The organism is Pseudomonas sp. WS 5503 (genome assembly GCF_012985385.1).
GTDB lineage: Bacteria > Pseudomonadota > Gammaproteobacteria > Pseudomonadales > Pseudomonadaceae > Aquipseudomonas > Aquipseudomonas paracarnis.
The window spans coordinates 57672-113709 of the sequence record NZ_JAAQWI010000012.1; the positions used below are offsets into that span (position 1 = coordinate 57672).

52 protein-coding genes and 1 pseudogene (2 of these 53 only partly in view) are annotated in these 56038 nt (G+C 60.5%); 24 read left to right on the plus strand and 29 right to left on the minus strand.

Annotated features, from left to right (window positions below):
- A protein-coding gene (locus tag HBO10_RS26355) for a methyl-accepting chemotaxis protein (RefSeq protein WP_034125806.1) crosses the window boundary here: on the minus strand, positions 1 to 1355 show its 5' portion. Its footprint begins 793 nt before the window's first position; only the first 1355 of its 2148 coding nucleotides appear in the window; it begins with the start codon at positions 1353 to 1355; its stop codon lies beyond the left edge, outside the window.
- A 229-nt stretch (positions 1356 to 1584) separates the two neighbouring features.
- On the opposite strand from HBO10_RS26355, the gene HBO10_RS26360 reads away from it, so the two are divergent.
- The gene (locus tag HBO10_RS26360; protein WP_161793214.1) at positions 1585 to 2904 is read left to right on the plus strand and encodes a Na+/H+ antiporter NhaC family protein; all 1320 of its coding nucleotides are present in this window, start codon (positions 1585 to 1587) and stop codon (positions 2902 to 2904) included.
- A 185-nt stretch (positions 2905 to 3089) separates the two neighbouring features.
- Positions 3090 to 4769: a methyl-accepting chemotaxis protein gene (locus tag HBO10_RS26365; protein WP_034125805.1), complete on the plus strand. Its 1680-nt coding sequence runs from the start codon at positions 3090 to 3092 to the stop codon at positions 4767 to 4769.
- A 22-nt stretch (positions 4770 to 4791) separates the two neighbouring features.
- Here HBO10_RS26365 and yegQ read toward each other — a convergent pair whose 3' ends face one another.
- The gene (gene yegQ / locus HBO10_RS26370; protein WP_034125804.1) at positions 4792 to 6105 is read right to left on the minus strand and encodes a tRNA 5-hydroxyuridine modification protein YegQ; all 1314 of its coding nucleotides are present in this window, start codon (positions 6103 to 6105) and stop codon (positions 4792 to 4794) included.
- A gap of 172 nt (positions 6106 to 6277) precedes the next feature.
- Here yegQ and HBO10_RS26375 point away from each other — a divergent pair, with 172 nt between their 5' ends.
- Complete coding sequence (locus HBO10_RS26375; protein WP_169922162.1) at positions 6278 to 7345, plus strand: AI-2E family transporter; 1068 nt, start codon at positions 6278 to 6280, stop codon at positions 7343 to 7345.
- A gap of 3 nt (positions 7346 to 7348) precedes the next feature.
- On the opposite strand, the gene HBO10_RS26380 is transcribed toward HBO10_RS26375, so the two are convergent.
- The 3 genes from HBO10_RS26380 to HBO10_RS26390 form a co-directional block, all read right to left on the minus strand.
- A complete protein-coding gene (locus HBO10_RS26380; RefSeq protein WP_034125803.1) occupies positions 7349 to 7531 on the minus strand; it encodes a hypothetical protein in 183 nt (60 codons plus the stop codon).
- Between the two features lie 91 nt (positions 7532 to 7622).
- Positions 7623 to 7817, minus strand: a complete 195-nt coding sequence (locus HBO10_RS26385) for a hypothetical protein (protein WP_003190284.1) — start codon at positions 7815 to 7817, stop codon at positions 7623 to 7625.
- Between the two features lie 233 nt (positions 7818 to 8050).
- Positions 8051 to 8416: a hypothetical protein gene (locus tag HBO10_RS26390; RefSeq protein ID WP_034125802.1), complete on the minus strand. Its 366-nt coding sequence runs from the start codon at positions 8414 to 8416 to the stop codon at positions 8051 to 8053.
- 165 nt (positions 8417 to 8581) lie between these two features.
- Between HBO10_RS26390 and HBO10_RS26395 the strand changes: the two genes are divergently transcribed.
- Positions 8582 to 9400 carry a shikimate 5-dehydrogenase gene (locus tag HBO10_RS26395; RefSeq protein ID WP_034125801.1) on the plus strand — a complete coding sequence of 273 codons (819 nt, stop codon included), beginning with the start codon at positions 8582 to 8584 and terminating at the stop codon, positions 9398 to 9400.
- A gap of 465 nt (positions 9401 to 9865) precedes the next feature.
- Here HBO10_RS26395 and HBO10_RS26400 read toward each other — a convergent pair whose 3' ends face one another.
- Positions 9866 to 10516: a DUF480 domain-containing protein gene (locus tag HBO10_RS26400; protein ID WP_054898808.1), complete on the minus strand. Its 651-nt coding sequence runs from the start codon at positions 10514 to 10516 to the stop codon at positions 9866 to 9868.
- 116 nt (positions 10517 to 10632) lie between these two features.
- Between HBO10_RS26400 and HBO10_RS26405 the strand changes: the two genes are divergently transcribed.
- Positions 10633 to 11142 (plus strand): DUF1993 domain-containing protein, encoded by a 510-nt coding sequence (locus tag HBO10_RS26405; RefSeq protein WP_003190292.1) that lies wholly within the window; start codon positions 10633 to 10635, stop codon positions 11140 to 11142.
- 70 nt (positions 11143 to 11212) lie between these two features.
- Here the strand turns inward: HBO10_RS26405 and sstT are convergent, their stop codons facing one another.
- The gene (gene sstT / locus HBO10_RS26410; protein WP_034125799.1) at positions 11213 to 12433 is read right to left on the minus strand and encodes a serine/threonine transporter SstT; all 1221 of its coding nucleotides are present in this window, start codon (positions 12431 to 12433) and stop codon (positions 11213 to 11215) included.
- Between the two features lie 241 nt (positions 12434 to 12674).
- Between sstT and HBO10_RS26415 the strand changes: the two genes are divergently transcribed.
- The gene (locus tag HBO10_RS26415) at positions 12675 to 13829 is read left to right on the plus strand and encodes an MFS transporter (protein ID WP_034125798.1); all 1155 of its coding nucleotides are present in this window, start codon (positions 12675 to 12677) and stop codon (positions 13827 to 13829) included.
- Between the two features lie 4 nt (positions 13830 to 13833).
- Here HBO10_RS26415 and nhaR read toward each other — a convergent pair whose 3' ends face one another.
- The gene (gene nhaR / locus HBO10_RS26420) at positions 13834 to 14736 is read right to left on the minus strand and encodes a transcriptional activator NhaR (RefSeq protein WP_034125797.1); all 903 of its coding nucleotides are present in this window, start codon (positions 14734 to 14736) and stop codon (positions 13834 to 13836) included.
- Between the two features lie 134 nt (positions 14737 to 14870).
- Here nhaR and HBO10_RS26425 point away from each other — a divergent pair, with 134 nt between their 5' ends.
- The 4 genes from HBO10_RS26425 to mnmH all read left to right on the plus strand — a co-directional run bounded on the left by HBO10_RS26425 (position 14871) and on the right by mnmH (position 18134).
- Positions 14871 to 15122, plus strand: a complete 252-nt coding sequence (locus tag HBO10_RS26425) for a hypothetical protein (protein ID WP_034125796.1) — start codon at positions 14871 to 14873, stop codon at positions 15120 to 15122.
- A 31-nt stretch (positions 15123 to 15153) separates the two neighbouring features.
- Entirely contained in the window at positions 15154 to 15903 is a 750-nt protein-coding gene (locus tag HBO10_RS26430) for a TerC family protein (RefSeq protein ID WP_014717958.1), read from the plus strand.
- Positions 15904 to 15996: 93 nt separating this feature from the next.
- On the plus strand, positions 15997 to 17031 hold the full coding sequence (gene selD, locus HBO10_RS26435) for a selenide, water dikinase SelD (RefSeq protein ID WP_020302053.1): 1035 nt from the start codon (positions 15997 to 15999) through the stop codon (positions 17029 to 17031).
- Positions 17031 to 18134 (plus strand): tRNA 2-selenouridine(34) synthase MnmH, encoded by a 1104-nt coding sequence (mnmH, locus tag HBO10_RS26440; RefSeq protein ID WP_034125795.1) that lies wholly within the window; start codon positions 17031 to 17033, stop codon positions 18132 to 18134. The genes selD and mnmH overlap by 1 nt, the downstream gene beginning before the upstream one ends.
- A gap of 109 nt (positions 18135 to 18243) precedes the next feature.
- On the opposite strand, the gene HBO10_RS26445 is transcribed toward mnmH, so the two are convergent.
- Entirely contained in the window at positions 18244 to 19299 is a 1056-nt protein-coding gene (locus HBO10_RS26445) for a permease (protein WP_032903692.1), read from the minus strand.
- A gap of 58 nt (positions 19300 to 19357) precedes the next feature.
- A complete protein-coding gene (locus HBO10_RS26450) occupies positions 19358 to 20059 on the minus strand; it encodes a hypothetical protein (protein WP_034125794.1) in 702 nt (233 codons plus the stop codon).
- Positions 20060 to 20309: 250 nt separating this feature from the next.
- On the opposite strand from HBO10_RS26450, the gene HBO10_RS26455 reads away from it, so the two are divergent.
- The 3 genes from HBO10_RS26455 to hemB all read left to right on the plus strand — a co-directional run bounded on the left by HBO10_RS26455 (position 20310) and on the right by hemB (position 22945).
- Complete coding sequence (locus HBO10_RS26455) at positions 20310 to 21008, plus strand: glutathione S-transferase N-terminal domain-containing protein (protein ID WP_034125793.1); 699 nt, start codon at positions 20310 to 20312, stop codon at positions 21006 to 21008.
- 3 nt (positions 21009 to 21011) lie between these two features.
- The gene (locus HBO10_RS26460) at positions 21012 to 21854 is read left to right on the plus strand and encodes a PhzF family phenazine biosynthesis protein (protein ID WP_034125792.1); all 843 of its coding nucleotides are present in this window, start codon (positions 21012 to 21014) and stop codon (positions 21852 to 21854) included.
- Positions 21855 to 21970: 116 nt separating this feature from the next.
- Positions 21971 to 22945: a porphobilinogen synthase gene (hemB, locus tag HBO10_RS26465; RefSeq protein WP_034125791.1), complete on the plus strand. Its 975-nt coding sequence runs from the start codon at positions 21971 to 21973 to the stop codon at positions 22943 to 22945.
- A gap of 59 nt (positions 22946 to 23004) precedes the next feature.
- On the opposite strand, the gene HBO10_RS26470 is transcribed toward hemB, so the two are convergent.
- Together HBO10_RS26470 and HBO10_RS26475 are read right to left on the minus strand one after the other, a co-directional pair.
- Entirely contained in the window at positions 23005 to 23418 is a 414-nt protein-coding gene (locus tag HBO10_RS26470; RefSeq protein WP_034125790.1) for a hypothetical protein, read from the minus strand.
- 1 nt (position 23419) lies between these two features.
- Complete coding sequence (locus tag HBO10_RS26475; RefSeq protein WP_169922172.1) at positions 23420 to 28159, minus strand: RHS repeat-associated core domain-containing protein; 4740 nt, start codon at positions 28157 to 28159, stop codon at positions 23420 to 23422.
- 279 nt (positions 28160 to 28438) lie between these two features.
- On the opposite strand from HBO10_RS26475, the gene HBO10_RS26480 reads away from it, so the two are divergent.
- Positions 28439 to 29524, plus strand: a complete 1086-nt coding sequence (locus tag HBO10_RS26480; RefSeq protein ID WP_034127058.1) for a DUF1615 domain-containing protein — start codon at positions 28439 to 28441, stop codon at positions 29522 to 29524.
- Here HBO10_RS26480 and HBO10_RS26485 read toward each other — a convergent pair whose 3' ends face one another.
- Positions 29525 to 30319 (minus strand): DUF4349 domain-containing protein, encoded by a 795-nt coding sequence (locus HBO10_RS26485; RefSeq protein ID WP_034127059.1) that lies wholly within the window; start codon positions 30317 to 30319, stop codon positions 29525 to 29527.
- Between the two features lie 157 nt (positions 30320 to 30476).
- On the opposite strand from HBO10_RS26485, the gene HBO10_RS26490 reads away from it, so the two are divergent.
- Positions 30477 to 30899: a PaaI family thioesterase gene (locus HBO10_RS26490; RefSeq protein WP_014717969.1), complete on the plus strand. Its 423-nt coding sequence runs from the start codon at positions 30477 to 30479 to the stop codon at positions 30897 to 30899.
- Between the two features lie 241 nt (positions 30900 to 31140).
- On the opposite strand, the gene HBO10_RS26495 is transcribed toward HBO10_RS26490, so the two are convergent.
- Genes HBO10_RS26495 through HBO10_RS26505 form a run of 3 tightly spaced genes read right to left on the minus strand, consistent with a single transcriptional unit; the run spans position 31141 to position 33723 of the window.
- Complete coding sequence (locus tag HBO10_RS26495; RefSeq protein ID WP_034127060.1) at positions 31141 to 32322, minus strand: acetyl-CoA C-acetyltransferase; 1182 nt, start codon at positions 32320 to 32322, stop codon at positions 31141 to 31143.
- A gap of 11 nt (positions 32323 to 32333) precedes the next feature.
- On the minus strand, positions 32334 to 32993 hold the full coding sequence (locus HBO10_RS26500; RefSeq protein WP_005786928.1) for a CoA transferase subunit B: 660 nt from the start codon (positions 32991 to 32993) through the stop codon (positions 32334 to 32336).
- A 31-nt stretch (positions 32994 to 33024) separates the two neighbouring features.
- Positions 33025 to 33723 (minus strand): CoA transferase subunit A, encoded by a 699-nt coding sequence (locus HBO10_RS26505; protein ID WP_003190329.1) that lies wholly within the window; start codon positions 33721 to 33723, stop codon positions 33025 to 33027.
- A gap of 133 nt (positions 33724 to 33856) precedes the next feature.
- Here HBO10_RS26505 and HBO10_RS26510 point away from each other — a divergent pair, with 133 nt between their 5' ends.
- Complete coding sequence (locus HBO10_RS26510) at positions 33857 to 34759, plus strand: LysR family transcriptional regulator (protein WP_034127061.1); 903 nt, start codon at positions 33857 to 33859, stop codon at positions 34757 to 34759.
- A 57-nt stretch (positions 34760 to 34816) separates the two neighbouring features.
- Here the strand turns inward: HBO10_RS26510 and HBO10_RS26515 are convergent, their stop codons facing one another.
- From HBO10_RS26515 to HBO10_RS26545, 7 genes and pseudogenes are all read right to left on the minus strand, one after another.
- Positions 34817 to 35146 carry a hypothetical protein gene (locus HBO10_RS26515; RefSeq protein ID WP_003190335.1) on the minus strand — a complete coding sequence of 110 codons (330 nt, stop codon included), beginning with the start codon at positions 35144 to 35146 and terminating at the stop codon, positions 34817 to 34819.
- Between the two features lie 478 nt (positions 35147 to 35624).
- Positions 35625 to 35747: pseudogene (locus tag HBO10_RS26520) on the minus strand (outer membrane lipoprotein carrier protein LolA); the annotation flags it as partial.
- Entirely contained in the window at positions 35720 to 36568 is an 849-nt protein-coding gene (locus HBO10_RS26525; RefSeq protein WP_034127062.1) for an NAD-dependent protein deacetylase, read from the minus strand. The pseudogene HBO10_RS26520 and the gene HBO10_RS26525, both read right to left, overlap by 28 nt.
- 9 nt (positions 36569 to 36577) lie before the next feature.
- Positions 36578 to 37018, minus strand: a complete 441-nt coding sequence (locus HBO10_RS26530; protein ID WP_034127063.1) for a CBS domain-containing protein — start codon at positions 37016 to 37018, stop codon at positions 36578 to 36580.
- A 129-nt stretch (positions 37019 to 37147) separates the two neighbouring features.
- On the minus strand, positions 37148 to 39097 hold the full coding sequence (locus HBO10_RS26535; RefSeq protein WP_034127261.1) for a DNA topoisomerase III: 1950 nt from the start codon (positions 39095 to 39097) through the stop codon (positions 37148 to 37150).
- A 221-nt stretch (positions 39098 to 39318) separates the two neighbouring features.
- The gene (locus tag HBO10_RS26540; RefSeq protein ID WP_034127064.1) at positions 39319 to 40941 is read right to left on the minus strand and encodes an MFS transporter; all 1623 of its coding nucleotides are present in this window, start codon (positions 40939 to 40941) and stop codon (positions 39319 to 39321) included.
- Between the two features lie 91 nt (positions 40942 to 41032).
- On the minus strand, positions 41033 to 42700 hold the full coding sequence (locus HBO10_RS26545; RefSeq protein WP_034127065.1) for a GMC family oxidoreductase N-terminal domain-containing protein: 1668 nt from the start codon (positions 42698 to 42700) through the stop codon (positions 41033 to 41035).
- 128 nt (positions 42701 to 42828) lie between these two features.
- Between HBO10_RS26545 and HBO10_RS26550 the strand changes: the two genes are divergently transcribed.
- Positions 42829 to 43722 carry a LysR family transcriptional regulator gene (locus HBO10_RS26550; protein WP_034127066.1) on the plus strand — a complete coding sequence of 298 codons (894 nt, stop codon included), beginning with the start codon at positions 42829 to 42831 and terminating at the stop codon, positions 43720 to 43722.
- 132 nt (positions 43723 to 43854) lie between these two features.
- Here HBO10_RS26550 and HBO10_RS26555 read toward each other — a convergent pair whose 3' ends face one another.
- From HBO10_RS26555 to HBO10_RS26570, 4 genes are all read right to left on the minus strand, one after another.
- Entirely contained in the window at positions 43855 to 45714 is a 1860-nt protein-coding gene (locus HBO10_RS26555; RefSeq protein ID WP_034127067.1) for a DUF3857 domain-containing transglutaminase family protein, read from the minus strand.
- 147 nt (positions 45715 to 45861) lie between these two features.
- Positions 45862 to 46962, minus strand: a complete 1101-nt coding sequence (locus HBO10_RS26560; protein WP_034127068.1) for a DNA alkylation repair protein — start codon at positions 46960 to 46962, stop codon at positions 45862 to 45864.
- Between the two features lie 19 nt (positions 46963 to 46981).
- A complete protein-coding gene (locus tag HBO10_RS26565) occupies positions 46982 to 48328 on the minus strand; it encodes a glutamine synthetase family protein (RefSeq protein ID WP_034127069.1) in 1347 nt (448 codons plus the stop codon).
- Between the two features lie 11 nt (positions 48329 to 48339).
- On the minus strand, positions 48340 to 48897 hold the full coding sequence (locus HBO10_RS26570) for an XRE family transcriptional regulator (RefSeq protein ID WP_034127262.1): 558 nt from the start codon (positions 48895 to 48897) through the stop codon (positions 48340 to 48342).
- A 269-nt stretch (positions 48898 to 49166) separates the two neighbouring features.
- Here HBO10_RS26570 and HBO10_RS26575 point away from each other — a divergent pair, with 269 nt between their 5' ends.
- The 3 genes from HBO10_RS26575 to HBO10_RS26585 all read left to right on the plus strand — a co-directional run bounded on the left by HBO10_RS26575 (position 49167) and on the right by HBO10_RS26585 (position 51467).
- A complete protein-coding gene (locus HBO10_RS26575) occupies positions 49167 to 49658 on the plus strand; it encodes a transposase (RefSeq protein ID WP_052199957.1) in 492 nt (163 codons plus the stop codon).
- A 218-nt stretch (positions 49659 to 49876) separates the two neighbouring features.
- Complete coding sequence (locus tag HBO10_RS26580; protein ID WP_034127071.1) at positions 49877 to 50185, plus strand: RcnB family protein; 309 nt, start codon at positions 49877 to 49879, stop codon at positions 50183 to 50185.
- 88 nt (positions 50186 to 50273) lie between these two features.
- Positions 50274 to 51467, plus strand: a complete 1194-nt coding sequence (locus tag HBO10_RS26585; RefSeq protein WP_034127072.1) for an MFS transporter — start codon at positions 50274 to 50276, stop codon at positions 51465 to 51467.
- Here HBO10_RS26585 and HBO10_RS26590 read toward each other — a convergent pair.
- Positions 51430 to 51702, minus strand: coding sequence for a DUF1652 domain-containing protein (locus HBO10_RS26590; RefSeq protein WP_003190355.1), 273 nt, complete (start codon positions 51700 to 51702; stop codon positions 51430 to 51432). The genes HBO10_RS26585 and HBO10_RS26590 overlap by 38 nt on opposite strands.
- 102 nt (positions 51703 to 51804) lie before the next feature.
- Positions 51805 to 53301, minus strand: a complete 1497-nt coding sequence (locus HBO10_RS26595; protein WP_034127073.1) for a helix-turn-helix transcriptional regulator — start codon at positions 53299 to 53301, stop codon at positions 51805 to 51807.
- A 203-nt stretch (positions 53302 to 53504) separates the two neighbouring features.
- Here HBO10_RS26595 and HBO10_RS26600 point away from each other — a divergent pair, with 203 nt between their 5' ends.
- The 4 genes from HBO10_RS26600 to HBO10_RS26615 all read left to right on the plus strand — a co-directional run.
- Entirely contained in the window at positions 53505 to 54473 is a 969-nt protein-coding gene (locus HBO10_RS26600) for a hypothetical protein (protein ID WP_034127074.1), read from the plus strand.
- 78 nt (positions 54474 to 54551) lie between these two features.
- Positions 54552 to 55172 (plus strand): lipoprotein, encoded by a 621-nt coding sequence (locus HBO10_RS26605; RefSeq protein ID WP_034127075.1) that lies wholly within the window; start codon positions 54552 to 54554, stop codon positions 55170 to 55172.
- Positions 55173 to 55428: 256 nt separating this feature from the next.
- Positions 55429 to 55773, plus strand: coding sequence for an FKBP-type peptidyl-prolyl cis-trans isomerase (locus HBO10_RS26610; RefSeq protein ID WP_034127076.1), 345 nt, complete (start codon positions 55429 to 55431; stop codon positions 55771 to 55773).
- A gap of 11 nt (positions 55774 to 55784) precedes the next feature.
- Positions 55785 to 56038 carry the 5' portion of a GNAT family N-acetyltransferase gene (locus HBO10_RS26615; RefSeq protein ID WP_034127077.1) on the plus strand. The gene runs 346 nt beyond the window's last position, so 254 of the gene's 600 nt are visible here — the first part of the coding sequence; its start codon is at positions 55785 to 55787; its stop codon lies off the right edge, out of view.

A 56038-nucleotide genomic window follows, 5' to 3' on the forward strand; every position in this document is an offset into this window, starting at 1 on the left:
TCGGCGGTGCCGCGAGCGTCCTGCACCGAGCGTTTGACCTCGGCAATGATCGGCTGCAGCTTGTCGAGGAAACGGTTGAACCAGCCGGCCAATTGACCCAGTTCGTCCTGTTTGGCATAGGCCAGGCGCCGGGTCAGGTCGCCTTCGCCGCTGGCGATATCCTCAAGCATGTGCGCCACGCCGAGGATTGGCCGGGTCACGCTGCGTGCCATCAGCCACACCAGGATCAAGCCGACCACGGCGGCCAGCAGGCCCAGGCCCAGTTCCAGCAGGGTGCCTTTGGCGTTGTCGGCGTCCAGCTGGTTTTTCAGCGCTTCGGCGGGGGCGACCAGGACTTTTTCCGGTACGTCCAGCAATACGCCCCACGCCTTACCGCCGGGAATCGGCGCAAAAGGCGCCAATACCTTGAGTTGGTGGTCGGTGCGCAGGCTGCGGGTCTGGGTACTGCTGGCCAAGGCACTGGTCAGCTGTGCGCCGCTGGCCGGGTCGACCTGCTCCAGGCGTTGGCTGAGTTTGCTGGCATCCGGGCTGTAGCCAGCCAATAAGCCAGTGGCGCTGAGGATGCTGACCTGGGTCTGGCCGTCGTACAGTTTCTGGCTGGCCTGTTGGCTGACCGCCTGCAGGCTGTTGAGGTTGATATCCACCGACAGCGAGGCGATGACTTTGCCATTGACCATCAGCGGGAACACGATGCTGGTCATCAGCACGTTCTGGCCGTCGATCACATAGAAGTAGGGCTCGATCACGCAGGGCTTGAGAGTCGTGCGCGGGCAGGTGAACCAGGCGTTGGCCTTTTCGCCGCTGGGGCCGATGGAGGTGTCGGCCATGTCGCTCTCGGGCAGCGCCATCGAGGTGATTTTCCCCGGTGTCGGTTGCGACCAGTACAGCGCGAAACGGCCTTTGTCATTGCTGCCCAGTTCCGCCTGATTGGCGAACAGTTCGTCCTTGCCGTCCAGCGCATTGGCTTCGAACACCAGGGACAGGCCGAGCAGGTCGGGGTTGGCCTGCAGGGCGGCCTTGACCTGGCGCGTCAGGTCTTCACGGGTGTCGAAGGCATCGAGAAAGCGCTTCTCGGCCTGCTCGCGCAAAAACAACACCTGGCGGGAAAAGCCATGGCCGTACTGGTAAGCATCCATGAACTGCTGGCGAATGCCCAGCGCTTGCACTTCGCCTTGGGCCTCGATGCGCGACTGGGCAGCTTCGTCGAGCATCTGCATGCTGGACGCCTTGACCTGCTGCGAGCTCTGCGCCATGCGATACAGCGACAGACCCACCAGCAGGGTCACGATCCCCAGCAGGCAGAGGCCCGCCAGCAGGGTGATTTTCCATTGAATGGAGAGCTGCCTGAGCGACATCGGGACATCCTTACCTGAAAGCACATAGAGACAGCGTATCGGCCAGTGCCGGTAATTCTTTATCTGCGCAGAGGGCTTTGCCTCACCACAGTTTTTGACATGGCAGCCCAGCTCCTGCAAAGTGCGCGCCCTCTAATAAGACCTCTTTCAAGCCTGCACGCCGGCAGCTGTTCCCATGGGCCGCGCGCGGGCATGCCTGTCTTTTTTGTTTCTGCTTGAGGTAACCATGATTAACGCAGTCATCGCCGCGGTCGGCACCATGCTGGTACTCAGCCTGTCCCGCGTGCATGTGGTCATCGCCATTATCGTCGGCGCCCTGGTGGGCGGCTTGACCGGTGGCCTGGGTATCGAGGCCACGCTCAAGGCCTTCAACGGCGGGCTGGGCGGCGGCGCAACCGTGGCCTTGTCCTACGCATTGCTCGGTGCTTTCGCCGTGGCGATTGCCAAGTCCGGGCTGGCCCATGCGCTGGCGGACAAAGCCTTGCTGCTGGTGGACCGCCAGGACGCCAGCGGTGGCAACCACGTCAAATGGCTGCTGATCGGCCTGTTGTGGGTGGTGGCGATTGCCTCGCAGAACATCTTGCCGATCCACATTGCGTTTATTCCGCTGCTGGTACCGCCGCTGCTGTATGTGCTGACCAAGCTGCAACTGGATCGTCGCCTGATCGCCTGCGTGATGACCTTCGGCCTGATCACCCCGTACATGTTTCTGCCGGTGGGCTTTGGCAATATCTTCCTCAATCAGATCCTGCTGGCCAACGTCGCCAAGAGCGGGGTGGATATCAGCGGGGTCAACGTCACCCACGCCATGGGCCTGCCGGCGCTGGGCATGGTGGTCGGCCTGCTGGTGGCGGTGCTGATCAGCTACCGCAAAAAGCGTGTGTACGACCTGAAGAAAATCGAGCGTGTCGAGCAAGTGGCGGTGCAGTACAACCCGCTGACCCTGCTGGTGGCCGGCCTGGCAATTGCCTCGGCGTTCATCATCCAGTTGTGGCTGGACTCGATGATCATCGGCGCCCTGGCCGGGTTCCTGATCTTCTCGGTGTCGGGCATCGTGCGCTGGCGCGACACCGATGACCTGTTCACCGAAGGCATGAAAATGATGGCGATGATCGGCTTCATCATGATCGCGTCCTCAGGTTTTGCCGAAGTGCTCAAGGCCACCGGTGACGTGAACTCGCTGGTGCAAGCCTCGGCAGCGTTCATCGGCCATAGCCGGGGCGTCGGGGCGTTGTTGATGCTGCTGGTGGGGTTGTTGGTGACCATGGGCATCGGCTCGTCGTTTTCCACGGTGCCGATCCTCGCGGCGATTTTCGTGCCGCTGTGTGTGCAGTTGGGCTTCAGCCCGGTGGCCATCGTGTGCATCGTTGGTACCGCCGGTGCCTTGGGCGACGCCGGTTCGCCTGCCTCGGACTCCACCCTAGGTCCCACCTCCGGCCTGAACATCGACGGCCAGCACCACCATATCTGGGACACCGTGGTGCCGACCTTCCTGCACTACAACCTGCCGCTGCTGGCGTTCGGCTGGCTGGCCGCGATGACGCTCTGATCCAGGCGAGAACCTCTGTGGCGAGGGAGCTTGCTCCCGCTGGGCTGCGAAGCAGCCCCAAAAAAGCGTGCGGGCGCTGCGCACCCCAGCGGCAGCAAGCTGCCTCGCCACACAAGCTCGCTCCTACAGTAATTGCTCACATGGCCGTTAACCTCTCAAGTCGCCACTAACAAGAGAGAAAAGCCATGCGTCTGAGTTTGAAGGCCAAAGTCCTGGCCCTTGCTGTCGTGCCGGTGTTGTTGTTTGCCGTGGTCATCAGCCTGACCACCGTGTGGATTCTGCAGGGCCAGGCCCGCAACGAGGTGGATGAAACCCGTCAGCGCCTGCTCAACGACGCCAAGGCCACCCTGCAAAGTTATGTCGAGGTGGCCATGACCACCATCAAGCCGCTCTACGACGCGGCAGCCCCCGGCGACAGCGCGGCGCGGGCGCAGGTGGTCAAGTTGTTATCCAACACCAGCTACGGCAAAGACGGCTATTTCTTCGGCTACGACTCCGAAACCATCCGCCTGTTCAAGGGCAACAGCCCGGACGGCGTGGGCAAAAGCTTCAAGGACAACCGCGACCCCAACGGCGTCTACGTCAACCGCGACCTGGTGAAGGTCGGCAAGGACGGCACCCACTACCTGCAATACAGCTCGACCCAGCCCGGCCAGACCGAACTGGTGCCCAAGCTCGGCTATACCGAGTACCTGCCCAAGTGGGACATGGTGATCGGCACCTCGGTGAACCTTGATGGCATCGACGCCCAAGTGGCGGTGGTGCAGGCAAAAGTCGAGAAGCGCATGCAAGGCGTACTGTTGAGCATCCTCGGCGTGGCCGTGGTGGTGTTGCTGGTGATCGCCGCCTTGGGCATGCTGCTGGCCAATACCATCCTGCGCCCGCTGCACCTGATGAAGGCCAACCTCGATGACATCGCCGCGGGCGAAGGTGACCTGACCCGCCGTCTGGCCATTACCAGCCAGGATGAACTCGGCGACCTGGCCGGTGCATTCAACCGCTTTGTCGATAAAATCCACGGCCTGGTGCGCCAGATCACCGACATGACCGCCCAACTCACCGGGCTGGTGAGCCAGGTGTCCGACCAGGCCCAGCGCTCTGAACAGGCCATGGAACGCCAGCGCCACGAGACCGACCAGGTGGCCACCGCGATCAACCAGATGTCCTCGGCGGCCCACGAAGTGGCACGCAGTGCCCAAGGCGCGGCCGTCGCTGCGCAGCAGACCGACGCCGAAGGCCAGGCCGCCAAGCGGGTGGTGGACGGCAGCATCGCGCAGATCCATGCGCTGGTGAACGACATCCGCAGCAGCGGCGTGTCCCTGGACAGCCTGCAGCAGGATGTGTCGTCAATCGTCAGTGTGCTCGGCGTGATCCGCTCCATCGCCGAGCAAACCAACCTGCTGGCGCTCAACGCTGCCATCGAGGCCGCACGGGCTGGGGAGGCTGGGCGTGGCTTTGCTGTGGTCGCCGATGAAGTGCGTGCCCTGGCCAGTCGCACCCAAACCAGCACCCAGGAAATCCAGGGCATGATCGATCGCCTGCAGAAAGGCACCGAGGCGGCCGTGGACGCTATGCGCCGCTCCAGCGATGCCGGCGACGGCACCTCGGCCCAGGCCAACCAGGCCGGCGCGTCCCTGGACACCATGGCGCAACTGATTGGCACCATCAACTCAATGAACGCCCAGATCGCCAGCGCCGCGGAAGAGCAGACCGCCGTGGCGGAAGAGATCAACCGCAGCGTGCATCAGATTGCGGTAGCGGTGGACAGCGTGGCGGACGAAACCCAGTTGGGCGCTCAGACGTCTCGCAGCCTGGCAGACCTGGGCCAGCGCCTCGGGCAGTTGGTAGGCCAGTTCAGGATCTGATCCATCCAACCCACGGCAGGGTTTAAACGTCGCGCATCAGCAGGCCAAAACGCAGGTCCATCTGCGCCGGAATCGGCACATACACCGTATGCCCGTCCCCCGGCGCCACCTCAATGCTTTCGCCCTTGGCGTTATGCAGGCTCGGCAAGTCAAAATGAAAATTGCCGGCGGGCGTCATCAACTCCAGGTGGTCGCCCAGCACAAAGCGATTCTTCACCTTCACCTCGGCCAACGCGCCACGACGTTCGCCAGTCAGCTCCCCGACGAACTGCTGGCGCTCGGAAACCGAGCTGCCGTTCTGGTAGTTCTGGTATTCATCGTGCACGTGGCGGCGCAGGAAACCTTCGGTGTAGCCACGCTGGGCCAGGGACTCGAGGTTGGTCATCAAGCCGCGGTCAAACGCCCGGCCGGCCACTGCGTCATCGATGGCCTGGCGGTAGACCTGGGTGGTGCGCGCGCAGTAGAAGTGGGACTTGGTGCGGCCTTCGATCTTCAACGAATGCACGCCCATCTGTGCCAGGCGCTCCACATGCTGCACGGCCCGCAGGTCCTTGGCGTTCATGATGTAGGTGCCGTGTTCGTCTTCGAAAGCGGGCATGGGGTCATCGGGGCGATTGGCCTCTTGTAGCAGGAACACCTTATCGGTGGGTGTGCCGATGCCCAATGTGGGTTGATATTCATGGACGATATCGCCAGTGGCATTCTCCACGGCCGGCGTGGCCTGGTATTTCCAGCGGCAGGCATTGGTGCAAGTGCCCTGGTTGGCATCGCGTTTGTTCATATAGCCCGACAGCAGACACCGCCCGGAATAGGCCATGCACAAGGCGCCATGTACAAACACCTCCAACTCCATCGTCGGCACCTGCTGGCGGATTTCGCCAATCTCTTCCAGAGACAGCTCCCGCGACAGAATCACCCTGCAAATGCCTTGTTGCTGCCAGAACGCCACGCTGGCCCAATTCACCGTATTGGCCTGCACCGACAGGTGGATCGGCATCTGCGGGAAGTGCTGGCGCACCAGCATGATCAGCCCAGGATCGGACATGATCAGAGCATCCGGGCCCATGGCGATCACGGGCGCCAGGTCCTTGAGGAAGATCTTGAGCTTGGCGTTGTGCGGCGCAATGTTCACTACCACGTAGAAGCGCTTGCCCAGGTCATGGGCTTCCTGGATGCCGAGGGCCAGGTTGGCGTGGTCGAACTCGTTATTGCGCACCCGCAGGCTGTAGCGCGGCTGGCCGGCGTAGACCGCGTCGGCACCGTAGGCGAAGGCGTAGCGCATGTTTTTCAGGGTGCCGGCGGGAGCGAGCAGTTCGGGGGCAGTTATCGGGCGCATGGGTGTGGGTCGCAAAAAGGCGCGAGGGTAGTGCTGGAGCGATAACGGGATATTGACCCAGGTCTAAATAACGCGATCTATGCTTGTTCGATAAACAAGGGCACTCCCACGTTTGGCTGCGGACTAAGCAACAGGGCCGCCATCGGCCCTGTTTTTCTGACATGGACCGGACATGAATCAAACCAACCTGCAATTCAAAACCCTGTTGCTGCTACTGGCCTTGGTCACCGTGGCTTTTATCTGGATATTGCTGCCGTTCTACGGTGCGGTGTTCTGGGCGGTGATCCTGGGCATTATCTTTGCGCCGATGCAGCGCCGCCTGCAGCAACGTTTTAGCTGGAACCGCAACCTGACCTCCCTGACCACCTTGATGGTGTGCCTGGTGATCGCGATTCTGCCGGTGATCATCACCAGTGCTTTGCTGGTGCAACAGGGGGCCACGCTCTACAAAAACATCGAGAGCGGCAAACTCGACGTAGCGGGTTATATCGAGCAATTCAAGAACGTCCTACCCCCGTATTTCCAGCAGTTGCTCGACCGTTTTGGCATGGGCAACCTCGAAGGGCTGCGGGAAAAGGTCGTCAAGGGCGCGATGCAGGGCAGTCAGTTCTTTGCCTCCCAGGCGTTCAGCTTCGGCCAGGGTACGTTTGATTTCCTGGTGAGCTTTTTCATCATGCTGTACCTGCTGTTTTTCCTGCTGCGCGATGGCCCGGAACTGGTACGCAAGGTGCGCACGGCAGTACCGTTGGCCGAGCCGCAAAAGCGTCGCCTGCAGCTCAAGTTCAACCGCGTGGTGCGCGCCACGGTCAAGGGCAACGTGCTGGTGGCTGTGACCCAAGGTGCGCTGGGAGGCTTGATCTTCTGGTTCCTGGACATCCCGAGTGCCTTGCTCTGGGCCGTGCTGATGGCGTTCCTGTCGCTGCTGCCTGCGGTGGGTGCCGGGTTGGTCTGGGGGCCGGTGGCGGTTTATTTCCTGTTGAGCGGTTCGATCTGGCAGGGCGTGGTGCTGGGGCTGTTCGGGGTGTTCGTGATTGGCCTGGTGGACAACGTGCTACGCCCGATCCTGGTGGGCAAGGACACCAAGATGCCGGATTACCTGATCCTGATCTCGACCTTGGGCGGCCTGTCGGTGTTCGGCCTTAACGGCTTTGTGATCGGGCCGCTGGTGGCAGCGTTGTTCATGTCGTGCTGGGCGTTGTTCGTCGAAACCAAGCCGCGGGTCAAGTTGCCATTGCCGTAGCTTTCAGGCCTCGAGCCTGAAGTCGGTTGCCATTCGGCGCTGTGTTTCGGCATCGGATAACGAAGTGAGCGGGCCGCTGATCGGCTCGCCATCGCGCACAACGTACCAGCAGGCGAGCAAGCCCAGTTTGCGCAGAGGGGCGGGGACGGCGCTGCCGATGACGGACATGATTTGAATAGTGGGCATAAGTACCTCCAAACGTTATGGAGGTCACCTTACGGTTTGCCGGTGCCTGGGAAAAATCACCTGGCTCGATAGTCGACATCAACGTCAGGCGTTAATCCACCACCTGGTCGAGCATGTTCACCACTTCGTGCTCACTGAGCAGGCCCTTGCGCACCAGGTTTTCTGCCAGCAATGCCAGGAACTTGGCGCTGCGATGGCCTTCAAGGTGCTTGAGTTCAGTCAAGGCGCTGTAGACCTTGCTGGAGGTGCAAAGGCCGGCGGTGCGGTGCGGGTTTTGTGTGGGCATGGTCAATCGTCCTTAATTGTTATTGGTTGGACTGGGTCGATAGTGCGACTGTTTTGTGACGCAAACATGACAGCGCAGCCCGTCATCGATCAAGAGGATATTTGACGCTTATCATGTGGGATTGCTGCTCGTACGTTGTTCTCACAGCGACACTGGCAGGATTAATCCGGACTTCCCAGGCAAAAAAAGGCCCCGCGTGTGGGCGAGGCCTGTGGCTGTCAACGGATTAAAACTTACCAACCATGGCGGTAGTAGCCGTGGGGCGGGCCGTAATAACCGCGAGGCGGCCCATAATAACCGCGCGGTGGGCCGTAGTAGACGGGCGCCGGGCGATAGTAAACCTGCTGTTGCACATATACCGGTGGCGGTGGCGCGTAGTAGACCGGCGGCGGCGCGGCATACACCGGCTGCGGCTGCACATACACCGGTTGTTGCACGTACACCTCACGCGGCTGGCTGGCAACCACAGAGCCGACTACCGCTGCGCCGACAAGCGCACCGAACACGGCCGGGCCACCCCAACCACTACCGTGGGCGGAGGCTTGGCCGGCCATCGCGAGTGCGCCGATAAGCAAGGCGATCCTGGGGAGTTTACGCATGATGGTCTTTCCTCGGTTAGCCCCTGCGCTTGTGGTCTGCAATCAATAGACTCAAGGATTGTCGCGGGGATACTTTTAAGACAACGTATTTCGAGAAAACAGCACGGCCAATGGGTAAAGGTTGTGTAAGGTCTGTACCGATTTGCTTACTTCAAGGAGTTATCCATGCAGATGCACCCCAACAAGGACACCCAACTGTGCATGTCGCTGTCGGCGCGCCCTGGGAACTTTGGCCTGCGTTTTCATAACCACCTGTATGAACAGCTGGGTCTGAATTTTTACTATAAAGCCTTCAGCAGCCAGGACTTGCCCGGCGCGATCGGCGGTATCCGCGCCCTGGGTGTGCGGGGTTGCGGGGTGTCCATGCCGTTCAAGGAGGCCGCCATTGCCTTGATGGACGAACTCGACGATTCGGTTCAAGCCATCGACTCCCTGAACACCATCGTCAACACCAACGGCCACCTCAAGGCTTACAACACCGACTACATCGCCATCGAGCAATTGCTGAAAAAACACGCGGTGCCCAAGGACTCCAGCTTCGCCCTGCGCGGCAGCGGCGGTATGGCCAAGGCGGTCGCCAGCGCCTTGCGTGACGGAGGGTACGCCAATGGCGTGATCGTGGCGCGTAATGAGGTGGCGGGCCAGGCATTGGCCAGGAACCTGGGGTATCAGTGGCAGGCGGATCTGGGCAGCCTGCGGCCACAGATGCTGATCAACGTGACACCCATCGGCATGACCGGCGGGGTCGAGGCGGATGCGTTGGCGTTTGAGGCCGAGGCAATCGATCAGGCTGAGACGGTCTTCGATGTGGTGGCGATCCCGGCGGAAACGCCGTTGATCGTGCGTGGTCGTGCCCAGGGCAAGCGGGTGATTACCGGGCTGGAGGTGATCGCTATCCAGGCGTTGGAGCAGTTTGTGCTTTATACCGGCGTGCGGCCTACTCAGGAGCAGTTCGAGGCAGCGGTGGCCTTCGCCCGCAGCTAAAGCCTTGCACCAATCCACTGTGGGAGCTGGCTTGCCTGCGAAGACGGCCTCACAGTCGACACCGTAATACCGAGTACATATCCATTCCTGCGGTAACGGCTACTTAGGGTTCCGCTCTGACAGCGGCTCACTTTTGAAAAGCGCAAAAGTAAGCAAAACGCTCTTGCCCCACCACTCGGCACCTCGCTCAGGCTCGGTGTGCCCGAACGCAGGCTTGAATCCGTGGGCCGCCGCCACGCGCCATCCATGGCGCGGGGCGTCTAACCCGGCGTCCTGCCGGGTTACCCACGAATTCAAGCCTGCGTTCGGCCAGCGTGGTTTAACGGGGCGCCTAAGATCAAAAGCAGAGCAAGATCAAGAGCGGCTCGCTTCGCATCGTAGTTACCGTCGGCTGCTGCAACCTACAAAGTTGTGTCGATACCAATGGCTATCGCAGGCAAGCCAGCTCCCACATGTTTATCTGCGTTATGCCTGTTCCAGCTGCGCCAGCCGTTCTTCCAGTGCGGCAATCCGCGCTTCCAGCTCTTCAATCCGCTCCACCGAAACAGCCCCCGCGCTACGCTCTACCGGATTCCCCCGTGCGGTCATAATCGCTTCAATATCTGCCGGGTCCCCTAGTGCATGGGTATACCGGTCTTCCCGCTGCCCCGCCTGACGCGGCACCAGAAGCGCCAGCCCTCGTGCAATCAGGCGTTCGAGCTGATGCACAACCTGTTCGGCATCCTCAAAGTCATGCATACGCCCGCTGCGGGTGAGCAACTCGTTGACGGTCTGCGGCCCCCGCAGGAACAGCAGCCCGGTCAGGATCACCTGGGCCGGCACCAGTTCCAGGGCCTTGTCCACACGGTGCTCCCAGCGGTCGGCGCGGCTGCCCATCACCAGGCGCGTGAAGCCTTGGCCTTCGAGCGCGCGCAGGCTCTGGCCGACCTGGCCTTGGCTGAGGTTCATCACCGGCTCGCGGCTGGTCTTCTGGTTGCAGGCCAGCACCAAGGCGTTGAGGGTGAGGGGGTAGGTTTCCGGGTTGGTCGCCTGTTTTTCGATCAGGCAGCCCAGGATGCGGATTTCCGTGCTGTTCAGGCGCGGCTCAGGGGTGTCGGTGTCGTGCTCGGCGGTCATCGCGCTTTCCCTATGCAGTGAAGCCCCTTAGCCTAAGCTTGAAAAAATAAAAGACAAGCGCCAGGCATGGCTATAATCGCGGCTGGTTCCAACCCCGCCATTACCGTGAGACTGTCATGACTATTTCCCTGTACGCCGCTTCCATCCCGGTCTTCAAGCAAATGCTCAACGCCCTCAGCGATGTGCTGAACAAAGCTGAAGCCCACGCCAGCGCCAAGAACATCGAGCCCAACGCCTTGCTGCAAGCGCGCCTGTTCCCGGACATGTTCCCGTTGGTGCGCCAGGTGCAGATCGCCGTGGACTTCGCCAAAGGTGTGTCGGCACGCCTGGCCGAGATCGAAGTACCGAAGTACGAAGACAGCGAAGTCACCTTTGCCGACCTGCAAGCGTTGATCGCCAAGGTCCTGGCCTTTGTCGACACCATCAAGCCCGAGCAGATCGACGGCAAGGAAGGCATCGAGATCGTCACGCGCCCAGGCACCCCGAAAGAGAAGCGCTTCAGCGGTCAGTCCTACCTGCTGACCTACGGCCTGCCGCAGTTCTTCTTCCACGTCACCACCGCTTATGCGCTGCTGCGTCATAACGGTGTGGAAGTGGGCAAGCGCGATTACATGGGCGCGTTCTAAACCCGCACAAGCACAAAAAAGCCCGGTGCCGTTCTCTGCGAACGGCACCGGGCTTTTTTATGGGGCTGTGTTAAGCGGCCTGTTCTTCCTTGCCCAAACACGCCGCCGCGGTAAACAGCACATCGGTAGACGAGTTGAGTGCGGTTTCCGCCGAGTCCTGCAGCACGCCGATGATGAAACCGACGGCCACTACCTGCATGGCGATTTCACTGGGGATGCCAAACAGGCTGCACGCCAGGGGAATCAACAGCAGCGAACCACCCGCCACCCCCGATGCACCGCAGGCACACACCGCAGCGACCACGCTGAGCAGCACGGCGGTCGGCATGTCCACGGCAATGCCCAGGGTGTGCACGGCGGCCAGGGTCAGCACTGTGATAGTGATGGCGGCGCCGGCCATGTTGATGGTGGCACCGAGGGGGATCGACACCGAGTAGGTGTCTTCATGCAGGCCCAGGCGTTTGCTTAGTGCCAGGTTGACCGGAATGTTTGCCGCCGAGCTGCGGGTGAAAAACGCGGTGATGCCGCTTTCGCGCAGGCACATCAGCACCAGCGGGTAAGGGTTGCGACGCAGTTTCCAGAACACGATGGCCGGGTTGATCACCAGTGCCACGAACAACATGCAGCCGATCAGCACGACCAGCAGGTGGGCATAGCCGAGCAGGGCGTCGAAACCAGAGGTGGCGAGGGTGGAGGCCACAAGACCGAAGATACCCAGCGGGGCGAAGCGGATCACCACGCGTACGATCAGGGTGACGCCGTTGGACAAGTCGTCCAATACCGTACGGGTGGTCTCACCGGCATGGCGAATAGCGATGCCCATGCCGATGGCCCAGGCGAGGATGCCGATGAAGTTGGCGTTCATCAGTGCACTGACCGGGTTATCCACCACACTGAGCAGCAGGCTTTGCAACACTTCGCCAATGCCCCCAGGAGCGCTCACCGTGGCGTCATGGGTAGCCAATACCAGGAACGACGGAAACATCATGCTGGCAACCACCGCAACCACGGCGGCGGCAAAGGTGCCGAGCAGATACAGGAACAGGATCGGGCGGATATGGGTTTCCTGGCCATGCTTATGGTTGGCAATCGAGGCCATGACCAGCACAAACACCAGGATTGGCGCGACAGCCTTCAGCGCCGTGACAAACACCTTGCCGATAAAACCGGTGGCGCGCGCGGCCTCGGGGAACAGCAGGGCCAGCACGATCCCGGCAATCAGGCCGATGACAATTTGGGAGACCAGGCTGACGCGCATTAAACGTTGCAGCAGGGAAGGGGCAGCAGTCATAAAGAGTTGTCTCTAGTTTTTTTAGTAGGGCACAGCATTGCAGGCAGAAAGTACTGTAGGAAGTAGGCGCGAAGTCTAGCATGCTGTAGGGCACGTCTCGTTTGCTGCGGCATTCCGTCACCCGTTTCAGCCGGGCTTGGTCAAATCCGGACATGTTCTGTTAAGATTCCCCCCTCTCATCTTTCCTCTCCGTCAGCGGGCCCTTCGGGCTGTCGTTGATGTCGTCGTTTCTGGAGTTTTCATGTTGTTTCCTATCCTGCTGCTGTCAGCCGCCGGTTTTACCGTGCTGACCACAGAATTCGTCATCGTCGGCCTGTTGCCGTCGATTGCTCGGGACCTGAACGTCAGCGTGTCCCAGGCGGGGCTGCTGGTGACGCTGTTCGCGTTCACCGTGGCCGCGTTCGGCCCGTTCCTCACGGCCTACTGCGCGCGCTTTTCGCGCAAGCGCCTGTTTATCAGCATCCTGATCATGTTTGCAGCGGCCAACACCGTGGCGGCTTTGGCGCCGAATATCTGGGTGATGGCCGTGGCCCGTTTGATTCCCGCCTTGGGCTTGCCAGTATTCTGGGCCCTCGCCAGCGAAACGGCGGTAGACATTGTCGGCCCTGAGTTCGCCGGGCGTGCGATTGAAAAAATCGGCTTTGGCATTGTTTGCGCCACCGTATTTGGTATTCCGGTGGGCACGCTGATTTCCGATATGTTCGGCTGGCGCACCGCGTTCGCCGTGCTCGCTGTGATTGCCCTGGCCAAGGCATTGCTGCTGTATCTCTATCTGCCGGTCACCCCGGCCAAGCACCAGCAGGGCAGTCTGCGTTCGCAATTCAGGATCCTGCGCAGCCCCGTGATGCAGGGGCATATCCTGCTGTCGATCCTGGTGTTCAGTGGCATGTTCACCGCCTATACCTACTTGGCAGATATCCTTGAGCGCCTGGCCGGGTTCGATGGTACGTTGGTGGGCTGGTGCCTGATGGGCTTTGGCGCGGTCGGGCTGATTGGCAACTCCCTCGGCGGACGCGCCGTGGATCGTCACCCATTGATCGCGTCCATGGTGTTCTGCGGGTTCATGATCGCGGGCATGGTGGCAGTGGTGCCGGCGATTCACTCGACCATCGGCCTGGCCGCGGCGATGGCGGTGTGGGGCGTGACCCAGGCGGCGATGTTCCTGGTCAGCCATGTGCGCTTGATGAAGGCCGCGCCCCATGCACCGGCGTTTGCCGCGTCGCTGAATATCGCCGGCGCCAACCTCGGCATTGGCCTGGGCGCGATGGTGGGCGGGCATGTCATCGACACTCTGGGCCTGGGCAGCCTGGGGTTTGCCGCTTCGGGGTTTATCCTGGTGTCGATCCTGCTCGCACTGTGGCTGATGACCGCCAAACCCACGGCGCTCAATGCCTGAGCGATCAGGGCAAAGCGGTAAACAACTCCCGCCGGGCACCCTCGGTAATGGCCACAATGCCGGGGTGCTTGACCTTGCGCTCCACTGAGATCGCATAAAACGACTCGGTCACCGCATCGGTCTGGCCAATCAGCGCCACGCCGTATTGGCGCACCACCTCGTCGGCGATCACGCTGGGCGCGATAAAAATCCCGCTGCCGGATTGCCCGAAGGCCTGCATCAAGGCGCTGTCGTCGAACTCGCCGATGATGCGGGGTTGAATCTGCTGTTCGGCAAACCAGCGCTGCAAACGGCTGCGCACCACGGTCTCAGCGCCCGGAATCAACAGCGGTGCGCCCTGCAAACACTGTGGGAAATCCCCCCCATGCTGGTCTGCCAACGCCTGGGTGGCGAAAAAACTGATGCCGCATTCTCCCAGTTTCTGGCTGTAGCCCTTGATGTCCAAGTGCGTGGGCATGGGGCTGTCGGAAATCACCAAGTCCAGGCGCTGGATCGCCAGGTCGGCCAGTAAACGTTCGAGTTTGTCTTCACGGCAGGTGATGCGGATCGGTTCGCTCAACTCCATGGTCGGCGCGATCAGCCGGTACACGATGGATTTGGGCACCACATCCGCCACCCCAACGCGGAACGGGATCTGCTGCTCGTCAGGCTGGGCGCGCAGCATCGCCTCCAGTTCATTGCCGGTCTGGAACATCTGCTCGGCGTAGGGCAGCGCCTGGCGCCCGGCTTCGGTCAGTTCAAGCTGGCGCCCGACCCGCTGAAACAGGGCAATACCGAAGGTCTGCTCCAACAGGCTGATCTGCCCGCTGATGGTCTGCGGCGTGAGGTTCAATTGCTCACAGGCGCGCACGATGCTGCCGGTCTTGGCCACCACCCAGAAGTAATGCAGTTGTCGATAATTGAGCATCACGGCCTACACTTCGTAAAAATCGAAGTATACGCGAGAAAAATACGAATTTTCCTGAACTGTTCGCCTGCATAGAATGCCTCGCTATCGAGGGGCCACTACTTGGACCCAAGGGTTCTAACGAGGAATACATCATGAAACTCAATTCCCTGGGCGCGGCGTCGTTGCTTGCGCTTTCATTGGTAGTGGTCAGCGGCTGTGATCAAGTCGAGAAAAGCGCGCAACAGGTGCTGGGCAAAGCCACCGAGTCGGCCAAGCAGGCCATCGACGACACCCACAAGGCCGCCGAGCAGGCATTGAGTGAAGCAACCCAGGGCTTGATCAGCCCTGAGAAGCAGGAAAAAGACGCCGAAAACGCTGCTGAATCCGACACCAAAGAAACCTAATTCCCCAGCACTACCACGTCAGGACTGACCTATGGATTACCTTCTACAACTGGCCGCCAGCCCCACCGCCTGGGTCGCACTGGCGACCTTGATCGTCATGGAAATCGTGCTGGGCATCGATAACCTGATCTTTATCTCGATCCTCACCAATAAACTGCCGGAGAAGCACCGGGCCAAGGCGCGGCGCATTGGTATCAGCATGGCGTTGATATTGCGCCTGGGCCTGTTGAGCACCATCGCATTCATCGTGCAATTGACGACACCGGTGTTCGAGGTTTTCGGCCAGGCGTTCTCGTGGAAGGACATGATCCTGATCGCCGGCGGCCTGTTCCTGGTGTGGAAGGCGACCACCGAGATCCATCACAGCATGGACCCGGAGCCTGAAGAGAAGGCAACTGTCAGCAACACCGTGACCATCGGTTTTGCCGCCGCCATCGGCCAGATCCTGATGCTCGACCTGGTGTTCTCCATCGATAGCATCATCACCGCCGTGGGCATGACCGAGCACTTGCCGATCATGATCATTGCCGTGGTGGTCTCGGTGATCGTGATGCTGGTGGCCGCTGAGCCGTTGGCCAAGTTCATCAACGACAACCCGACCGTGGTGATGCTGGCCCTGGGCTTCTTGATCATGATCGGCATGACGCTGATCGCCGAAGGCTTCGGCGCCCACGTACCAAAAGGCTACGTGTATGCGGCCATGGCCTTCTCGGCGGCGATCGAATGCTTGAACATCGCCCGGCGTAACCGGCACGCACGTTTGCTCGCTGCGCGCCAGTAACCGCTGAACAAACAGGCCGGCTGTGCTCACAAGAGCCCAGCCGGCCTTTTGCTGTCTGCTAGAATCGGCCCACTTGATAGCTTGAGGTCCCCCATGAACGAGCCGATTCGCCTTACCCAGTACAGCCACGGTGCGGGTTGCGGTTGCAAGATTTCGCCCCAGGTCCTGGAAGTGATCCTTGCGGGCAGCGGTGCACAGAACCTCGACCCCAACCTGTGGGTGGGCAATGCCTCCCGCGACGATGCGGCGGTATACGCCATCGACGACGAGCGCGGCGTGGTGTCCACCACGGACTTTTTCATGCCGATTGTCGACGACCCGTTCGACTTCGGCCGCATCGCCGCCACCAATGCCATCAGCGACATCTACGCCATGGGCGGCGATCCCTTGATGGCCATCGCCATTCTCGGCTGGCCGGTCAATGTGCTCGCGCCGGAGATTGCCCGCGAAGTGATTCGCGGCGGTCGGGCGGTGTGCGACGCAGCTGGCATTCCGCTTGCGGGCGGGCATTCCATCGACGCGCCGGAGCCGATCTTCGGCCTGGCCGTGACCGGCATCGTGCAAAAGCGCCATATGAAGCGTAACGACACGGCTACCGCCGGTTGCCGCCTGTACCTGACCAAGCCCCTGGGCATCGGCATCCTCACCACCGCCGAGAAGAAGGGCAAGCTGCGCGAGGCGGATATCGGCCTGGCGCGTGACTGGATGTGCACACTCAACAAGCCGGGCAGCCGTTTCGGCAAGTTGGCCGGTGTGACGGCCATGACCGATGTCACTGGTTTCGGCCTGCTTGGCCACCTGGTGGAAATGGCCGATGGCAGTGGCCTGACGGCCCGTATCGACTATGCAAAGGTTCCGCGCCTGCCGGGGGTGGAGTATTACCTGGACCAGGGCTGCGTGCCGGGTGGCACCTTGCGCAACTTCGAGAGCTACGCCAGCAAGCTGGGGCGTGTGCAGGAGCTGCACAAGCGCGTGCTGTGCGACCCCCAGACCAGCGGTGGCCTGCTGATCGCCGTTACCCCGGAAGGTGATGCCGAGTTCCACGCCGTGGCTGCCGAGCTGGGCTTGGCCCTTGAGCCTATCGGTGAACTGCTGGAGCGACAGACCAACGCGGTTGAGGTGATTTGATGGCGACGTACATCACCGATTACCGCGACATTTTCCTCAACGACCGGCCGATGATGGATACCCGCGCGCCGGTCGAATTCACCAAGGGCGCGTTCCCCGGGGTGATCAACCTGCCGCTGATGACCGACGATGAGCGCCAGCGAGTCGGCACCTGTTACAAGCAGCAAGGCCAGCAAGCGGCGATCGTGCTGGGGCATGAACTGGTGTCGGGGGCAATCAAGGCCGAGCGCATAGAACAGTGGGCGCAGTTTGCCCAGGCTAACCCCAATGGCTACCTGTACTGCTTTCGGGGCGGCCTGCGTTCGCAGATCGTGCAGCAATGGTTGAAAACCGAAGCGGGCATCGAATACCCCCGCGTCGGCGGTGGCTACAAGGCCATGCGTACCTTCCTGCTGGAAACCCTGGAGCAGGCGACTGCCCAGTGTGATTTCGTACTGCTGGGCGGCATGACCGGCACCGGCAAGACCGAAGTGCTCGGCCAACTGCGCAATGCCCTGGATTTGGAAGGGCACGCCAACCATCGCGGTTCCAGTTTCGGCAAGCGCGCCACGGCGCAACCCTCCAATATCGACTTCGAAAATCGCCTGGCGGTGGATTTGCTGAAGAAGCGCGCAGGTGGTATCGAGCAGTTTGTGGTGGAGGACGAGAGCCGCATGATCGGCAGCTGTGCGCTGCCGCTGCCATTGCACAAGGGCATGCAGACGTTTCCTATGGTGTGGCTGGAAGACAGCGTCGAGGGCCGTGTCGAGCGCATCCTGAAGGATTACGTGGTGGACCTGTGCGCCGAGTTCATTGAGGTGTTTGGGGAAACCGGCCAGCGATTATTTGCCGAGCGCCTGACCCAGAGCCTAGCCAATATTCACAAGCGCCTGGGCGGTGAGCGTTTCCAACGGCTGCAGGCGGTGTTGCAGGAGGCCCTGGCCGAACAGGCACGCAGCGGCGCAGTGGAGCTGCATCAGGTATGGATTGAAGGCTTGCTGCGTGAGTACTACGACCCGATGTATGCGTTCCAGCGCGAGAGCAAGGGCGCGCGTATCGAGTTTGCCGGGGAGCAGGGTGAGGTGGTGGAGTATTTGCGCGAGCGAGCAGCTCGGGTGGGGTGACCTTTCGGACGCCATCGCAGGCAAGCCAGCTCCCACCTTTTGACGTGTGAATACATACAAAGGTGGGAGCTGGCTTGCCTGCGATGAGGCCATCAGCCCCACTGAAACTCTAAAGAATCACCGCCCCAATCAACCCACACACCACCCCCACGAGCATGGTCAACCCGGCCACCGTCACCAGCACCCGCGCATCGAAATCCTTGCGCAGCATCAACAGCGACGGCAGGCTCACGCTCGGCAGGGTCATCAGCAAGGCCACGGCCGGGCCGGTGCCCATGCCCAGGGCCATCATGGTTTGTACGATAGGAATCTCTGCCGCTGTCGGAATCACGAACAGCGTGCCCACAATCGCCAGCGGCACCAGCCACACCAGGCTGTCGGCCATCGCCCCGTCCACATGAGGGAACAGCCACACCCGCGCCGCGCCGAGGATCAGCACCGCCAGGATATACACCGGGATAGTGCTCCAGAACAGCTGCCACAGCGTGCGTAACCAGCGGCTCAGGAACGGTTGCGACTCCACTGTGCTGACGTCGGCAACGGCTTCAAGTGCTGCTTCCGGCACCTGGTCCGGGCGCGCAATGCGCTGTGCCACCAGGGACACGCCCACCACCAGCACAATCCCCGCCACCAGCCGCAGCGCGGTGAAACCCCAGCCCAGCACAAAGCCCATGAACACCAATGTCGCCGGGTTCAATACCGGGTTGGCAATCCAGAACGCCAGCGCCGCGCCGACCGACACCTGCTGGCGGCGCATGCCCGCCGCCACCGGGGCCGCGCAGCAACTGCACATCATCCCCGGCAGGGCGAACAGCCCACCGCGCAGGGTCGAGCCCAGCCCGGCGCGGCCAAACAGGCGCAGCAGCCAGTCGCGGGGGATCAATACCTGCAGCAATGAACCGAGGATCACTGCCAGTACGGCGGCTTTCCAGATGGCCAGGAAATACACCTGGGCATAGGCCAGCGCCGCCGCCAGAGGCGAGCTTTGCTGGTCATTGAGAATCGAGGCGCCAATGCTGTGGTTGTCGGCCGCTACAAACGCCTTTAGGTAGTAGGGCGACCACTTCACATAGTAGAGGCCGATGCAGGCCACCAGGAGAAACAGCGCAGGTTTGCACCAGAATGCCCAGCCGCGGTTGGGCTGGGTGGAAGCGAGGTTGGACATGGAGATGATCCGCAGGTGAGTCGATAGCCCGGCATCATACGCCCCTGCGGCCCAAGCTTCAGATATCTGCGCTGACCTGGGTCGGGTCCGGGCAGTTTTCCCCGCCGTTATTCAGCCCTTGCTTGTAGTTGCGGCTGAGCAGCGAAGCCTTGCCGTTGTGCCAGGTCAATGTCAGCACGTACAGGGAGTCATAGTCATTTCCAGACCAATCATCGGTAATGGTGTGTTTTTCGCCGGCGGCTTCGCTGGCGACTTTGTTGATCAGTTCCGGCAAGTAACCATGGGACCAGGCCGTGTAGATGGTCGCGTTGCGGTATTTGTCCTCGACCAGTTCTTCGGCCAGGGCACTGGTGTCATTCGCTGAGAACTCGATATTCACCGGCAAGCCGAGCTTGATCGCGCTGGGGCTGATGGTGATCAGTGGGCGAATGTAGCTGTAGGAGTTATCCAGTTCGCCTTCCTCGACGTTGCGCGTCGGGTTGGCAGCGAACACATAGTTGGCTTTGCCGAACTTTTCCGGCAACAGGGTCGCTAGGTTCATGGCGCGGTTCAGGCCCTGGCAATTGAGTTGGCCCAGGCCACCGGCGGGTTTTTCGCCGTGGCGCAGGAATACCAGGGTTTGCACGCCATCGACCGGTTGCGCACGGCTTTCACGGGCGTCCAGGGCGGTGACGATGGCAGCGCTGACCAGCAGCAGCGGCAATACCATGTAGGAATAACGTTTGAGTTGTGGCACAAGGCGCAGAGGCTTGATCTTCATGATAGGTTCGAGTCTTCGTGCGTCGGGTTAAGGCGGACAAGCCCGGCCCCAGTGACGCATCAGCGTCCTGCGGTGTTCCCTGTCGATATAGCAAGCAGCCTCCATTCATTGTTCGGGCGCTCTTAAGAGTGCATTCGGGCGCTTTGGTTCGCCCACGCGGGATACTAGCTGGCAAATGTTGCGCAACGATGACCCATGCACGACGGCAGGCAGATGACTATGATGGGGCTTTCCGACCAGGGGGTTCTCGATGAACGCACTCGCCGCTTTCCCGATCAATAGCAAATGGCCCGCCCAGCACCCAGAACGCCTGCAGCTGTATTCGCTACCCACGCCCAACGGCGTCAAGGTGTCGATCATGCTCGAAGAACTGGGCCTGCCTTACGAGGCGCACAAGGTCAGCTTCGACACCCAGGACCAATTGTCTCCCGAGTTCCTGTCCCTGAACCCCAACAACAAGATCCCTGCGATTATCGACCCCAACGGCCCGAGCGGGCAGCCGCTGGCACTGTTCGAATCCGGCGCGATCCTCGTTTACCTGGCGGAAAAGACCAGCCAGTTGCTCTCCGAAGACCCGGCCACCCGCTATGAAACCCTGCAATGGTTGATGTTCCAGATGGGCGGCATTGGCCCGATGTTTGGCCAACTGGGGTTCTTCAACAAATTCGCCGGCAAGGCTTATGAGGACAAGCGCCCGCGTGATCGCTACGCCGCCGAATCGCGGCGCTTGCTGGGCGTGCTGGAAAAGCGCCTGTTGGGCCGCACCTGGATCATGGGCGACGACTACAGCATCGCCGACATTGCGACCTTTCCGTGGGTTCGCAACTTGATTGGGTTCTACGAGTCCGGTGATCTGGTAGGCATCACCGATTTCCCTAACGTACTGCGCGCGTTGGACGGCTTTGTCGCACGTCCTGCGGTGATCCGTGGCCTGAACATTCCGAGCTGAAGCATGTCGACTTTCGATTTTCAACAACTGGATGTATTCAGCAGCGTGCCGCTCAAAGGCAACCCCTTGGCCGTGGTGCTGGGGGCCGATAGCTTCACCGACCAGCAGATGGCGGACTTTGCCAATTGGACCAACCTCAGCGAAACCACGTTTTTACTGACGCCGCGCGACCCACGTGCTGACTATCGGGTAAGAATCTTCACCACCCTCAAAGAGCTGCCGTTCGCCGGGCATCCGACCTTGGGCAGTTGCCACGCCTGGTTGCAGGCTGGCGGCGTGCCACGTGGGGAGGAGATTATCCAGGAGTGCGAAATCGGCTTGGTGCGTATTCGTCGCCAGGGTGACCAACTGGCGTTTATCGCGCCGCCATTGTTGCGTGCAGGGCCCGTGGAGGCGCCGTTGCTGGAGCGCGTGCGCCTGGCTTTGAAGCTGGCGCCCGAGGCGATTGTGCGCAGCCAGTGGGTCGATAATGGTGCGGGTTGGCTGGCGGTGATGCTGGCTGATCGTGACGCGGTGCTTGCGTTGCAACCGGACTATGCGCAACTGCTGGGTCTGGCCGTAGGGGTGATCGCCCCCTGTGATCCGACGCGTGATGCGGTGGACGCGCAATTTGAAGTGCGCGCTTTTGTCGCTGGCGATGGCGCCGCCGAAGACCCGGCCACCGGCAGCTTGAATGCCGGCGTGGCCCAATGGCTGCTCGCCGAGGGTCTGGCGCCCAGCCGTTACGTGGTCAGCCAAGGCACGGCGATCGGGCGAGCTGGGCGTATTCATATCGAGCGCCAGGGCGATGAAATCTGGGTGGGAGGCGCCGTAGCGTTGTGCATCGAAGGGCGTCTACAGCTGTAGATCAATGAATTGTTACGCACCCGGCAATACACTATTGGCCCCTCGGCATTTGTGTTGCCGGGACTTGGGGGCATAAGCTTTCGCCCCAAAGTGTTCAGCCATTTTTCAGGATTGCCATGACCAGCCAGTTCCCCCAAGCCCGCCCACGTCGCCTGCGCCGCTCCCCGGAGCTGCGTGGCCTGTTCCAGGAAAGTGAGTTCACCATCAACGACCTGGTACTGCCGATTTTTGTCGAAGAAGAAATCGACGACTTCGTGCCCATCACCAGCATGCCGGGTGTGTTGCGCATTCCTGAGAAAAAACTCGCCGGTGAGATCGAGCGTTACGCCCGCGCTGGCATCAAGTCGGTGATGACCTTCGGTGTGTCCCACCACCTCGACGCCAGTGGCAGCGACACGTGGAAAGAACGCGGCCTGGTTTCGCGCATGTCCTCGATCATCAAGGACGCCGTACCGGAAATGATCGTGATGTCCGACACCTGCTTCTGCGAATACACCGACCACGGCCACTGCGGTGTGATGCACGGTGCCCATGTCGACAACGACGCGACCCTGGTCAACCTCGGCAAACAAGCCGTGGCCGCCGCCCGCGCCGGCGCCGACGTGATCGCCCCTTCAGCCGCGATGGACGGCCAGGTCCAGGCCATCCGCCGTGCCCTGGATGACGCCGGCTTCACCCACATCCCGATCATGGCCTACTCCACCAAATTCGCCTCGGCCCTCTACGGCCCCTTCCGAGAAGCCGGCGGCAGCGCGCTCAAGGGCGACCGCAAAAGCTACCAGATGAACCCGATGAACCGCCGCGAAGCCGTGCGCGAATCGCTGCTGGACGAACAGGAAGGCGCTGATGCGCTGATGGTCAAGCCTGCCGGTGCCTACCTCGACATCATCCGCGACATCCGCGAAGCCTCGCGCCTGCCGGTGGCGGCGTACCAGGTGAGCGGTGAGTACGCGATGATCAAGTTCGGCGCACAGGCCGGGGCGATTGATGAGGATCGAGTGGTGCGCGAGACGTTGGGGTCGATCAAGCGGGCGGGGGCGGATTTGATATTTACGTATTTTGCGATGGATTTGGCGTTGGCGGGGATTTAAGGATATTGTTTCTCCCCTGTGGTGAGCTGGCTAATCACAGGGGGAGGGGCACTCATAACTTAGTTGAATTTTTCGTAATCTTGCGCACCTAATGACACCAACCATTTCCTGAAGAAATCAATTTGTTCCTGTGGGTCGTTTGTTAGGTTCTCCTCTTCGTAGTCAAACAAATGGACTATGTCGTCGTTGGTAGCTTGCTGACCTAAAGTCATTTCGTATGCGACGAGCCCCGCGCTCATCTGAGAAGCCATTCTTGAAGGTTTAACATTTATTTTTGCCCCTTTGCATAAAAAAGTTATATGCGGGAAGTCTGCTCTGATTTTTGCGAGGCATATATATAGGTCATGCCCTTCATAAACTTTTTTAAAGTTATCGGCCTCTGAAAATGTCATGATGAGCTTCCTTGGGTCATATTTGACGGTGACCTCCTTGTGCTCGTTTTTGATTATCACCTTTATATTTTTGGTTTTCATTTTATTTCCTGTTGGGGTTTGGTATGGAATATCCAACGTAAGTTCCATCAGGTTTTACTGGGGTGGCGCCTAATATATCCTCTGGGTCGATTTTGTTATGGATAGCGAATTCTAGCTCTTTAGGGTACGGCGCCTGCTTGCCTAGTTCTGTATTTATATCATGCCCCTCAATACTCTTAAGTGTGTACAAATAGCCTTTTTTATCTCCGTAGCTGGTAGCAAAAGTGATCCCGACTGCCCGTGATGGCGATGTGCTTATGAAATTGCTGGGAGGGTCATTACTGTCAATTGCGTGTAGGTACAAATCTTCGCTATCGCCTTTGCTTTTAAAGCCATTTTTGAATACCTCGTTTGGAGGGGTTTTGTCTCCGCGAAAAAGATACTCTTCGTCATTATGAGGAGTCGGAACGTTGGGTTCTGATTTCTTACTTGATGCTGGAGTTGAAGGATCTTCAGCGCCTAAGGATGGTTCGCATCCTACCGTACCTGGGCATCTGTTCAGTCCCAGCGGGTCTACCCAACCTGTCGGATTGGGCACATACCGGTACCCATTGATCCCACCCGCCAACTTCACCGGGTCCGGTGTCAGGTAGCGACCAATATCCGGATTGTAGTAGCGATGGCGGTTGTAGTGCAGGCCGCTTTCCTGATCGAAATACTGACCCTGAAAGCGCAGCGGGTTGTCAATGTTGCCTACGTCGAGCCGGGCAATCTGGCCGTATGCGCGGTAGTGGGCGGACCAGATGATTTCGCCTTCGGGGTTGGTCAGTTCCTGCGGGGTGCCGAGGTGGTCGAGTTGGTAGTGGTAGGGCGTGGTGGCTTGTGGACCGAAACCTTCCAACAGCGCCAATGGGCGGAAGCTGTCGGGTTCGTAGAGATAGCTGCGATGGCGCTCTGCATGGTGTTCGGCAATCAGCTTGTCGCCTTGCCAGAAAAACTCGGTGGTTTTGTCGTCCACGGTTTTGCTGATGCGGCGTCCAAATGGGTCATAGCGATAGCTGGCGGTTTCGCCGTTCGGTTTTGTGATGCTGATTAACCGATGCTGGCAGTCGTAGCGGTACTCAGTAACGAGTTGCTGGCCCTTGCCGCGTCGTTCGCGGATGAGGTTGCCGAAGGCGTCGTAGTCGTAATGGCGGTCGCCTTGGATCATCAGACGATTCGCCGCGACGATGTCCGGGCCGGGGCGGTCTTGCATCAGCAGGTTGCCGGCCGGGTTGTGGGCGAAGCGTTCCTGTACGTCCTGGGAGTGGTCGGCGCGGGTCAGGCGATTAAGCGGGTCGTAGCGGTAAAAGTGTTCGCCTTTGCGAGTGTCGAGCAGGCGGGTGAGGTTGCCGCTTTTGTCGTAGTCGTATTGGCGTTGGTAGAGGTGGTTTTGTTGCTGCGTTACCGCGTGGGCGTGCAGGCGGTGTTGGTCGTCGTAGTGGTAGTGGCTGAGCACTTGGCCTTGCTGGCGCTGATGCTCGCGGCCGCTCTTGAATAGGTGCGAGGTAAGCACTTCACCGTTGAGTTCGACGGTGGCGAGGTGGCCGCCTTTGTCGTGGTTGAAGGTGAGGCGGTTGTTGTCCGGCAGGCACAGATTTTTCAGCTGGCCGCAGGCGTCGTAGCCGTAGCGCAGGGTGCCCCAGCCCTGGTGTTCGGCGGTGAGGCGGTTTTGGCGGTCGTATTCGTAGGCCAGCGCCCAGTGGCCGTCCTCGACGCTGAGGAGGTTGCCCTGGCGGTCGTAGGCATAGTCGACAACGCTGGCATCGGGCAGGGTTTTTCGGACGAGGCGACCGGCGTGGTCGCGCTCGTAACGGGTGATTAGCTGACTGTTATCGTCGCCGTATTCGGTCTTCTCCAGCAGGTTGCCGTTGAGGTCGTAGGCGTAGGCGGTGCGCTGGCCGTCGAAGCCGGTTTCCTGGCGGATCAGGCCGTTGGGGTGGTAGTCGAGTTGGTAGGTTTCGCCGGCTTCGTTTTCGATCTCGGTGAGCAATAGCCGAGCGTTGTCGTAGCGGTACTTGACCTGGGTGCCGTCGGCGTTGAGGCGGCGGCTGATCAGGTGCAGGCCATCGGCGTATTCATAGCGGGTGACGTGGCCGAGTTCGTCGCGTTCGGCGATGATTTTGCCGTAGGGGTTGTAGCTGAACTCCCTACAACCACCGCCTGGCTGGGTCAGTTTCAGCAAGCGTCCTGCGGCGTCCCACTGATACTGGATTAGTGCGCCATGCTCATCCTCACGGGCAACCTGTCGACCCAGATCGTCATAGCGATAACGCTTGATCCCACCATTGGGCAATTGCTCCTCAAGCAGTTGCCCGCGTTCGTTCCACACCAGTCGATGGCAACTGCTGTCGGGATACCAAACCCCAATTAATTGCCCATGTTTGTCATAGCTGTAGTCAGTCGAATTGCCATCCGGGTCAGTCTTGCGGATGACATCGCCCTGAACATTGCGCTCATATTTCCAGACCGCCTCCCCACGCCTGACAACCCGTACAAAACCGTTGTCATGCTCGTAGGACGTTGGCTCATCATCCCCCGGAAACAGCGCGACCAAGCGCCCGGCATCGTCGTACTGATAGGCCGTCACCGCGCCCATCGGGTCTTGCTCGACGGTCAGCCGGCCCTGGTCGTCGTAGGATTTAAAGTGCGTGGCGCCGTCCGGATCAATCCTCTGCACCAGCCGCGCCCGCTGGTCATGGACATACACCTCCTGGCTACCATCGGCGTTATGCACGGTGACACGCCCGTCATCGCCCCAGGCATAGCGCGTGTCCATCTGCGAAAAACTCGCCCAATGCCGCACGCAGCGAGCCGCCTTGCCCGCGCCTTCCCACGCCCAGAAGAAACTCGCCCCACCGGCTAACTGCCGCTCGACAATGACGTGCTGATCGTCGTACCGATAACGCTCGCTTTCACCGACGGCATTGGTCGCGCAAACCAGTCGTCCGTGTTCGTCATAGGCGTAGGAAACAAGGTTCTGTTCGGTTTCCCACACGTAGGGATCACGCCCTTTGGCGCGATGCACCTGGTAGTCCACCGCAACGATGCGATCCAACTCATAACGCAACAGCAACGAGCGACCAGCACCGTTATCCAGCCGCTCAATCCGTCCTGAGCGATCACGGCAAATGCGCAGACGGTTGTCATACGCATCGCTGATGGTTGTCAGCACACCGTCGCGAAAGTGGTAGAAACGCGAGGCTTGGGCCAGCACCAGTTCGTCAGGCGCCGAACCCAAGTAGATCGCCGCTTCCGCCAGGCTATTGGTGATCGCAGGTCGAGCGGCGGTCGGCAAGGGAAACTGAGTACGGCGATTCTCATGGTCAGTCCACACCACCAAATCGCCCGACACCACCAGCCGATGAGCCAGCGCATGACTCCAGCCAAACCCCAACCCACACTCGACTTCCACCGCACTGGTGCGGTACAGCCGCGTCCACTCAAACGGCAAGATTCCATCCAGCGCACCATCGGTGAGGGTCAGCAATTCCTCGCCGGTGACCATCGACACCGGGCAACCGTGGGTGACGGTTTTATCCGCAGGCGCCGCCGCATTCCCCTTCGGGTTCGACGCCACAGCCGGCACATCATCGACAGGCTCCTGACGGACCAATGTCGTGCGCTGGGCCTTGCCGCGCACCATCGGCACCGGGTTCGAAACCAGCGTGTCGCCTGCCTTCAACGGCACCACTGGCACTACCTTGACCGGCGTCGCCGCACTGCTCAGCAAGACCGGCTTTGCGGCCTCCACATGCGCCCCTAACCCGGGCCCCACCACTTGCTTGGCCAGCAACTCCAACAACGCCCGCGCCCGCCCGGATTTAACGTGACTGAGCACACGAGCCCCCAATCGCGCCACCACGCCCATCGCACCCAAGACGCGAATCAGCAGTAGATTGATCAGCACCTCACCGGTAATTTCACCCCACAGTTCCGCCATCTCTGGCGGCGGGAGCATGCGCATCCAGCTAACCTGCGCCGACAGGTAGATAAACAGCAGCGGCTCGTCACTGAGTACCAACAAGCCCTGGGCTATCGCATCACTGCCCAGGGTCAGCAGTTCGTCGAACTCAGTTTGCGAAAGGTATTTCAGTAGCTTTTCGCTGTTGGGCTTGAGGTCCGCCAGCAGCGCAGACAGCTCGCCAAGGTTGTCCCACAGGCTGTAAAGCGCCTTGCCCAACCCACTGGCAAAAGCCGCTTCCAGCAAGCGGCGCCGCTCAAGCGGGCGGGCGTCTGTGTAATTTTTCCATTGGGCTTGGAAGGTGTCGGTCCACTCTTTGCGCAGCCGGGCTTCCAGCGCGGCGATCACCGACTGGTAGGACGCATACAGTGCTTTGAGGTGATCCTGGGAAACGTTGGGGTAGAAACTCACCCGGTATTGCTGGTTGCGATCACACTCGGTGACTTCGAGGATGCCACTGGGGCCGATGGTCTTATGGAGGGGCTCGCCCAGCGGGCCGCCGTTTGGATCAACGCGTTGCACGATCACCGGGGTGTTGCCGATGGGTACGAACCTCGTGCTCTGGAACATATGCACCAGGGTCAAGGTACCCGTGGCCTGGCAGGTGGCGACGGTGCTGCTGGGAAACAGGGAGCGATTGATCGGGGCAACCAGCGCGACGTCATCCCCGACCTTGAACACCTGTTCGACGTCCAGCGCGGAGAAGCTCCAAAAGCTTTTGGCCCACTCGTCAAAGGTGTTCAAGCAATCGCGAAAGTCACGGAAGACGCCCTCGACGTCGACCGTTTCCACGTTCATTGGCGTCAGCGCCAACCTGCCAATGGCCGGGTTCAAGTGGCGGCCCCGTCAACCGCACGCGTCACGAAAAAAACCATCTGCACTCCCTCGCACTGTTTGATCAGGCGAGGGACTTTGCAGAGGTTTGCCGGGGGGAGGAGTAGAGCTTATCCGGCAGTTGTGTGGGATGTTTCAGTTACTGCCAGGCACTGGATTCGGCATGCCGACGAACCCCGGTTAGACTTACCTGTCGATATCAGCACTGCCTGGCCCTGGCCCGTCATTAACCAAGGAAGCCTCATGTATTCAACGCGTCTGCTGCTCTGCCTTATTCCTTTACTGGTACTGGCCGGGTGCTCAACTTCCCGTGGCCCCCAGCAGCCCGAGCGCAGTGAAGCCGAGGTGAAGGCGCAGATCGTGCGCCTGCTGCCGGCCAAGGTTGCGGACCGTAACGGTTGGGCCCAGGACATCTACACCGCGTTCGACACCCAGAAAATCTACCCCAGCACCGAAAACATCTGCGCGGTGCTGGCGGTGACCGAGCAGGAGTCCACCTATCAGGTCGACCCGCCAGTGCCGGGCATGGGCAAGATCGCCCAGGATGAAATCCTGCGCCGCGCCGGCAAGGTGCACGTGCCGGCATTCGTGGTGCGCAGCGCCTTGCAACTGCGCTCGCCCACCGGCAAAACCTACGCCGACCGTTTGAATGCCGCCCGTACGGAAAAGGACCTGAGCGCGATTTTTGACGACTTCATCAGCATGGTGCCCCTGGGCAATACACTGTTTGGCGGGTTCAACCCGGTACACACTGCTGGCCCCATGCAGGTCAGTATCGACTTTGCGCAGAAACAGGCGCGGGGTTATCCCTACACGGTGGACGGCACGATTCGCCGCGAAGTGTTCACCCGTCGCGGCGGCATGTACTTCGGCATCGCCCACTTGCTCGGTTACCCGGTGAGCTACGATCAGCCGCTGTACCGCTTTGCCGATTTCAACGCCGGTTGGTACGCCAGCCGCAATGCCGCGTTCCAGGCCGCTGTCAGCCGTGTTTCAGGCAAAGAGCTGGCGTTGGATGGGGATTTGATCCGCTATGGCTCATTGTTGCCCGGCACCACCGAGCTGGCGGTGCGTTCACTGGGGGCGAAGTTGGATATGCGCAACCCGAGCATCCGCAGCCAACTGGAGCAGGGTGAGCAGTTGGATTTCGAGGACACTACCTTGTACAAGCGCGTCTTCGCCTTGGCTGACCAGGCGGCCGGCAAGCCGCTGCCACGGGCGATCCTGCCGGGTATTGTGCTCAAGAGCCCGAAGATCACCCGCAACCTGACCACGGCCTGGTTTGCCAAGCGTGTGGATGAGCGCTACCAGCGCTGCATGAAGCGCTGATCAACTGCGGCGCTTGACGAACCGGCGCCACAAGCCCACCCACAACCACACCACCGGGAACGCCAGGATCACGAAGGGCAGCACATAGCTGGCACGTTCCAGGGCGTCTGCGGTGCCGTTCACCAGGTTGTCTCCCAGGTTGCTGAACATCCGGGTGAACCTTGACACCTGGTTGGCGCCGTCGGAGGAGCGGAAGTTCAAGGTCATGCGGTTGGTGTCGAGGCGGCGTTGCTGGCCGGCGGCAACCTGGGCCAGTTCCTGCAGCTCGTTTTCAATGCCGGCTTGCTCTTTGCTCAGGACGATCAGGTCGCTGACGGTGATGTCCTTGCGCTTGGCCAGTTCATCGAGGCGTTGCTGCTGGGCTTGCAGGCGGTCCTGGCGACGGCGCACATCCGCCACGGCATCGGCCAGGTCTTCGGCAGTGGTGATGCGCTGGCCGAGCTTACCGCCTTCGGCCGCCAGGGCGACCATCGGCTCCACACCCGTGGGCGCGATTCGCAGGATGATCTGGCCGCCTTGGCCGTCTTCGGTAATGCCAAGGATATTGCAGGCACCAAAGCGCGCCGTTTCACACGCCTCACGAGTGGCCTGCATACGCGGCGCAAGCAGGGCGCCGGGCAGGGCCAGGGTCAATTCATGCTCATAGGCCAGTTGCGCCCCGGCCTTGCCCTGTTCGCCATTGATGACGGTGGCGCGAGAGTGGTCCGTGGGGGAACAACCGGCCAAGGCCAGGCCGGCGAGCAAGATCAACAGCGGCGCGCGAAGCGGGTGGGAGTTGCCGTCCAGGTGGCGCATGGCGTTTCCTTGAAATGTGCAGGAGAAATTGGCCGAGATTAAAGCGGGTCTGGCCCATTAACGCAAAGCATTGCCCGGGATTTGCCCGGCTGATGGTGGTGGCTGTCGGGTCGGGGCTGGCGTACACCTCAGGCCTCACCCCAGGGAAGCATCCGCCATGAACGCTCAGACTGTCCCCCAAGGCTTTGTCCCGTTGCCGCGCAGCAGTCCGTTGCTGGAACTGCTCGGCCCGGCGTATTGCCGTGGCGAAGGTTTGCAATTGGAAGTCGGCTTGCGCGCCGATCATCGTCACGCCAATGGGCGCGGTACGGTACATGGCGGGGTGCTGGCGACGCTGGCCGATATCGGCATGGGGTACGCCATGGCGTTTTCCAGTGAGCCGCCGTTGCCGTTGATTACCGCCAGCATGACCGTGGATTACCTGGGCGCCGTGCAGGTAGGGGAGTGGATGGTGGTGCGTCTGGAAAGCCACAAGCGCGGACGGCAGATGGCGTTCGCCACGTTGAGTTTGCAGGTGGAGGAGCGGGTGGTGCTGCGGGCGAGCGCGGTGTTCGCGGTGCCGCAAGCTGACAGGCAGTGAGATCAAATGTGGGAGCTGGCTTGCCTGCGATAGCGGTGTGTCAGTTAGCAATGGTCTGACTGATAGACCGCTATCGCAGGCAAGCCAGCTCACACATTTTGATCGAGTTCATTCAGGGGGATCGATAAAAGAAAAGGCCTGGCTTTTCGTGGAGCCAGGCCTTTTCTATGTTGCTCTATTGGCGTGGGGCTGCTACGCAGCCCAACGGGAGCAAGCTCCCTCGCCACAATAGCGATCCGATTCAGTTGCGTTCGAGCGCCAGGGCGACACCTTGGCCGCCACCGATGCACAGCGTTGCCAAACCTTTCTTGGCATCGCGCTTGATCATTTCGTGCAGCAGGGTCACCAGTACGCGGCAGCCTGAAGCACCGATCGGGTGGCCGATGGCGATGGCGCCGCCGTTGACGTTGACCTTCTGCGCGTCCCACTCCAGCTCTTTGCCCACCGCCAGTGATTGCGCGGCGAAGGCTTCGTTGGCTTCGATCAGGTCTAGATCAGCCAACTGCCAGCCGGCCTTGTCCAGGCAGCGGCGGGTGGCCGAGACCGGGCCGATGCCCATGATGGCCGGGTCGACGCCCGCGTTGGCGTAGCTGGCGATACGCGCCAGTACGGGCAGGCCGAGTGCCTTGGCTTTGTCGGCGCTCATCAGCAGCACGGCCGCAGCGCCGTCGTTCAGGCTGGAGGCGTTGCCGGCGGTGACGCTGCCGTCTTTCTTGAACGCAGGCTTGAGCTTGGCAAGGGATTCGGCGGTGGTGCCGGCGCGGGGTTGTTCGTCCACCGCGAAGGCCACCGGGTCGCCTTTGCGCTGGGGAATCAGGATTGGCGTGATCTCATCGGCAAAGCGTCCGGCTTCGATAGCGGCGGCAGCTTTTTGCTGGGAGGCGGCGGCAAAGGCGTCCTGGGCTTCGCGGCTGATGCCGTACTTGTCCACCAGGTTCTCGGCGGTGATGCCCATGTGGTAATCGTTGAACGCATCCCACAGGCCGTCGGTAATCATGCTGTCGATCATCTTCGCGTGGCCCATGCGCAACCCGGTGCGTGCGGCAGGCAGTACGTACGGGGCCAGGCTCATGTTCTCCATGCCACCGGCAATGATCACCTCGGCGTCGCCGCAACGAATGGCCTGGGCGCCCAGGTGCAAAGCCTTGAGGCCCGAGCCGCAGACCTTGTTCAGGGTCAGGCTCGGCACGGCATGGGGCAGGCCGGCAAGGATCGAAGCCTGGCGCGCCGGGTTCTGGCCGCTGCCTGCGGTGAGCACCTGGCCGAGGATCACCTCATCCACTTGCGCCGGGTCCAGGCCGGTCTGCTCCAGCAAGCGACGGATCACGGCGGCGCCCAGTTCCGGGGCCGGAATGCTCGCCAGCGAACCTTGGAAGCTGCCCACGGCGGTGCGGGTGGCAGCAACAATCACGACGTCTTGCATGGAATCTGTCCTCACTGGAAGTGCATTTCTGGAACGTGGTCCGGGACGATCAGTTTACCGGCGGTCTTGCTCACAATCTCTTCAACGCTGACGCCAGGTGCGCGTTCCTTGAGGACAAAAGCGCCATTTTCGATTTCCAGGTACGCCAGGTCCGTGAGTACACGCTTGATGCAGTTGGCACCGGTCAGCGGCAGGCTGCATTGGCTGAGCAACTTGGACTCACCGTCTTTGGATGCGTGAGTCATGATCACAATGATGTTTTCTGCGCCGGCCACCAGGTCCATGGCACCGCCCATGCCCTTGACCAGCTTGCCGGGGATCATCCACGAAGCGATGTTGCCCTGTACGTCCACTTCGAATGCGCCCAGTACGGTGAGGTCGACATGCCCACCGCGAATCATCGCGAACGACTCGGCGGAAGAGAAGATCGAGGCGCCGATGCGTGCGGTGACGGTCTGCTTGCCGGCGTTGATCATGTCGGCGTCGATGGTTTCTTCGGTTGGGAACGGGCCCATGCCAAGCAGGCCGTTTTCCGATTGCAGCATCACTTCCATGCCGTCGGGGATGTAGTTGGCCACCAGGGTCGGAATGCCAATACCGAGGTTCACGTAGTAACCGTCCTGCATCTCGCGGGCAACGCGTTGAGCCATTTGTTCGCGGGTAAGCGCCATGATTGTTTCCTCTTGTTGTTCTGGACGGGGATTATTTGCGGACGGTGCGCTGTTCAATGCGCTTTTCGAAGGTGCCGCAGATGATCCGGTCGACGTAGATGCCAGGGGTGTGGATCTGCGCCGGGTCCAGCTCGCCCGGTTCGACGATTTCCTCGACTTCGACCACGGTGATCTTGCCGGCGGTGGCGGCCAGCGGGTTGAAGTTCTGGGCGGTGTGACGGTAGATAACGTTACCGAAGTGGTCGGCTTTCCAGCCTTTGACGATGGCAAAGTCGCCGGTGATGGACTCTTCCATCAGATACGGGCGACCCTTGAATTCGCGGGTCTCCTTGCCTTCGGCAACGGGGGTGCCGACACCGGTGGCGGTAAAGAAGGCCGGGATGCCGGCACCGCCTGCGCGCATTTTTTCTGCCAGGGTGCCTTGAGGAGTAAGCACCACCTCAATCTCGCCGCTGAGCAGTTGTTTCTCGAAGAGGGCGTTTTCACCCACGTAGGAAGCGATCACTTTGCTGATCTGCTTCTGTTCCAGCAGCACGCCCAGGCCGAAGCCATCGACGCCGCAGTTGTTGGAAACCACCGTCAGGTCGCGGGTGCCTTTGCGCTTGATTTCGGCAATGAGGTTTTCCGGAATGCCACACAGGCCAAAACCACCGGAGAGCACGGTCATGCCGTCTTCCAGGCCTGCCAGCGCTTCTTCATAGGACGCCACGCGTTTATCGAAACCTGCCATATGCACCTCTTTTATTGTTTGTGGTCCAGCCAGTGAGTTGAGTGTTGCGCCAGCGGATTGATTTGTTAAGTTGTTTTTTAAGGTTGATTGATTTAGAAAACAGCATAGTCCAATCGTCGTCCGGAGCTGCGTCATGACCGTTAAACAGATGCGTGCCTTTCTCGCCGTCGCGCAAAGCCTGAGTTTTGCCGCGGCCTGCGAGCGTTTGCACCTCTCTCAATCGGCGTTGAGCTTGACCATCAAGGGCTTGGAAGAAGGCTTGGGCGGGCGCCTGTTCAGCCGTAATACCCGTAACGTCGCGCTGACCCCTGAAGGCGAGTCCCTGCTGCCCCTGGCCCGCCGGTTGATTGCCGATTGGGACAACGCCGAAGACGAACTGCGCCAGCGTTTTACCTTGCAACGTGGCCGCGTCACGGTGGCCGCCATGCCCTCGTTCGCGGGGAACCTGTTGCCGCCGATCCTGAAGATATTCCGCGCCCGTTACCCTCAGGTGAACGTGACGGTGCATGACCTGATCAATGAACAGGTGCTGGAGATGGTGCGCGACCGTCAGGTGGAGCTGGGGGTGGCGTTCGAGCCGTCCGATGGTTCGTCATTGGCGTTCACGCCGTTGTACCTGGATCGCTTTGTCGCCGTGGTCCCGGGGGATTCACCCTTGGCACAGCGTGCTGAAATCGACTGGAAAGCCTTGTTGGAGCAGCCGTTCATCACCCTGCAGCGGCCTTCCACTGTGCGAGTGATGCTGGAAGAACACCTCGGTGCCTTGCAGATGAAACTGCCCGTTGCCTTGGAAAGCCATCAACTGGCGACGGTGGGCAAGATGGTTGCCAGCGGTTTGGGGGTTAGTGCAGTGCCAGCGTTATGCGCCAGGCAGATGGAGGAGGCGGGAGCCCATTGCATTACCTTGACTGGCCCGGTGATCGAGCGACCGATTGGGGTGCTGACCAAGCCGGGGCATGAACTGTCGGCGGCGGCGCAGGTGCTGTTTGATATCTTTCGGGATGAGGCGGGAAAGGGCAGGTTTCCAACTTTTTAAATCAGTAATACAAATGTGGGAGCTGGCAAGCCAACTCCCACATTGATTGAGTACTACCTAGTAGTAACGGTCGATCACTTTAACTTGCGAGCTGTCTTTGAAAGACGCCCAGGCATTGTTAAGTGTGTCGAACACTTGCTCGATAAAGTTGCGATCAGCGGCGGCCTTCTTGCCGACATAACCCTGGCCACGGCGGTACATCTTCAGGCGCGCCGCCAGCTCACGGTTGTTACGGTCAAACTCGGCTTCTTCGGTATGGGGCGCCAGGCAGTCAATTTGCACTTCGCCCGATTTGCCAATCCACAGGATATGGTCGTCGAGTGTGTCTTTCTGCGCTGCGAACATCTCAGCCAATTCATCGATAGTTGGTTGGTTGTTCAAATTCATGTGTAAGCCCCTTGACCAGTTGGCGATCTATCAGTTGATTCGTTAATACCAGTAAGTTGTCTCCGGTCACTAAAACCGGGCGTCAGCGACGGGCTGCCGAATACGGGCAGGGTCTTGAAGCTGATGCATGTAGTCTTGCTGATGAACTGCTACGCAATGCTCTGATTGCGAAGACAAGCCGCGTTTGAGCGCCTTGTACCTGCCCCTTCCGGGACCGGTCAGCTTCATCGATCTGCCTTGTGGGCAGTGCACATCCGGAAAAACAGCTCGGCGGTCAGACGAGCCTGTTCGAAACGCTTGTTACCAACGCTCCCGATCCGAGAGACGTCTAGATCATGCAAGGACAAAAAGGTTACGTCAACGGTTATGTAGTGATTATTTTTGATCACTACATAATTTGTTGTGGGGGACGGGCCAATGCGGGAAAACGTGACTTGGGCGTCATTTTTTGGAAGTGATGGTCGAGCGCCTCAACCCTTGTAGGAGCGAGCTTGCTCGCGAAAAACTCGGGCTCGCCGTGGGGTGTCAGGTTGCCCCGGTTATCGTTGACGATTTTCGCGAGCAAGCTCGCTCCTACAGGGAGAGCTGGTCGACCAGTAATGGCAGTAGTCGCTCACAGGACGCCTGAATTTTCACCTGCAACAACTCATCCCCCCGAGTCTTGCCCAGGTTGATGGCAATCACCGGCTTACCCTGTTCAACCATAGCCTTGCACAGGCGAAACGCCGAATAGGCCATCAGCGACGACCCCACCACCAACAGCCCTTCGGCATGCTCTACCGCCGTCATTGCTTTGAGCGCCGTCGCCGGCACGACGTTTTCGCCAAAGAACACCACATCCGGTTTCAGCCGTTCGCCATTGCAGTGCGGGCAGCGGGGCATCTGGAAGCGCTGTTCAAACGCCGGATCAAGCAAGGTGTCGCCATCCGGCGCTTGCACCGCATGAACCTGTGCCATGTGCGGGTTATCGACCTCCATCTGCCGCTGGATCACGTCGCGCTCGCTGCGCAGTTGGCAATCCAGGCACAGCACCCGATGCAAGCTGCCATGGAGCTCGATCACATCCTGGCTGCCGGCCTGGTCATGCAGGGTGTCGACGTTCTGCGTGATCAGCCCACTGATATGGCCACGGTGCTGCAGCGTCGCGAGCGCCAGGTGGGCCTTGTTCGGCTGGGCAATGCGCACCCGTGGCCACCCCAGCATCGCCCGCGCCCAGTAGCGGCGCCGCGCCTCGGGAGTGGCAAGGAACTCCTGGTACATCATCGGTGGCTTGCCCCGGCGTACACCTTCCCCGTCCCGGTAATCCGGAATACCCGAAGATGTACTTATCCCTGCGCCGGTCAGCACCAGGAAACGCCGGCCGGACATGGCCCGGTGCAGAGTATCGAGGTGGTCTTCCTGATGGTCCAGCGTGTCGAGCATGGGTTCCCCCTATTCGCCGCGGATGTACTGTTCCAGTTGCTGGATCAAGGCCGCTTGTTCGGCAATTGCTTCCTTGACCAGGTCACCGATAGACAGCAGGCCCAGCAGTTTGCCGTCTTCGACCACCGGCAGGTGGCGCAGGTGACTGTCGGTCATGATGTTCATGCATTCCTCGACACTCTTGTGAGTATCCACAGTGATCACCGGCGAGCTCATCACCTCATGGACCTTGGTGGTAACTGACGAGAGGCCCTTGAGCATGATTTTACGTGCGTAATCCCGTTCACTGATGATGCCGACCACCACGTCATCCCTGACCACTGGCAAGGCACCGACGTTTTTCTCCGACATCCGCACCAGCGCTTCAAATACGGTGTGGTCCCATTTGATCGTGTGGACATCCTGGTTTTTCTGGTCCTTGGCTTTCAGCAGTTGTGCAACGGTCTTCATGGCGGCCACTCCGGTGTTGTTGTTGGTAGTCCAGATCCCCTACAGAATCCTAGACCGAACCCGCCGGAGCAAGGGCCAATGCGGCGTTAAACCTGTCGAAAAACGTCATGTGCCAGTCTTTTTTGGTATTTATCCCGCATTTGCCGGCTTTTTTCCGCGCTTGGGGTTGGTGCCAGCTTTACGTGGGGCGGCCTTGCGCTTCTTTTTCCACGGCGTCGCACCTCGGCCAGCCGGGCTGGCGGGGCCAGTGATAGTCATGCGCATGCCGTTACAGCGTGCCACCTGCTTGCTCATCCACGCCGCTTGCTTGGCGACGAATTCCTCCAGGCTCATTTCGCCGCTTTGCACCATGTCCAGTGCCTGTTCCCAGATGGCGGTGGTGCCGGGGTCGGCGATGGCGCGGGGCACCGCGTCGATCAGGCTGAACGCGGCCGGGGTTGCTGACAGGGCCTTGCCGTTTTTCACCAGATAACCGCGATCCAGCAAGCCCTGGATGATCCCGGCGCGGGTGGCCTCGGTGCCGATGCCAGTGGTGTCCTTGAGTTTTTGCTTGAGCAACGGGTCCTCCACCAACTTGGCGACGTTTTTCATGGCCTTGATCAGGTCGCCTTCGGTAAAGGGCTTGGGCGGCTGGGTCCACAGGTCTTTGAGGTTGACCTTGGCCACGGCGTAGTCGTGGCCCTGCACCAGCGTCGGCAAAGCTTGGGGCGCAGGCGCTTCGCGACCTTTGGCGGGTGCCAGCGCTTCGGGCAAGGCGCGTTTCCAGCCCGGTTCAATAATGACTTTGCCCACCGCGCGCAACGCCCGGCCGGCACAGTCGAAATCGGCCTGGGTGCGGTCGTATTCATGGTTGGGCAGGAACTGCGCCAGGTAGCGCGCACGAATCAGCGTATAGACCGCACGGTGCTTGCCGGTCAGTTGGCTGACCTCCTTGCCGGCTCCGGTGGGGATGATGCCGTGGTGGGCGCTGACTTTCGCGTCGTTCCAGGCCCGCGAACGGCGCCGAGGGTCGATGTGCGACATCAGCTCGTTGACCGCCGTGTCCGCACGGCCCAGCGCCGCAAGGATCTTCGGCGCTTCACTGTGCTGGCTCAATGGCAGGTAGCCGCAATCGCTGCGCGGGTAGGTGATGGCCTTGTGGGTTTCGTACAGGGATTGGGCGATATCCAGGGTTTCCTGGGCACCCAGGCCGAGCTTCTTCGAACAGATCTCCTGCAAGGTGCCGAGGTCGAAGGGCAGGGGCGCCACTTCGCGCATGCGCTCGGTACGCAGCTTCACCAGCCGCGCCGTGGCGGCGTTGAGCATGGCGTCGGCGGTGTCCCGCGCCAGTTGCGGGTTGAGGCAACGGCCCTGGTCGTCACAGGCATCCTCAGGGGCGCGCCATTGGGCGGTGAAGGTGATGTGATCGTGGCGCAGGTCGACATCAATGGCCCAGTAGGCCACCGGCACGAAGTCGGCAATGCTGCGATCACGGTCCACCACCAGGCGCAGGGTCGGGGTTTGCACCCGGCCTACCGGGAGTACGCCCTGGTAACCGGATTGGCGCCCCAGCAGGGTAAACAGGCGGCTCATGTTCATACCTATCAGCCAGTCGGCGCGCGAGCGCCCCAGGGCCGAGTGATACAGGCTGAAGGTTTCTGCACCGGGTTTGAGCGCCGCCAGGGCCTTGCGAATGGAGGCGTCGTCAAGTGCCGACAGCCACAACCGCTGGATCGGCCCGCGGTAGCGGCAGTGTTCCACCAGTTCACGGGCGATCATCTCGCCTTCACGGTCGGCGTCGGTGGCGATCACCAGTTCCTGGGCTTCCCCCAGCAAGCGCTTGACGGCCTTGTATTGGCTGGCGGTCTTGGGCTTGACCAGCATCTTCCACTTTTCCGGGACGATCGGCAGGTCGGCCAGCACCCAGCGTTTATATTTGGCGTCGTAGGCATCGGGCGGTGCGGTCTCCAGCAGGTGGCCGATACACCAGGTGACCGTGACTCCATTACCCAGCCAGCACCCATCGCCGCGGCGGCTGGCGCCGAGCACGGCCGCGATATCCTTGGCCTGGGAGGGTTTTTCACAGAGGTACAGCCGCATGGTCATCACATCAGATCGGGTTGATGCCTTGCAGGATGCTTATTTGAAGGGGTTTGAGCAACCATTATCTGTATGGATGTACAGCAATTTGTGTGGGTGCCATACGCCGCGGTAGGAGCGAGCTTGCTCGCGAAGGTCGTTAACGATGACGCGGGGCGCCTGGTGCCCCGCGTTGCTCTCAGGTTCTTCGCGAGCAAGCTCGCTCCTACAGGGCAGAGGTATCAGTTGTTTTCGATATCCACGTGCCGGGTTTCCTTGAGGCAGAACAACCCGACGATCAGGCTCACGCCCGTCACCACCACCGGGTACCACAACCCATAGAAGATATCGCCGGTGTACACCACCAAGGCAAACGACACCGTCGGCAGGAACCCGCCAAACCAGCCGTTACCGATGTGGTAGGGCAGGGACATCGAGGTGTAGCGGATGCGCGTCGGAAACAGCTCCACCATCAGCGCCGCCAAGGGCCCGTAGCACATGGCGGCGATGAAGATCAGCACCACGATCAGCACCACCACCATCAGCTTGTTGACCTGGGCCACATCCGCCGATGACGGGTAACCGGCCAGGGCCACGGCGCCACGCAGGGCCGCTTCATCAAAGCCGTCGATACGCACATCGCCGACGCTCACTTGCACCGGGCTGCCTGCAGGGGCGGTGGCGCTGCTGTAGGGCAGGCCTTGTTTGACCAGGAAGGTCTTGACCTTGTCGCAGGGGCTGTCAAAACGGGCCTTGCCCACCGGGTCGAACTGGAAGGTGCAGGTGGCCGGGTCGGCCAGTACGGTGATCGGCGCCTGTCGGCTGGCCTGGTCCATTGCCGGGTTGGTGTAGTGCGCCAGGCCCTTGAAGATCGGGAAGTACAGGGCGGTCGCCAGCAGCAGGCCGAGCATCAGCACTGGCTTGCGCCCGACCTTGTCCGACAGCCAACCAAACAGGATAAAGAACGGCGCGCCAATTACCACGCTGATGATCAACAGCATATTGGCCAGGGCCGGGTCCATGCGCAGGAATTGGGTGAGGAAGAACAGCACATAAAACTGCGCCGCGTAGAAGGTCACCGCCTGCCCGCCGTTGATACTGAACAGCGCGATCAGCACCACCTTGAGGTTTTCCCATTTGCCGAAGGACTCGCGAATCGGCGCCTTGCAGGCCTTGCCTTCCTCTTTCATCTTCAAGAAGGCGGGCGACTCGTGCAGGCTCATGCGGATCCAGGTCGAGATGCCCAGCAGCACGATGGAAAACAGGAACGGAATGCGCCAGCCCCACACTTCGAACTGATCGCCGGTGAAGTAACGGCAGGCCAGCACCACCAGCAGCGACAGCAGCAGGCCGAGGGTGGCGGTGGATTGAATCCAGCTGGTGTGCAGGCCGCGCTTGCCCGGTGGCGCATGCTCGGCCACGTAGGTGGCGGCGCCACCGTACTCACCGCCCAGCGCCAGGCCCTGCAGCATGCGCAGCACAATGAGGATGATCGGCGCAGCAATGCCGATGCTGGCGTAGGTCGGCAGCAACCCGACGCAGAAGGTTGCCACGCCCATCAGGATGATGGTCACGAGGAAGGTGTACTTGCGCCCGATCATATCGCCCAGCCGGCCGAACACCAGCGCACCGAATGGCCGCACTACAAAGCCTGCGGCAAAGGCCATCAAGGCAAAGATAAACGCCGTGGTGTCGTTGACCCCGGCAAAGAACTGTTTGCTGATTACCGCCGCCAAGGCGCCGTAGAGGAAAAAGTCATACCACTCGAACACCGTCCCCAAAGAGGAGGCGAAGATGACCTTTCTTGATTCGTTGGCGGTACTTGCACTGGCCGCCGAGCCCAGGGGTTGAGCATGTTCTGACATCGGGTGTCCCTCACAGTGATTATTTATTGTTGTTCCACTGTCGGCGCTGACCTCGGCGCCGGTGTTTTTCAACTTCATATAGCGTTAATGGTTACGCGGGGTGCCCTGTGGTGCGCGGTGCTGGTGGGTTTTTCGCGAGCAAGCTCGCTCCTGCAGTGTTGGATGACAGGATTAGCTGCGCGGCCTTCTCCGCGATCATCAGCGTGGGTGAGCAGGTATTGCCGGAGGTGATGCGCGGCATGATCGACGCATCGGCAATGCGCAGGCCGGGAATGCCGTGTACGCGCAGCTGGCTGTCGACCACGGCATCTTTGTCATCGCCCATGCGGCAGGTGCCCACCGGATGGAAAATCGTGGTGCCGATCCGTGCAGCGGCCTCGTGCAGTTGTTCTTCAGTTCGCAGGGCTTCGCCGGGCAGGTATTCCACCGGTTTGAACTGGCTCAGGGCCGGAGCGGCGACGATGCGCCGGGTCAGGCGAATAGCGTCGGCGGCCACGCGCAAGTCTTCGGGGTGGCTGAGGTAATTAGGCTGTATCAGCGGCGCATCCGCCGGGTTGGTCGAACGGATATCCACCCGGCCGCGACTTTGCGGGCGCAGGTCGCAGACCGATGCGGTAAACGCCGGGAAGCCGTGCAACGGTTCGCCAAAGCGTTCCAGGGACAGTGGCTGCACATGGTATTGCAGGTTGGCCGAGGTCTGCTCCGGGCCGGAGCGGGCAAACGCGCCAAGCTGGCTGGGCGCCATCGACAGCGGGCCGCTGCGGTCGTACAGGTAGCGCAGGCCCATGCCCATCTTGCCCCACAAGGTACCGGCGATCTGGTTCAGGGTGCGGGCATTTTCCAGCTTGTAGATCAGGCGCAGTTGCAGGTGATCTTGCAGGTTGCCGCCAACGCCTGGCAGCTCGTGCACCACGTTGATACCCAGCGGCTTGAGCACATGGGAGGGGCCGATCCCTGAGCGTTGCAGAATGCCCGGCGAACCCACCGAGCCGGCGCACAGTACGATCTCTTTGCGCGCCTTCCAGCTCAGTGCCTGGCCGTGTTGGCGTCCCAGTACCTGCGAGGCACGACCGTTTTCCAGTAGCACACGCTCAACCTCTACCTCAGTCAGCACGGTGAGGTTGGGACGCTGGCGGATCGGCTTGAGGAACGCCTTGGCCGCATTCCAGCGCACACCGGCTTTCTGGTTGACCTGGAAGTAACCGCAGCCCTCGTTGTCGCCCTGGTTGAAGTCATTGATATTGGCGATGCCGCTTTGGGCAGCCGCCTCACGAAACGCATCGAGGATCGGCCACGACAGGCGCTGTTGCTCTACGCGCCACTCACCGCCCTCGTTGTGGAATTCAGAGCCGCCGGCAAAATGGTTTTCGCTCTGTTTGAACAGCGGCAGTACGTCTTTCCAAGCCCAGCCCGCGTTGCCCGCCGCCGCCCAGCCATCGTAGTCCTGGGCCTGGCCGCGCATGTAGATCATGCCGTTGATGGACGAGCAGCCGCCCAGCACTTTGCCCCGTGGGTAACTCAAGGCGCGCCCCTGCAGGCCGGCTTGGGGTTGGGTCTTGAAGCACCAGTCGGTGCGTGGGTTGCCGATGCAGAACAGGTAGCCGACGGGGATATGGATCCAGGGGTAGTTGTCGCGGCCACCGGCTTCCAGCAGCAGGACACGGTGAGCCGGGTTGGCGGACAGACGATTGGCCAGCAGGCATCCGGCAGGGCCGGCGCCGACGACGATGTAATCGTATTCAGCAGTTGCATTGGGCATCTGGGGTCTCGCTTGTTTTTCTTATTGGGCCCATCCTAGTTGTTAGTTTTCGTCTTAAAAATGTTAGTTTTTACCCACCCGCTGTGCGTTTTTAAACAGCGCCGGCGGGCCCAGGCTCTGGAGGCGATATGTTCGACTGGAATGACCTGCGGTTTTTTCTCGAGTTGCAGCGCAGTGGCCGCCTGCTCACCGCCGCTCAACGCCTGAAAACCACGCATGCCACTGTGGCGCGGCATATCGACGCCATCGAGAAAAGCCTCGGCACGGCGCTGTTCGTACAGCACGCCCAGGGCTATGAACTGACGCCTGCCGGCGAAGCATTGCTCAAACATGCCGAAGCTATGGAAAACGTGGCACTGCTGGCCGAAGACGAGCTCACCCACTCTGCGGCGCCCCTGGGCAAGATTCGCCTTGGTGTAGCCGAAGGGCTGGGCGTGATGTTTCTGGCCGCACGCATGGGCGGGTTGTTTGAACGCTATCCAGGTTTGGAGGTGGAGCTGGTCGCGGTGCCGCGTTTCGTCAGCATCCTCAATCGCGAAGCGGAGATCAGCATTCACTTGGAACGCCCCAGCGCCGATCAACTGGTGACGCGCAAACTCACCGATTATCGTCTGGCGCTGTACGCCAGCCGTGCCTACCTGGCGCGTAACCCGCCCATCGAAAAACGTGAAGACCTCTCTGCCCATGCCTGGATCGATTATGTCGATGACCTGCTGTTCAGCCAGGAATTGAAGTTCCTCAACAGCTTCTGCCGTAGCCCCCGGGTGGTGTTCCACAGCACCAGCGTGATCGCCCAGCACCAGGCGGCGCGTTCGGGGTTGGGCATTGCGGTGTTGCCATGTTTCATGGCGGCTGGGGATGGAGAGTTGGTGCCGTTGCTACCGGCGGAGGGTATCCAGCGCAGCTATTGGATCAGTTCGCGCCGGGAGCTGCACAAGTCGGTGCGGTTGCGGGTGTTGTGGGATTATGTGGTGGAGCTGTGCGCAAGGGAGCAGGGCTTGTTGCTCGGCGAATCCCGCTGACACACACGGATTAAAATGTGGGAGCTGGCTTGCCTGCGATGGCGGTGTGCCAGTCACCGATGGGCAAGCTGACCGGCCGTCATCGCAGGCAAGCCAGCTCCCACATTTGGATCGTGGTGTGTCAGGGACAGTCTAGAGCTTTACTACCTGATGCACCTGCTCGGCACAGGCCCGGGCCTCTTCAATCATCTTTCCGAACGCATCGCTGGTGACTTCGGCATGGGTCAGCCAGCGCTTTTTCTGGCTCAGGCGATAGTGATAGCGCAGCGAGCCGTCCTCCAGTTTTCCGTCCAGGTCGAGGTCGTACCAGGGCGAGCGTACCTTGCAGCCGGGGATGGCTTTTTCCATCTTCCCGCCTGCCAGGGTGTAGGTGTAGTCATAGGTTTCAGGATTGCCCAGGTAAAGGTCGGCCTGTTGCCCCTGGCGGCGATAGTTGATGTAGCCCTCCCAGCGGTCTTTCAAGGAAGGGTCGGTGTAGACATAGTCATTGGCCAGTTTTTCCAGGGCGCGCTGATCGTTCATGCGGGCGGTGACGCTGTAGCCGTCATGTACCACAAAGCGGGTGGGTTCGCGGGTGATCTGGCAGTCGCTGATATCGTTGCCGAAGTTGGCGCAGATGTTCTGGTCGGTGGCGGTGGTGCCTTGCTGGCGGTCTGCGACGCTCAGTTGCATCAGCGGCAGGCGGCTGAAGGTAATGGTCGCCTTGACCGCGCCATCTCCCTCTTTGCCGTACTGCACCTGTTTGTCCAGGCGTATCGAGACTTCGGGGCGCTCCAGTGGGATGTGTTCTTCGCGCACCTGGCCCTGCGCATCGTTGACCAACACCCAGCGGTCCTGAATATCGGGCATGGTCTGGCCAGGGGCGAAGACCGGGTTGGTCGGGTCAAGCCACCACACCTGGCCATTCACTTCGGCACGCACGATGGCGTGGTTCGGCGCCTGGGTGCCAGGAATCAGCAGGGCATCGACCACGTCACCACGGCTGACCCACGCGGTCTCAGCCTTGATGCCACTGGCCTTGAGCATGGCCGTCAGCAGCGTCGCCAGGTCCTTGCAGTCGCCGTAGCCGTGCTGCTCGATTTCCGCCAGGCTGAACGGCACATAGCCGCGCTCGGTCGCGCGCCAGTCACCCAGGTAGCGGTAGTGATCATTGATGTGCTGCATCATTGCCGCGACTTGCTCAGCTGGCGCCAGGCTGCGTGCGGCGGCCACGGCGGCGGCGGCTTGCGCCGGCAGGGTGGCGCCGAGGATCTGGTTGTAACGCTGGGCGAAATCACCGAAGTACGCCTGGCGGTCCACGGCGCTGCCCACTTCAAGGCGTGGGACGCGCAGCAGTGCGGCGGCGGAGGATTCATTGATGTAGTTGAGGTAGGTCGGGGCTTTTTGCACCACATCCAGGGTCTTGCCGTTGCTCGAAGGCGTTACCTTGAAACCGTCGAACAATTCACTTCGCCACTGCATCGGTCGTTCGGCGGTAAAGCGCGCCTTGAAGCGATCGCGGCGGGCTGAGCTGGGCCCGAATTTGAGCACATAGTGGAACTGGGTCATCAGCGGTTTGGCCGGGTAATGCTGGCGTACCGTGTAGCGGATCTGCGTGCCCACGCGCAGGTTGGGGAAGGCCAGGGAGGTTTGTTTGTCGCGGCTGAAGCCTTGGTCCGGGTTGGGTGCGCTGCGGGTATCGATTTGCGTGGCGGCCAGGGCGACGGGCTTGGCGCCAGGCTGGGTGGACTGAGCGCTGACCACTTCAAAGGTGTCGGCTTCGGAGTAGTCGAAGTCGATGCGCGAAAGCATTTCGCGGCCGTTGGCCTTGAGGATCGTGTAGCGGTAAGTGGTGGTGCAGTCGGTGCTGGCGTCGCGGTTGAAGTGGCAGTGCAACTCGGTGTCACTGGCCAGCGGGGCTTCGGCTATGGGTTGCAGGGCTGCGCTGACGGAATGGGAAACCAGCCCCAGGCTGATGGCAATCAAAGGGCGGTGAAACGAAAAACAGTACATGGGCGCCTCGGGTGACACATTGAAACAGCTACCCGGCGGGTAGCGAGAAGGCGCCGGATGATAATGGATCTCAACGGCAAAGGCCAGGATTGTTCGACAATTTATCGGGCTGAAAGGCCCGTGCTAGAGCCTTTTGTTTGATTTGTGTCAAGGTTTCAGCAGTTCGAACTCTGCACTGGCCAGGCGTTCACCGTTGATCAAAACATGTATCCGATGCGTGCCGGGGTAGTGCTTGCGCGTGGTCAATTCGCGGATGTGCTGCTCGCGGTTGATGGTCTGCCGTTCGCCGGCGCCCAAGGTAAAAGCCTTGAGCTTGAACACTTTGGATGCGCTGTGGCCAGCGCTTTTTACGTAGTCGATGGCGTAGTCCACCACCAGTTTTTGCGCGTGGTTGGCGGTGGATTCCAGCTGGAATGACAGATTGATCCGCTCGCCCAATCGGATCACGGCGGGGGTGACGCTCAGTCCACGGATCGTCACCTCAGCCTTGGCTCCGGCCCCCATGATCGTCAGCGCGCGGGTGTCGCCTTGCTTGATCAAGCTGCGCAACGCATGGCGAGCGATCCAGGCGGTGTGGGCGTTGGCCAGGTTCCAGCCTTCGATCACGTTGAGCACCCAGTCGGGGTGGTCCTTGGTGATGTCATTGAGGTGGTTGGCCACCGACTTGCGCACATAGAGGCTGCTGTCGGCCCTGAGGTTATCCAGGATCGACGCACATAACTCGGGGTTGGCCTGCACGTTGGGGAGGCGAAACGACCAAGGCAGGCGAGGGCGTGAGCCTTCACTGGCCAGGCGGCGCACGTGTTCGTTGCCATCCAGCGACCATTGCTGCATCACTGCCAAGGTGCGCTCGAAGTCGTGCAGTAAGAAGTGGCGAATGGCGAACTCGGCCGAACCAAAGGTGGTGAAAAACTTCAGCGCGGCCATTGAACGTTTGAAATCACCCAGGCCATAACTCGCCACGTAATGCGCCAGGAACAGGCTGACAAAGCCGCTGTTGATGCGCGGTGCCAGAGCGTAAAGCAGCTTGAGGGTTTGCGCATAATCCAGCGGGATCACCGCGTGCAGGCTCTCGCTGACCCGGGCCATGCGTTGCATCACCGATAACTCGGCCAGCCCGACGCAAGCGTGCTGGAGAAAACCCTTGGCGTCGAACGCCGGGTACACCACAGTCATTTCGGTGGCGATGTGTTGCAGGCGTTCGATGTTGAAGATTTCCTTGAGGGCCGGGGCGGCTTGGTCGCTCATCTGCATTTCCATGGTGGGGTCAGAGAAACCAGCGATATTCTCGCGCATGGATCTCTTGTTGAAATGCCAGGTGATCCTGGCGTTTGTTCTCGCAATACACTTCGACAAATTCCGCGCCCAGCTTGTCGCGCAGTATTGGTTGCTGCTGCATGGCACGCACGGCGTCGAGCATTTCCACCGGGAAATCGGTGCCGCTGTTGCGGTCTTCGTTCAATGGCGCGATGGGTTCGCGCTTGGCCTCAAGCCCGTGCTCCAGGCCCACCAGGATTGCCGCCAGCACCAGGTAAGGGTTGGCATCGGCGCTGGCCAGGCGGTGCTCGATCCGCAGGTTGCGCGGGTCGGAATCGGGGATGCGCACACAGGCATCGCGGTCTTCAAAGCCCCAGCTCGCCCGTGTCGCAGCGTTGACCGTGCCGCCCAGGCGACGGAAGGCGTTGTGGTTGGGCGAGAAGATCGGCATGCAGTGGGGCAGCAATTCCAGGCAACCGGCTACGGCGTGGCGCAATGGCTGCTGCTGATGGGCCGCTAGCAAGTTATTGCCCGCTGCGTCGTAAAGGCTGACATGCACGTGCATGCCGCTGCCGGGAAATTGCAGATAGGGTTTGGCCATGAAGCTGGCGCGGTAACCATGCTTGAGCGCAACGCCACGGGTGCTGCGGCAGAACAGGGCGGCCCAGTCGGCGGCGCGCAGGCCGTCATCGCAGTGGCCGAAGTTGATCTCGAACTGGCCGGGGCCGATCTCGGCGGTGATCACCGTGATGTCGATGCCTTGGTCCTTGGCGGTTTGCGCCATGTCGTCGAGCACGTCGCTGAAACGCGACAGCCGTTCGATATGCAGGTTGGGCTGGTCGTCGGCATCCCCACTGAGCGGGTCGCGGGCGAATTGCGGCAGGCCGTTTTCCAGCTGTTTATCGAACAGGTAGAACTCCAGCTCAAACGCCACCACGGGATGAATGCCCTGATGCTGCAAGCGTTCCAGGACCTTGGCCAGGACTTCGCGGGGTTCGAACTCGATGGGCGCTTCGGTGCCGTCCGAGGTGATGAGCATTTGCCCCAATGGCTGCGACTCCCAGTTCACCGGTTTGAGCGTGCCGGGTACCAATCGGCGATTGGCATCCGGGTCGCCATCGTTGAAGCAGTAGTCGCCAATCTTGAACAACCCCCCCTGGACCCCCAGCAATACCGCATTCTGCGGCAGCTTCAGCGGGCTGCCAGCGGCGACTTTTTCAAGCATCTCCACGGGGTAGCGCTTGCCGTAGAAATGCCCGGGAATGTCTAGGGCGATCAGGTCGACATAGCGCACGTCGGGGTGGTTCTGGCGAAAGCTGCGTACTTCGGCCAGCAACGTGGAGGAATGGCTTTTCACGGGTGCAGCTCCTAGTTGTAAACCCACAAGACGCGGGCGGGCAGGTCGGTCAGGTTGGCGTAGCGGCAGTGGGCGAAACTGGCGAGGTGGAAACTGTCGCCTTCGTAGAGGGTGACCGCATCGGGCTCACCCTCAACCCACAGCGTCAGCTCGCCCTCCAGCACAAAACCGGCCTGCTCGGCGCGGTCGCTCATGCTTTGCTCACCGCTGTTGGCACCGGGGGCCAACAGACTATCGAGCATCGAGAACGCGCCGTGCATGCTCGGCGACATCAGGATGTCGGTGATGCCATTGGCGTAATACACCGTGCGCCGCTCGTTGGGGCGTGTGACCCAATCCACCGCCTTGGGTTTGGGCAGGCTGTAGAAATAGGTGGTGGGCACATCGAGGGCGTGACTGATGGCGGTTAAATCGGCCACGGTCGGGCGCGACAGGCCACGTTCGACCTGGGACAGAAACCCCACCGACCGTTCGATTTTTTGCGCAAGTTGGGCCAGGGTGAGTTTCTTGTGCTTGCGCAGGTCGTGGATCAGCGCCGCGAGGGTGGCGAGTTCTTCTTGAGGGGTCATGAAATTTAATTCGAATAATTTCATGAAAAAATACATGATTATTTTCACGCTCGCAAACCCTATGCACAAACCCTTGTGGCGAGGGAGCTTGCTCCCGCTGGGCAGCGAAGCGGCCCCAACCCATTCACCGCATGCGTTCAGTGGATGCGCGGTGTGGCTTTTTGGGGCTGCTGCGCAGCCCAGCGGGAGCAAGCTCCCTCGCCACAAAGGATTGGGAAATATGGGGAAACTGTATTGGGCAGGGACATCTCAGGTGCCTGCTAGGTTGAATGGACCATTCAACCATTCAGGAGAGCAAAGGATTGCTTCACAAGCCCAACTCTCATTTGTTGCGACGTGGCTGTTATTCAGAACCTGGTCGAGCTTATTTGGTGACTGCCGTGGTTTATCAACGTCGCCCGGTATTTGCCGATCTTTACCTTGGGCGGCTATTGGTTGCCGAGCTCAAACGAGCCCATGACCTTGGACTGGTCAACTCGCTGGCTTGGGTCATTATGCCGGACCACCTTCACTGGTTATTTGAATTGCGAGGCGCGACGCTGCCTGAAGTGATGAAACGGGTGAAGTCGCGCAGCACACTGACCATCAACCGAGCCCGTCGCACGCACGGTGCTTTTTGGCAGTACGGCTATCATGATCGTGCGGTGCGGGCCGATGAAGACCTTATCAAGGCTGCTCGCTACATCATCGCCAACCCACTGCGAGCCGGACTGGTCGAGCATGTTGGCGCCTACTCGCTCTGGGACGCTGCCTGGCTATAACGGTGTACCCCCCCTGTGGCGAGGGAGCTTGCTCCCGCTGGGCCGCGAAGCGGCCCCAAAAAGCCCGACCGCGTACCCACTGAAAACATGCGGTGAATGGGTTGGGGCCGCTGCGCAGCCCAGCGGGAGCAATCTCTGGCCGCAGGGAAATACGGCTGAATGATTACGCGCCGCCGCGGTCGGAATCTGGGTACGCACCATTAATTGAAGGAGCACCCATGAAGTCGAAAACCTTAGCCGCTTGCCTGCTGGTCGCTGCCAGCTTTTTCTCCGTCAGCGCTGTAGTGCAGGCCGGCGATACCCCTCAGGAAACCGTGCAACCTTCAAACATCAACGCTCGTGATTTGAAAGAAGGCGACCGCGCTCCGGATATCCTGATGCGCAAGGAGTCGGCCATCAGCGATTGGAAAAAGCGCGGCCTCAAGCAGCCCGAAGAAGAAAGCCAGTGGGCGCGCGTAGGCGACAAGTACGTGCTCCTCAAGACCACCAACGGCACCATCCTCGAGATTACGCCAGTCAAGAAATAATCCCGCCGGGGCATCTGCTCGTTTCATGTTTCTTGCGTTAAGGTAACCGACCGCAATGGTCGCGTTACCTTTGAAGAACGAGAGCAGGATGCTTGCCACCATCAGAAACTACCCCCGCACCGTGAACCTGTTGCTGTGCGCCACGTTGCTGCTTACGCTGGCGAAGGCCATCACTTTTCCTTATCTCGTGATCTACCTCACCAGCCATTTCGCCTTGGACATTACCCAGGTCGGCCTGGTAATCGGCAGTTCGCTGATCGTCGGTTCGCTACTCAGTGTCTACGGTGGTTTCCTGGTCGACCGCATCAATAGCTATCGCCTGTTGCTCGGCTTGAGCCTGGTGTTTGTGCTGGGGTTTATCGGCACGGTGCTGGCGCAAAATATCTGGTCGTTCTATGGCTGCCTGATCCTGATCAACCTGGCCTACGCCGTCATTGATATTGCGGTGAAAGCCGGCTTCGCCAGCCTGCTACCCGAAGACGCGCGCAGCGAGGTGTTTTCCATCAAGTACACCCTTACCAATATCGGCTATGCCGTGGGGCCGTTCTTTGGCGCGATGGTGGCCAAGCTGGATATCAGCCTGCCGTTTATTCTGTCGGCGCTGTTGGGGCTGGGGTTTTTTCTGCTGTACGGGCGCTGGGGTGACCGTAACTTGGCCACGGTGGACGCCACGCAAAAGCCGCTGCCGTTCCTTGCCGTCGCCCGCGTTTTGCTGCAGGACCGTCGCCTGGTGTGCTTCACCCTCGGCGGTTTACTCAGCGCGGTGGTGTTCGGCCAGTTCACGGCCTATCTGTCGCAATACCTGGTGACCACCACGACCGCCGAATACACCTACACGGTGATCAGCGCGGTGCTGACCACCAACGCCGTGCTAGTGATTGCCTTGCAGTACTTGATTGGCCGGCGCATCTCGCACCGTTACCTGAGCCAGTGGCTGATCGCTGGCTTGAGCATGTTCATGCTGGGGTTGATTGGCTTCGGGCTGTCCACCAGCGTGGTGGGCTGGGTGCTGGCGATGGCGGTGTTCACCGTCGGGGAGATCATCGTGTTTCCGGCCGAATACATGTTTATCGACCGAATTGCCCCGGACCACCTGCGGGGCATGTATTACGGGGCGCAAAACCTGTCCAACCTCGGTGCGGCGCTGGGGCCGGTGCTGTGTGGGCTGGTGTTGGCCAGCCTGCCGGCCCATTACATGTTCTACATGCTGGGGGCGTTTATCGTTGCCGGCGGGGTGTTTTATTTCATGGGAGCGGCGATAAAGGCAAATCATCCAGCGTGAGCTTGCCGACGTTGTTGCTTTGCAGCTCGTAGCGCAATTCATCCACCATTTTCGCTACTTCCTGCGGGGTCTGCAGGCGGTTGGTGCTGATGCCGGTAACCACCAGGTCGACGCGGCCGGTCTCGGCATCGTAGACCTTGAGGGTCAAGGACGCGTCCCGGCACAGGGTGAATTCGCACGTCAGCGGTGACAGGCCTTCTTCGATGCAGTTGCGCAGCTGAGAGAGGGTAAACATGCGGGTTCCTTCTAGGCATAAATACGATCCCTTGAAGGTTATTGCTTGCACCGCCGCTCAATAAGGCGAATTCGCACTAGTCGCACTAGTGCATTTGCAGGGTCAGGGTTTGTTTTTCAGGCGCAAATCGCTGGCAAACAGCCCGCGTTCACGGGCCCAGACGATCGCTGCACTACGGCTGTGCACCCCCAGCTTGGAATACACCGTGGCCACATGGTTGCGCACGGTGTTGGGCGCCAGTTTCAGGCGCGAGGCGATTTCTTTGTCCGCCAGGCCCTCGCAGATCAGGCCCAATACATCGCGCTCGCGGGCGGTTAGGTCGGTGAAGGAAACATTCGGCAGGTTGGGGCTGTTGACGCTCTTGGCGTTGGCCAGCTTCTCGATCAGGGTTTGGCTGAACCAGGACGCGTCCTGCATGACTTCCTCGATGGCCGCCACCAGTTCCAGCTCCGAGCGTTTGCGCTCGGTGATGTTCATCAGCACCATCAGGTAGCAGGGCACGTCCTGGATAATCACGGTGTCGGCGGACACCACGCAGTCGATCACCTCGTTGCCTTTCTTGCGCACCTTGAGGTCCTGGCCTTCAAGGTTGCCGGCTTTTTCCAGGGTGGCGAACAACTGCGCGCCGGCCTGGGGGCTGTCGATGAAGTTGATGTCTTCGATGGATTTGCCAATCAGTTCCTCGCTGATGTAGCCGGTGATGCTCATGAAGGCTTCGTTGATGTCTACCACCTGGCGGTTGTCGGCACTGCATACCAGGGTCGGCACGGGCGTCAGGCGGAAGGATTTGGCGAAGCGTTCTTCGCTCTGGCGCAGGGCGATCTCGGCTTTGCGCCGTGGCTCCAGGTCGGTGAAGGAAAACAGCATGCAGTCTTCCTCGTTCATGTCCAACGGTTGGCCGGCGACAATCACCAGTTTGCTGCCACCTTCGGGCAGTCTCAGTTCGGCCTGCATCTGCGGGATGGTCGCTCCTTCGCCCAGGCGCTGGATCGCCAGGTCCTTGCGCTCGGCCTGTTCCAGCACATCCAGTTCATACACGGATTTGCCGATAACCTGGTCGCGGTTGTAGCCGGTCATCTCCAAAAAACCCTGGTTGACCTTGATGTAGCGCAGGTCGCTTAGACGACAGATCACCGCGGGCGCCGGGTTGGCGTTGAAGGTTTTCTCAAAGCGTTGTTCGGCGCTGGCCCATTCGGTGGCGTCGCTGAGGATCAGTACCAGCAACTCAGGTTCACCCTGGGCATCGGTCAGCACCAGGCTGCGCAGGCGATGTACCCAACTGCGGTGTTCGTCGTCGGCGGGTGTGACTTCCACCACCACATCGCTGAACTCTTCGCCGGCAGCCACGCGGCTGAGGGGGTAGCTGTCCAGTGGCAAGGGATGGTTGTTGCGATAGCGCAGGGCAAAGCGTTTGGCGTACGCCTCGGTATTGGCGCCCAGTTCCTTGACCTCGCTGACCCCATGCATGGTCAACGCCGCTTCATTGGCCCAGAGAATGGTCTGGTCGACCTCGGCCAGAATCACACCGTCGGACAGTCCCGAGATGATGGTCTGCAGTTGGCGGCGGTTGGTTTCTTTGGCGAGAACATCCTGGGTCATAACGTCTCCGATTAGGGCAGGGCAAGGCACATTGGGTTACGACATCCTGGCTTCAGGATAGTGCAGAGTAATTGCCCATGGGGCAGTGCGAATGCACCAGATCACCTGGTGCATATGGGCCAGGACTGAACGTATGTCGTTTCGCCACACTCACACCCATCAAGGCGCATTGCCTTGCTCCTCAATTTGAAAAGGACCTTTGTATGACCACTGTCTATGAAACCAATCGATCGCTGTTTCGAGTGTCGTGGAGCTCGGTGCTGGCCGGTAGTGCAATCGCACTGGTCACCTACCTGGTCTTGAGTGTGTTGGGCACCGCCATTGGCGCCAGTGCCGTTGACCCGATGGAAGCGGGCAACCCGTTGAGCGGTTTTGGCACGGGTGCGGGTATCTGGCTGTTTGTATCGACACTGGTCGCCATCGTGTTGGGCGCATTCGTGGCCGGCCGCACCGCGCCGGATCGTGGCGGCCTGCATGGGGTGCTGACCTGGACCTTGACCACCTTGCTCACCACTTGGCTGTTGGCGGGCCTGGCTTCCAGCGTGGTCGGTACGGCCGGCAACGTGGTGGGTAAAGGTCTGTCTGCTGCGGGCAGTGGCATTGCTGCCGCCGCGCCGGGGATTGGCAATAGCATCAAGCAACAGTTGAACGAGCAGGGCATCGAGTTGGACTGGAACAGCCTGCAAGGCCAACTGGATACCTTGCTCAAGCAGAGCGGCAAGGCTGAACTGGACCCTGCCAATGTCGAGCAGAAAGCCGATCAGGCAGCTGCCGATGGCAAGCAGTCGGCTACCGATGCAGCGACCAATCCTGCCCAGGCCGGTGATGAGCTCAAGCAATGGTTCGAACGTGTGAAAGCGTCCGGCGAGCCAGCATTGAATGCAGCGGATAAAGAGGCGCTGGTCAACATCGTCGCGGCCCGCACTGGCAAGAGCAAAGAAGAAGCCACGCAGATCGTCGACAACTATGCCCAGGCTTATCAGCAAGCCATGCAAAAGGTCGATGAGCTGAAAAAGCAGGCTGAACAGAAAGCCCGTGAAGCCGGTGAAGTCGCTGCCAAGCAACTGTCCCGCGCGGCCTGGAGCACCTTGGCCATGCTGCTGTTGGGTGCGGCGTTGAGCTTCTTTATTGGTCGTATCGCGCTGACTACCCGTCGCGTGCCTTTGGCTTAAAGATGTCTGCGGCAAGGACGCCGCCTGTGTGAAGGGGTAAAATGCTGGCATTTTACCCTTATCCCACAAAGGTGACCCTTGAGCGCAGGCAAAGCCGTCGGACTGTTATTACTCACTTCCCTGTTGGCGGCGTGCGGCACCTCGCCGCCACGCACGCCCAACGACCTCTGCGGTATCTTCCGCGAAAAAGACGACTGGTACGACGCCGCCAAGGTCACGCAAAAGCGCTGGGGCGTACCGATCCAGGTGCCGTTCGCCATCATGTATCAGGAGTCGGGCTTTCGCCACGACGCCAAGACCCCGCGTAAATACCTGCTGTGGATCATCCCTTGGGGCCGCGTCTCCACCGCTTCCGGCTATGCCCAGGCCAAGGATGAAGTATGGAACGACTACCGCAAAGCCACCGGCCGCAGCGGCGCTGATCGCGAAGACTTCGACGACGCGATCGACTTTATCGGCTGGTACATGGACAAGACCTACACCATCAACGGCGTCTACAAATACGATGCCTACGGCCAGTACCTGAACTACCACGAAGGCTGGGGCGGCTACCGCCAGCGCACCTATGCCAGCAAAGCCTGGCTGCCGCCGGTAGCGAGCAAGGTACAGGCGCGTTCGCAGATGTATGCGCGCCAATATGCCGGGTGCAAGGATGAGTTGGGGCGCGGGTTCTGGAGCCGGTTCTGGCATTGGTTGTAAAGGGTCGACACGGCGACCTCTGAATGCATGCAGATTCAATGTGGGAGCTGGCTTGCCTGCGAAAGCGGTCGTGCAGTCACAGGTGCATTGACTGACACACCGCCTTCGCAGGCAAGCCAGCTCCCACATTGGATTCTGACGCGGCTGTATGCATTCCAGCGAACGGTCCACCATCACGTTGGCCATTTCCCTGCACTTGCCAAACCCCTCCGATTCTGGGAAAACCCCAGCCTTTGGCCCCTTCAATGAGAACCCCATGAGCAACGACGAACTACAGGTCACCGACATCCGCCTGGGCGACGGCAAAGCCGTGGTCAAGGGCGCGCTGATCACCACCCAATACACCGGCACCCTGGAAGATGGCACGGTGTTCGATTCCTCCTGGGAGCGGGGCAAACCGTTCCAGTGCGTGATCGGCACTGGCCGCGTGATCAAGGGGTGGGACCAGGGCTTGATGGGCATGCAGGTTGGCGGTGTACGCTCGTTGTATGTACCGGCGCACCTGGCCTATGGCGAGCGCTCGATGGGGGCGCATATCAAACCCAACAGTAATCTGCGCTTCGAAATTGAATTGCTGGAAGTGCTGACGCGGGATGATTGAAGAGGTTGAACATGGACGTTGATCCACAGGTGTTGCCTGGCAGTTTCCTCGAAGGCATTCGGGTGGTTGAGCTGCTTGGCTGCGATGAAGCTGAGCTGCAGCAGTTTTTTGAACAGGCGCCGGCTTACTTCATCGCGGTGAATGGCGAACCGGCTACCCCGACCGAAGCACGGGAAGAATTACGCGGCCAATTACCCGCCGGCTGGCATTGCAGCCGCCTGTACTGGCTGGGTTACCGAGATGCGCAGGGCCACCTGGTCGCCGT

Coding starts and splice junctions, on each gene's coding strand:
- HBO10_RS26550 (WP_034127066.1), top strand. CDS start 42,829: ATGTTCGACTGGAATGACCTGCGGTTTTTTCTCGAGTTGCAGCGCAGT.
- HBO10_RS26385 (WP_003190284.1), bottom strand. CDS start 7,817: ATGCCCACACAAAACCCGCACCGCACCGCCGGCCTTTGCACCTCCAGC.
- HBO10_RS26560 (WP_034127068.1), bottom strand. CDS start 46,962: ATGAGCGACCAAGCCGCCCCGGCCCTCAAGGAAATCTTCAACATCGAA.
- HBO10_RS26595 (WP_034127073.1), bottom strand. CDS start 53,301: ATGACCCAGGATGTTCTCGCCAAAGAAACCAACCGCCGCCAACTGCAG.
- HBO10_RS26480 (WP_034127058.1), top strand. CDS start 28,439: ATGTATTCAACGCGTCTGCTGCTCTGCCTTATTCCTTTACTGGTACTG.
- HBO10_RS26430 (WP_014717958.1), top strand. CDS start 15,154: ATGGATTACCTTCTACAACTGGCCGCCAGCCCCACCGCCTGGGTCGCA.
- HBO10_RS26570 (WP_034127262.1), bottom strand. CDS start 48,897: ATGACCCCTCAAGAAGAACTCGCCACCCTCGCGGCGCTGATCCACGAC.
- HBO10_RS26500 (WP_005786928.1), bottom strand. CDS start 32,993: ATGGCGCTTACCCGCGAACAAATGGCTCAACGCGTTGCCCGCGAGATG.
- HBO10_RS26460 (WP_034125792.1), top strand. CDS start 21,012: ATGTCGACTTTCGATTTTCAACAACTGGATGTATTCAGCAGCGTGCCG.
- HBO10_RS26470 (WP_034125790.1), bottom strand. CDS start 23,418: ATGAAAACCAAAAATATAAAGGTGATAATCAAAAACGAGCACAAGGAG.
- HBO10_RS26515 (WP_003190335.1), bottom strand. CDS start 35,146: ATGAATTTGAACAACCAACCAACTATCGATGAATTGGCTGAGATGTTC.
- selD (WP_020302053.1), top strand. CDS start 15,997: ATGAACGAGCCGATTCGCCTTACCCAGTACAGCCACGGTGCGGGTTGC.
- HBO10_RS26585 (WP_034127072.1), top strand. CDS start 50,274: ATGCTTGCCACCATCAGAAACTACCCCCGCACCGTGAACCTGTTGCTG.
- HBO10_RS26600 (WP_034127074.1), top strand. CDS start 53,505: ATGACCACTGTCTATGAAACCAATCGATCGCTGTTTCGAGTGTCGTGG.
- HBO10_RS26580 (WP_034127071.1), top strand. CDS start 49,877: ATGAAGTCGAAAACCTTAGCCGCTTGCCTGCTGGTCGCTGCCAGCTTT.
- HBO10_RS26450 (WP_034125794.1), bottom strand. CDS start 20,059: ATGAAGATCAAGCCTCTGCGCCTTGTGCCACAACTCAAACGTTATTCC.
- HBO10_RS26400 (WP_054898808.1), bottom strand. CDS start 10,516: ATGACCGCCGAGCACGACACCGACACCCCTGAGCCGCGCCTGAACAGC.
- HBO10_RS26375 (WP_169922162.1), top strand. CDS start 6,278: ATGAATCAAACCAACCTGCAATTCAAAACCCTGTTGCTGCTACTGGCC.
- HBO10_RS26445 (WP_032903692.1), bottom strand. CDS start 19,299: ATGTCCAACCTCGCTTCCACCCAGCCCAACCGCGGCTGGGCATTCTGG.
- HBO10_RS26510 (WP_034127061.1), top strand. CDS start 33,857: ATGACCGTTAAACAGATGCGTGCCTTTCTCGCCGTCGCGCAAAGCCTG.
- HBO10_RS26505 (WP_003190329.1), bottom strand. CDS start 33,723: ATGGCAGGTTTCGATAAACGCGTGGCGTCCTATGAAGAAGCGCTGGCA.
- HBO10_RS26530 (WP_034127063.1), bottom strand. CDS start 37,018: ATGAAGACCGTTGCACAACTGCTGAAAGCCAAGGACCAGAAAAACCAG.
- HBO10_RS26610 (WP_034127076.1), top strand. CDS start 55,429: ATGAGCAACGACGAACTACAGGTCACCGACATCCGCCTGGGCGACGGC.
- hemB (WP_034125791.1), top strand. CDS start 21,971: ATGACCAGCCAGTTCCCCCAAGCCCGCCCACGTCGCCTGCGCCGCTCC.
- HBO10_RS26455 (WP_034125793.1), top strand. CDS start 20,310: ATGAACGCACTCGCCGCTTTCCCGATCAATAGCAAATGGCCCGCCCAG.
- HBO10_RS26490 (WP_014717969.1), top strand. CDS start 30,477: ATGAACGCTCAGACTGTCCCCCAAGGCTTTGTCCCGTTGCCGCGCAGC.
- HBO10_RS26395 (WP_034125801.1), top strand. CDS start 8,582: ATGCAGATGCACCCCAACAAGGACACCCAACTGTGCATGTCGCTGTCG.
- HBO10_RS26555 (WP_034127067.1), bottom strand. CDS start 45,714: ATGTACTGTTTTTCGTTTCACCGCCCTTTGATTGCCATCAGCCTGGGG.
- HBO10_RS26545 (WP_034127065.1), bottom strand. CDS start 42,700: ATGCCCAATGCAACTGCTGAATACGATTACATCGTCGTCGGCGCCGGC.
- HBO10_RS26525 (WP_034127062.1), bottom strand. CDS start 36,568: ATGCTCGACACGCTGGACCATCAGGAAGACCACCTCGATACTCTGCAC.
- HBO10_RS26535 (WP_034127261.1), bottom strand. CDS start 39,097: ATGCGGCTGTACCTCTGTGAAAAACCCTCCCAGGCCAAGGATATCGCG.
- HBO10_RS26425 (WP_034125796.1), top strand. CDS start 14,871: ATGAAACTCAATTCCCTGGGCGCGGCGTCGTTGCTTGCGCTTTCATTG.
- HBO10_RS26575 (WP_052199957.1), top strand. CDS start 49,167: ATGGACCATTCAACCATTCAGGAGAGCAAAGGATTGCTTCACAAGCCC.
- nhaR (WP_034125797.1), bottom strand. CDS start 14,736: ATGCTCAATTATCGACAACTGCATTACTTCTGGGTGGTGGCCAAGACC.
- HBO10_RS26485 (WP_034127059.1), bottom strand. CDS start 30,319: ATGCGCCACCTGGACGGCAACTCCCACCCGCTTCGCGCGCCGCTGTTG.
- HBO10_RS26495 (WP_034127060.1), bottom strand. CDS start 32,322: ATGCAAGACGTCGTGATTGTTGCTGCCACCCGCACCGCCGTGGGCAGC.
- sstT (WP_034125799.1), bottom strand. CDS start 12,433: ATGACTGCTGCCCCTTCCCTGCTGCAACGTTTAATGCGCGTCAGCCTG.
- HBO10_RS26390 (WP_034125802.1), bottom strand. CDS start 8,416: ATGCGTAAACTCCCCAGGATCGCCTTGCTTATCGGCGCACTCGCGATG.
- HBO10_RS26475 (WP_169922172.1), bottom strand. CDS start 28,159: ATGAACGTGGAAACGGTCGACGTCGAGGGCGTCTTCCGTGACTTTCGC.
- HBO10_RS26590 (WP_003190355.1), bottom strand. CDS start 51,702: ATGTTTACCCTCTCTCAGCTGCGCAACTGCATCGAAGAAGGCCTGTCA.
- HBO10_RS26365 (WP_034125805.1), top strand. CDS start 3,090: ATGCGTCTGAGTTTGAAGGCCAAAGTCCTGGCCCTTGCTGTCGTGCCG.
- HBO10_RS26380 (WP_034125803.1), bottom strand. CDS start 7,531: ATGCCCACTATTCAAATCATGTCCGTCATCGGCAGCGCCGTCCCCGCC.
- HBO10_RS26405 (WP_003190292.1), top strand. CDS start 10,633: ATGACTATTTCCCTGTACGCCGCTTCCATCCCGGTCTTCAAGCAAATG.
- yegQ (WP_034125804.1), bottom strand. CDS start 6,105: ATGCGCCCGATAACTGCCCCCGAACTGCTCGCTCCCGCCGGCACCCTG.
- HBO10_RS26540 (WP_034127064.1), bottom strand. CDS start 40,941: ATGTCAGAACATGCTCAACCCCTGGGCTCGGCGGCCAGTGCAAGTACC.
- mnmH (WP_034125795.1), top strand. CDS start 17,031: ATGGCGACGTACATCACCGATTACCGCGACATTTTCCTCAACGACCGG.
- HBO10_RS26415 (WP_034125798.1), top strand. CDS start 12,675: ATGTTGTTTCCTATCCTGCTGCTGTCAGCCGCCGGTTTTACCGTGCTG.